Source organism: Microbacterium protaetiae (assembly GCF_004135285.1).
Classification (GTDB): Bacteria; Actinomycetota; Actinomycetes; order Actinomycetales; family Microbacteriaceae; genus Microbacterium; species Microbacterium protaetiae.
Genome location: NZ_CP035494.1, coordinates 1,883,553 through 1,938,017, shown reverse-complemented (window position 1 = coordinate 1,938,017; position 54,465 = coordinate 1,883,553). Strand labels below are relative to the sequence as shown.

General features: G+C 68.5%; 62 protein-coding genes and 2 pseudogenes (2 of these 64 running past the window's edge). 40 read left to right on the top strand and 24 right to left on the bottom strand.

The features are described 5' to 3' along the window. A protein-coding gene (locus tag ET475_RS09080; RefSeq protein ID WP_129388893.1) for a Gfo/Idh/MocA family protein crosses the window boundary here: on the top strand, window positions 1-629 show its end. 733 nt of this gene lie to the left of the window's left edge; 629 of the gene's 1,362 nt are visible here — the last part of the coding sequence; its start codon lies beyond the left edge, outside the window; the stop codon is at window positions 627-629. A gap of 147 nt (window positions 630-776) precedes the next feature. Here the strand turns inward: ET475_RS09080 and ET475_RS09075 are convergent, their stop codons facing one another. The 12 genes from ET475_RS09075 to ET475_RS09020 form a co-directional block, all read right to left on the bottom strand. Continuing rightward, window positions 777-2,003, bottom strand: coding sequence for an IS110 family RNA-guided transposase (locus ET475_RS09075; RefSeq protein ID WP_129385398.1), 1,227 nt, complete (start codon window positions 2,001-2,003; stop codon window positions 777-779). 445 nt (window positions 2,004-2,448) lie between these two features. Then, on the bottom strand, window positions 2,449-3,594 hold the full coding sequence (manA, locus tag ET475_RS09070; protein WP_129388890.1) for a mannose-6-phosphate isomerase, class I: 1,146 nt from the start codon (window positions 3,592-3,594) through the stop codon (window positions 2,449-2,451). A gap of 130 nt (window positions 3,595-3,724) precedes the next feature. Continuing rightward, on the bottom strand, window positions 3,725-4,552 hold the full coding sequence (locus ET475_RS09065; protein WP_129388886.1) for a PfkB family carbohydrate kinase: 828 nt from the start codon (window positions 4,550-4,552) through the stop codon (window positions 3,725-3,727). Continuing rightward, entirely contained in the window at window positions 4,549-5,373 is an 825-nt protein-coding gene (locus ET475_RS09060; RefSeq protein WP_242497573.1) for a DeoR/GlpR family DNA-binding transcription regulator, read from the bottom strand. Before ET475_RS09060 ends, ET475_RS09065 begins: the two co-directional genes overlap by 4 nt. A 26-nt stretch (window positions 5,374-5,399) precedes the next feature. Further along, window positions 5,400-6,167, bottom strand: coding sequence for a triose-phosphate isomerase family protein (locus ET475_RS09055; RefSeq protein ID WP_129388883.1), 768 nt, complete (start codon window positions 6,165-6,167; stop codon window positions 5,400-5,402). Next, on the bottom strand, window positions 6,164-6,643 hold the full coding sequence (locus ET475_RS09050) for a ribose-5-phosphate isomerase (RefSeq protein ID WP_129388880.1): 480 nt from the start codon (window positions 6,641-6,643) through the stop codon (window positions 6,164-6,166). Before ET475_RS09050 ends, ET475_RS09055 begins: the two co-directional genes overlap by 4 nt. Window position 6,644: 1 nt before the next feature. Then, window positions 6,645-8,384 carry a dihydroxyacetone kinase family protein gene (locus tag ET475_RS09045; protein ID WP_129388877.1) on the bottom strand — a complete coding sequence of 580 codons (1,740 nt, stop codon included), beginning with the start codon at window positions 8,382-8,384 and terminating at the stop codon, window positions 6,645-6,647. A gap of 100 nt (window positions 8,385-8,484) precedes the next feature. Further along, window positions 8,485-9,498 (bottom strand): D-ribose ABC transporter substrate-binding protein, encoded by a 1,014-nt coding sequence (locus ET475_RS09040; RefSeq protein ID WP_129388873.1) that lies wholly within the window; start codon window positions 9,496-9,498, stop codon window positions 8,485-8,487. Window positions 9,499-9,538: 40 nt separating this feature from the next. Next, window positions 9,539-10,669 (bottom strand): ABC transporter permease, encoded by a 1,131-nt coding sequence (locus ET475_RS09035; protein WP_129388870.1) that lies wholly within the window; start codon window positions 10,667-10,669, stop codon window positions 9,539-9,541. A gap of 22 nt (window positions 10,670-10,691) precedes the next feature. Further along, window positions 10,692-12,224, bottom strand: coding sequence for a sugar ABC transporter ATP-binding protein (locus ET475_RS09030; protein ID WP_129388867.1), 1,533 nt, complete (start codon window positions 12,222-12,224; stop codon window positions 10,692-10,694). A 4-nt stretch (window positions 12,225-12,228) separates the two neighbouring features. Next, window positions 12,229-12,897, bottom strand: a complete 669-nt coding sequence (locus tag ET475_RS09025) for a DUF2291 family protein (protein ID WP_129388863.1) — start codon at window positions 12,895-12,897, stop codon at window positions 12,229-12,231. Then, window positions 12,894-13,928, bottom strand: a complete 1,035-nt coding sequence (locus ET475_RS09020; RefSeq protein WP_129388860.1) for a zinc-dependent alcohol dehydrogenase family protein — start codon at window positions 13,926-13,928, stop codon at window positions 12,894-12,896. Before ET475_RS09020 ends, ET475_RS09025 begins: the two co-directional genes overlap by 4 nt. 164 nt (window positions 13,929-14,092) lie before the next feature. Between ET475_RS09020 and ET475_RS09015 the strand changes: the two genes are divergently transcribed. Continuing rightward, complete coding sequence (locus ET475_RS09015; RefSeq protein WP_207205319.1) at window positions 14,093-15,124, top strand: NAD(P)-dependent alcohol dehydrogenase; 1,032 nt, start codon at window positions 14,093-14,095, stop codon at window positions 15,122-15,124. A 2-nt stretch (window positions 15,125-15,126) separates the two neighbouring features. Here ET475_RS09015 and ET475_RS09010 read toward each other — a convergent pair whose 3' ends face one another. Beyond that, the gene (locus tag ET475_RS09010) at window positions 15,127-15,330 is read right to left on the bottom strand and encodes a hypothetical protein (RefSeq protein ID WP_129388857.1); all 204 of its coding nucleotides are present in this window, start codon (window positions 15,328-15,330) and stop codon (window positions 15,127-15,129) included. 292 nt (window positions 15,331-15,622) lie between these two features. Further along, window positions 15,623-15,919, bottom strand: a complete 297-nt coding sequence (locus ET475_RS09005; protein WP_129388854.1) for a hypothetical protein — start codon at window positions 15,917-15,919, stop codon at window positions 15,623-15,625. 105 nt (window positions 15,920-16,024) lie between these two features. Between ET475_RS09005 and ET475_RS09000 the strand changes: the two genes are divergently transcribed. After that, window positions 16,025-16,738, top strand: a complete 714-nt coding sequence (locus ET475_RS09000; protein WP_207205318.1) for an MgtC/SapB family protein — start codon at window positions 16,025-16,027, stop codon at window positions 16,736-16,738. A 52-nt stretch (window positions 16,739-16,790) separates the two neighbouring features. Here ET475_RS09000 and ET475_RS08995 read toward each other — a convergent pair whose 3' ends face one another. Then, a complete protein-coding gene (locus ET475_RS08995; RefSeq protein ID WP_129388851.1) occupies window positions 16,791-17,705 on the bottom strand; it encodes a LysR family transcriptional regulator in 915 nt (304 codons plus the stop codon). A gap of 65 nt (window positions 17,706-17,770) precedes the next feature. Here ET475_RS08995 and ET475_RS08990 point away from each other — a divergent pair, with 65 nt between their 5' ends. The 7 genes from ET475_RS08990 to ET475_RS08960 all read left to right on the top strand — a co-directional run bounded on the left by ET475_RS08990 (window position 17,771) and on the right by ET475_RS08960 (window position 23,477). Then, entirely contained in the window at window positions 17,771-18,817 is a 1,047-nt protein-coding gene (locus ET475_RS08990) for a YeiH family protein (RefSeq protein ID WP_129388848.1), read from the top strand. A 408-nt stretch (window positions 18,818-19,225) separates the two neighbouring features. Continuing rightward, a complete protein-coding gene (locus tag ET475_RS08985) occupies window positions 19,226-19,876 on the top strand; it encodes an SGNH/GDSL hydrolase family protein (RefSeq protein WP_129388845.1) in 651 nt (216 codons plus the stop codon). 262 nt (window positions 19,877-20,138) lie between these two features. After that, on the top strand, window positions 20,139-20,891 hold the full coding sequence (locus ET475_RS08980) for an SDR family oxidoreductase (RefSeq protein WP_129388842.1): 753 nt from the start codon (window positions 20,139-20,141) through the stop codon (window positions 20,889-20,891). After that, window positions 20,888-21,766 carry an RNA polymerase sigma-70 factor gene (locus ET475_RS08975; RefSeq protein WP_129388840.1) on the top strand — a complete coding sequence of 293 codons (879 nt, stop codon included), beginning with the start codon at window positions 20,888-20,890 and terminating at the stop codon, window positions 21,764-21,766. Before ET475_RS08980 ends, ET475_RS08975 begins: the two co-directional genes overlap by 4 nt. Further along, entirely contained in the window at window positions 21,766-22,134 is a 369-nt protein-coding gene (locus tag ET475_RS08970) for a sigma-70 family RNA polymerase sigma factor family protein (protein ID WP_129388837.1), read from the top strand. The genes ET475_RS08975 and ET475_RS08970 overlap by 1 nt, the downstream gene beginning before the upstream one ends. Before the next feature lie 76 nt (window positions 22,135-22,210). Further along, a complete protein-coding gene (locus ET475_RS08965; RefSeq protein ID WP_129388834.1) occupies window positions 22,211-22,969 on the top strand; it encodes an SDR family oxidoreductase in 759 nt (252 codons plus the stop codon). Window positions 22,970-23,126: 157 nt separating this feature from the next. After that, window positions 23,127-23,477: a hypothetical protein gene (locus tag ET475_RS08960; protein ID WP_207205317.1), complete on the top strand. Its 351-nt coding sequence runs from the start codon at window positions 23,127-23,129 to the stop codon at window positions 23,475-23,477. Between the two features lie 176 nt (window positions 23,478-23,653). Here the strand turns inward: ET475_RS08960 and ET475_RS08955 are convergent, their stop codons facing one another. From ET475_RS08955 to ET475_RS08945, 3 genes are all read right to left on the bottom strand, one after another. Beyond that, complete coding sequence (locus ET475_RS08955) at window positions 23,654-24,055, bottom strand: four-helix bundle copper-binding protein (RefSeq protein WP_129388831.1); 402 nt, start codon at window positions 24,053-24,055, stop codon at window positions 23,654-23,656. 320 nt (window positions 24,056-24,375) lie between these two features. Continuing rightward, window positions 24,376-25,122 (bottom strand): alpha/beta fold hydrolase, encoded by a 747-nt coding sequence (locus tag ET475_RS08950; protein WP_129388828.1) that lies wholly within the window; start codon window positions 25,120-25,122, stop codon window positions 24,376-24,378. Window positions 25,123-25,176: 54 nt separating this feature from the next. Further along, the gene (locus ET475_RS08945) at window positions 25,177-26,127 is read right to left on the bottom strand and encodes an alpha/beta hydrolase (RefSeq protein WP_129388825.1); all 951 of its coding nucleotides are present in this window, start codon (window positions 26,125-26,127) and stop codon (window positions 25,177-25,179) included. Window positions 26,128-26,329: 202 nt separating this feature from the next. Here ET475_RS08945 and ET475_RS08940 point away from each other — a divergent pair, with 202 nt between their 5' ends. From ET475_RS08940 to ET475_RS08885, 12 genes and pseudogenes are all read left to right on the top strand, one after another. Continuing rightward, a complete protein-coding gene (locus ET475_RS08940; RefSeq protein WP_165310848.1) occupies window positions 26,330-26,995 on the top strand; it encodes a sigma-70 family RNA polymerase sigma factor in 666 nt (221 codons plus the stop codon). A 119-nt stretch (window positions 26,996-27,114) separates the two neighbouring features. Beyond that, window positions 27,115-27,507 carry a YbaB/EbfC family nucleoid-associated protein gene (locus tag ET475_RS08935; RefSeq protein WP_129388819.1) on the top strand — a complete coding sequence of 131 codons (393 nt, stop codon included), beginning with the start codon at window positions 27,115-27,117 and terminating at the stop codon, window positions 27,505-27,507. Window positions 27,508-27,518: 11 nt separating this feature from the next. Then, entirely contained in the window at window positions 27,519-27,836 is a 318-nt protein-coding gene (locus tag ET475_RS08930; RefSeq protein WP_129388816.1) for a hypothetical protein, read from the top strand. A 53-nt stretch (window positions 27,837-27,889) separates the two neighbouring features. Further along, complete coding sequence (locus tag ET475_RS08925) at window positions 27,890-28,624, top strand: hypothetical protein (RefSeq protein ID WP_129388812.1); 735 nt, start codon at window positions 27,890-27,892, stop codon at window positions 28,622-28,624. Between the two features lie 7 nt (window positions 28,625-28,631). Continuing rightward, window positions 28,632-29,252, top strand: a complete 621-nt coding sequence (locus ET475_RS08920) for a TNT domain-containing protein (RefSeq protein ID WP_129388810.1) — start codon at window positions 28,632-28,634, stop codon at window positions 29,250-29,252. Further along, window positions 29,249-29,779: an Imm61 family immunity protein gene (locus ET475_RS08915; RefSeq protein ID WP_129388806.1), complete on the top strand. Its 531-nt coding sequence runs from the start codon at window positions 29,249-29,251 to the stop codon at window positions 29,777-29,779. The genes ET475_RS08920 and ET475_RS08915 overlap by 4 nt, the downstream gene beginning before the upstream one ends. Window positions 29,780-30,260: 481 nt before the next feature. Then, complete coding sequence (locus ET475_RS08910; RefSeq protein ID WP_129388803.1) at window positions 30,261-30,791, top strand: Imm61 family immunity protein; 531 nt, start codon at window positions 30,261-30,263, stop codon at window positions 30,789-30,791. Between the two features lie 59 nt (window positions 30,792-30,850). Further along, window positions 30,851-32,059, top strand: a complete 1,209-nt coding sequence (locus ET475_RS08905; RefSeq protein WP_129388800.1) for a DUF2235 domain-containing protein — start codon at window positions 30,851-30,853, stop codon at window positions 32,057-32,059. Between the two features lie 18 nt (window positions 32,060-32,077). Then, window positions 32,078-32,221: pseudogene (locus ET475_RS18415) on the top strand (type II toxin-antitoxin system Phd/YefM family antitoxin); the annotation flags it as partial. 112 nt (window positions 32,222-32,333) lie between these two features. Further along, on the top strand, window positions 32,334-32,789 hold the full coding sequence (locus tag ET475_RS08895; RefSeq protein WP_165310846.1) for a sigma factor-like helix-turn-helix DNA-binding protein: 456 nt from the start codon (window positions 32,334-32,336) through the stop codon (window positions 32,787-32,789). A 59-nt stretch (window positions 32,790-32,848) separates the two neighbouring features. Next, entirely contained in the window at window positions 32,849-33,295 is a 447-nt protein-coding gene (locus tag ET475_RS08890; RefSeq protein ID WP_207205316.1) for a MarR family winged helix-turn-helix transcriptional regulator, read from the top strand. 77 nt (window positions 33,296-33,372) lie between these two features. After that, window positions 33,373-34,125 carry an SDR family oxidoreductase gene (locus ET475_RS08885; protein ID WP_129388791.1) on the top strand — a complete coding sequence of 251 codons (753 nt, stop codon included), beginning with the start codon at window positions 33,373-33,375 and terminating at the stop codon, window positions 34,123-34,125. Between the two features lie 15 nt (window positions 34,126-34,140). Here ET475_RS08885 and ET475_RS08880 read toward each other — a convergent pair whose 3' ends face one another. Next, window positions 34,141-35,160: an MBL fold metallo-hydrolase gene (locus tag ET475_RS08880; RefSeq protein WP_165310844.1), complete on the bottom strand. Its 1,020-nt coding sequence runs from the start codon at window positions 35,158-35,160 to the stop codon at window positions 34,141-34,143. 980 nt (window positions 35,161-36,140) lie between these two features. On the opposite strand from ET475_RS08880, the gene ET475_RS08875 reads away from it, so the two are divergent. From ET475_RS08875 to ctaD, 3 genes are all read left to right on the top strand, one after another. Further along, a complete protein-coding gene (locus ET475_RS08875) occupies window positions 36,141-36,968 on the top strand; it encodes a sulfurtransferase (protein WP_129388785.1) in 828 nt (275 codons plus the stop codon). Between the two features lie 88 nt (window positions 36,969-37,056). After that, complete coding sequence (gene fabG, locus ET475_RS08870) at window positions 37,057-37,806, top strand: 3-oxoacyl-ACP reductase FabG (protein WP_129388782.1); 750 nt, start codon at window positions 37,057-37,059, stop codon at window positions 37,804-37,806. A gap of 86 nt (window positions 37,807-37,892) precedes the next feature. Beyond that, window positions 37,893-39,590 carry an aa3-type cytochrome oxidase subunit I gene (gene ctaD / locus ET475_RS08865; RefSeq protein ID WP_129388779.1) on the top strand — a complete coding sequence of 566 codons (1,698 nt, stop codon included), beginning with the start codon at window positions 37,893-37,895 and terminating at the stop codon, window positions 39,588-39,590. A 6-nt stretch (window positions 39,591-39,596) separates the two neighbouring features. On the opposite strand, the gene fliW is transcribed toward ctaD, so the two are convergent. From fliW to flgN, 4 genes are read right to left on the bottom strand one after another with little or no spacing between them, the layout of a single operon-like run. Next, a complete protein-coding gene (gene fliW, locus ET475_RS08860; RefSeq protein WP_129388776.1) occupies window positions 39,597-39,968 on the bottom strand; it encodes a flagellar assembly protein FliW in 372 nt (123 codons plus the stop codon). Beyond that, entirely contained in the window at window positions 39,965-40,846 is an 882-nt protein-coding gene (gene flgL / locus ET475_RS08855; protein WP_129388772.1) for a flagellar hook-associated protein FlgL, read from the bottom strand. The genes fliW and flgL overlap by 4 nt, the downstream gene beginning before the upstream one ends. 13 nt (window positions 40,847-40,859) lie before the next feature. Continuing rightward, the gene (flgK, locus tag ET475_RS08850) at window positions 40,860-42,266 is read right to left on the bottom strand and encodes a flagellar hook-associated protein FlgK (protein WP_129388769.1); all 1,407 of its coding nucleotides are present in this window, start codon (window positions 42,264-42,266) and stop codon (window positions 40,860-40,862) included. A 3-nt stretch (window positions 42,267-42,269) separates the two neighbouring features. Then, window positions 42,270-42,752 (bottom strand): flagellar export chaperone FlgN, encoded by a 483-nt coding sequence (gene flgN, locus ET475_RS08845; RefSeq protein WP_129388766.1) that lies wholly within the window; start codon window positions 42,750-42,752, stop codon window positions 42,270-42,272. Window positions 42,753-42,966: 214 nt separating this feature from the next. Between flgN and ET475_RS08840 the strand changes: the two genes are divergently transcribed. The 13 genes from ET475_RS08840 to ET475_RS08780 all read left to right on the top strand — a co-directional run bounded on the left by ET475_RS08840 (window position 42,967) and on the right by ET475_RS08780 (window position 53,004). Then, window positions 42,967-43,773 carry a sigma-70 family RNA polymerase sigma factor gene (locus ET475_RS08840; protein ID WP_129388763.1) on the top strand — a complete coding sequence of 269 codons (807 nt, stop codon included), beginning with the start codon at window positions 42,967-42,969 and terminating at the stop codon, window positions 43,771-43,773. 100 nt (window positions 43,774-43,873) lie between these two features. Beyond that, the gene (locus ET475_RS08835) at window positions 43,874-44,782 is read left to right on the top strand and encodes a flagellin N-terminal helical domain-containing protein (protein WP_129388760.1); all 909 of its coding nucleotides are present in this window, start codon (window positions 43,874-43,876) and stop codon (window positions 44,780-44,782) included. A gap of 66 nt (window positions 44,783-44,848) precedes the next feature. After that, window positions 44,849-46,231, top strand: coding sequence for a flagellar filament capping protein FliD (gene fliD, locus ET475_RS08830; RefSeq protein ID WP_129388757.1), 1,383 nt, complete (start codon window positions 44,849-44,851; stop codon window positions 46,229-46,231). Then, a complete protein-coding gene (gene fliS / locus ET475_RS08825) occupies window positions 46,228-46,614 on the top strand; it encodes a flagellar export chaperone FliS (RefSeq protein ID WP_129388754.1) in 387 nt (128 codons plus the stop codon). Before fliD ends, fliS begins: the two co-directional genes overlap by 4 nt. After that, a complete protein-coding gene (locus tag ET475_RS08820) occupies window positions 46,611-46,874 on the top strand; it encodes a hypothetical protein (protein ID WP_129388751.1) in 264 nt (87 codons plus the stop codon). Before fliS ends, ET475_RS08820 begins: the two co-directional genes overlap by 4 nt. A 114-nt stretch (window positions 46,875-46,988) precedes the next feature. Then, window positions 46,989-47,333: a flagellar basal body rod protein FlgB gene (locus ET475_RS08815; protein WP_129388748.1), complete on the top strand. Its 345-nt coding sequence runs from the start codon at window positions 46,989-46,991 to the stop codon at window positions 47,331-47,333. Further along, on the top strand, window positions 47,330-47,725 hold the full coding sequence (locus ET475_RS08810; RefSeq protein WP_129388744.1) for a flagellar basal body rod protein FlgC: 396 nt from the start codon (window positions 47,330-47,332) through the stop codon (window positions 47,723-47,725). The genes ET475_RS08815 and ET475_RS08810 overlap by 4 nt, the downstream gene beginning before the upstream one ends. Further along, complete coding sequence (gene fliE / locus ET475_RS08805; RefSeq protein ID WP_129388741.1) at window positions 47,722-48,027, top strand: flagellar hook-basal body complex protein FliE; 306 nt, start codon at window positions 47,722-47,724, stop codon at window positions 48,025-48,027. Before ET475_RS08810 ends, fliE begins: the two co-directional genes overlap by 4 nt. Next, window positions 48,027-49,685, top strand: a complete 1,659-nt coding sequence (gene fliF, locus ET475_RS08800) for a flagellar basal-body MS-ring/collar protein FliF (protein ID WP_129388738.1) — start codon at window positions 48,027-48,029, stop codon at window positions 49,683-49,685. The genes fliE and fliF overlap by 1 nt, the downstream gene beginning before the upstream one ends. After that, window positions 49,682-50,704 carry a flagellar motor switch protein FliG gene (gene fliG, locus ET475_RS08795; RefSeq protein WP_242497823.1) on the top strand — a complete coding sequence of 341 codons (1,023 nt, stop codon included), beginning with the start codon at window positions 49,682-49,684 and terminating at the stop codon, window positions 50,702-50,704. The genes fliF and fliG overlap by 4 nt, the downstream gene beginning before the upstream one ends. Next, window positions 50,694-51,299, top strand: coding sequence for a FliH/SctL family protein (locus ET475_RS08790; RefSeq protein WP_129388735.1), 606 nt, complete (start codon window positions 50,694-50,696; stop codon window positions 51,297-51,299). The genes fliG and ET475_RS08790 overlap by 11 nt, the downstream gene beginning before the upstream one ends. Further along, window positions 51,296-52,588: a FliI/YscN family ATPase gene (locus ET475_RS08785; RefSeq protein WP_129388732.1), complete on the top strand. Its 1,293-nt coding sequence runs from the start codon at window positions 51,296-51,298 to the stop codon at window positions 52,586-52,588. The genes ET475_RS08790 and ET475_RS08785 overlap by 4 nt, the downstream gene beginning before the upstream one ends. Next, window positions 52,585-53,004, top strand: a complete 420-nt coding sequence (locus tag ET475_RS08780) for a hypothetical protein (protein WP_129388728.1) — start codon at window positions 52,585-52,587, stop codon at window positions 53,002-53,004. Before ET475_RS08785 ends, ET475_RS08780 begins: the two co-directional genes overlap by 4 nt. Before the next feature lie 142 nt (window positions 53,005-53,146). Here the strand turns inward: ET475_RS08780 and ET475_RS18125 are convergent, their stop codons facing one another. Beyond that, entirely contained in the window at window positions 53,147-53,428 is a 282-nt protein-coding gene (locus ET475_RS18125; protein WP_129388725.1) for a hypothetical protein, read from the bottom strand. Here ET475_RS18125 and ET475_RS18410 point away from each other — a divergent pair. Then, a pseudogene (locus tag ET475_RS18410) lies at window positions 53,379-54,056 on the top strand (flagellar hook-length control protein FliK); the annotation flags it as partial. The gene ET475_RS18125 and the pseudogene ET475_RS18410 overlap by 50 nt on opposite strands. Before the next feature lie 247 nt (window positions 54,057-54,303). Continuing rightward, window positions 54,304-54,465, top strand: the start of a protein-coding gene (locus tag ET475_RS08765; RefSeq protein WP_129388722.1) for a flagellar hook assembly protein FlgD. The gene runs 258 nt beyond the window's last position; the window shows 162 of its 420 coding nt (coding positions 1-162); its start codon is at window positions 54,304-54,306; its stop codon lies off the right edge, out of view.

Sequence of the window (54,465 nt, the reverse complement as noted above, 5' to 3'; positions counted from 1 at the left end):
GCCTCGACCTGCGCGAAGATCCGACGCTGCGCGGGCTCTACCTCGACCAAGAGGGCTTCGACGGATACCTGCGCGACCGCGACGTCTTCGACCCGGGCATCACGATCGAAGACAATCTCTCGCTCGTCGTCGACTACGCCGGCGGCCCGAGCATGTCGTATTCGCTGAACGCGCACTCTCCGTGGGAGGGCTACACGGTCGCCGTCAACGGCACCGCCGGCCGCGCCGAGCTCACCGTCGTCGAACGCGGCGCCGTGCTGCTCGACGCGGATGGCCGCGCCGTGGTCGACCCGAGCGCCCGACCCGACGGCGTCGTGTCAGAAGACGCCCGCCCGGTGGGCGAGCGACTGGTCGTGCAGAATCACTTCGCCCCGGCGCGCGAGGTGCCGATCCCGGTCGTCGAGGGCGGGCACGGCGGCGGCGACGACCAGCTGCTCGCCGATGTCTTCGTCGGCGAGATTCCCGACCCGCTGCACCGAGCGGCGGGATGGGAAGACGGTGTGCGCGCCGTCGTCGTGGGCCTGGCGGGCAACCGCTCGCTCGCTGAGGGCGCCGCGATTCGGGTCGGCGAGCTTGCGCTCGGGGCGGGCGCATCGGCTGTGGCCGGTGTACCCGCACGCGTCGCATAGGGCGCCACAGCGGCGGGTGCCGGGCGCTCGGCGTTCAAAACTCCGTCGATATCGACGCCAAACGGGCGAATCGGCCGGCTCGGGCGCTCCGGGCGCGCAGATGAGCTGACGTGTAAATGGGGAACGTGCGGGCTGCTCCTGGTTGGGTCAGGCGGCGGGTGCGAGGGTGACTTTGTAGCCGAGGTGTTCGAGTGCTCGGAGGTGCGATTTCTTCTGGCGTTCGGTATTCGCTGGCGGGGGTGTCAGATCGGTGAATGCTTCGCCGCGGGAGAGCATGTTCCATACCGCGGTAAGGATCGCGTGTTCGGTGGCTACGAGGGCTCGCATTTTCCCGCGGCGCGCGGAGATGCGGCGTTGACGGCGAGCGAGGTACGTGTTGGAGCCCTTCTTCGCGTTGCTGCTGGCTGCGTTGCCGAGCGCTTCTTTGAGGTAACGGTTCCCGGGCCGGGTGGTGCTCGATTTCCGTTTCCCGGCGGACTCGTGCATCCCGGGCGATACACCCGCCCAGGACGCGAGGTGGGCCGCGGTCGGGAAGATCGACATGTCCCCGCCGGTCTCGGCGATGATCACATCAGCGGTCGGTTCCGCGATTCCCGGGATCGTGGTCAACAGCTCCCGGGCGAGACGAAAGGGCGCGATCTCCTCCTCGATACGCGCCGTGAGCGCATCGATCTGACCGGTGAGCAAGTCGTAGTGCGTCAGGTGCTGGCCGACCATGAACGCGTCATGTTCCGTGAACCTGCCGGTAAGCGCGGCGGCCAACTCGTCCTGGGTCGCTCTCATGCGCGGGTGCGCGAGCGCGGCAAGCGAGCGGGGGTCCCGTTCCCCGGCCACGAGCGCGTCCAGCATCCGGCGCGCGGAGACACCATTCAAATCGGCCACCACGACGGACAGTTTCGTGCCGGACGATTCCAGCGACTTCTCCAACCGCTGCTTGACCCGGGTGCGGTCATGGACGAGCATCTGACGGGCCCGGGTCAGGTCCCGCAACCGGCGGATATCCGGCGCGGGCACGAACGAGGCCCGCAACAGCCCGTGCGCACCCAGATCCGCCAGCCATGCCGCATCAGACACGTCCGACTTCCGGCCCGGGATGTTCCTGGCCTGCCGGGCGTTGACGAGCATCACTGGCAGCCCGGTCGCTTCCATCGGATAGTAGAACGGCTTCCAGTAATCACTGGTCGCTTCCATCACCACCGTGGTCACCCCCTGCGAGCGCAGGAAATCGGCGAGTTCGAGGACCTGACCCGTCATCGAGCCCCACGTCGTGACCTGCGTGGACACCTTCCCACCCTCGGACTGCACCCGAATGGCTACCTTGGCATCCCTCTTTGAGATATCGATCCCCGCCGCTCGAGGATGCAACAGATCCATCCCAATCTCCTCTCACCTGTTCACTACTGGTGGCGGGGAGCCAGAAAGGTCAGGAGTCTGACGCGCGTGCTCTAAGGCGACAATCCACGGGTCCCGTGGCGGCTTCCCGTACCAAGCTGAGTCACGGACTTTCCGCACCACAGTTGAATCGGCATCAGCCACCAGCTACCAACAGCATCCGCGCCTCGCGACCGCACCACAAGAGGCGACCACCTCACCACATTTCCCATCCACCACGGCCCACCCCGCCGCGCATAGCTGAGTTTTGAACGCCCCGCGGCGGCGCCCGCGGAGGCTGCCTGTCGAACCCCGCGTGCGCCACACCGGCGGGTGCCGGGCGCTCGGCGTTCAAAACTCCGTCGATATCGACGCCGAACGGGCGAATCGGCCGACTCAGGCGCCCCGCGCGCGCAGATGAGCTGAGTTCTGAGCGCCACGCGCCGGGTCAAACCCCGGTCGCGACGAACAGCCGGCCGGCGCCGGTCACGCGCACCTGGCCGGGTGCATCGACGAAGACGATGGCGCCGCGGTCGGCTGCGGCATCCGCCCCACCGCTCGACAGGGTGAACGATCCCTCGACGGCCAGCACGATGGCCGCCGAGCCCGTGGTCAGAGTCGCGTCGCCGGTCGCCAGCAGCAGTTCGAACCCGACTCCGGCCCCCGTCGGCACCGAGGTGGGCCGGTACGACACGACGTGCGGCGACACGGTGACCGGCGCCAAGCGCGACGCGGGCCCGGGAGTGAAGTCGAGCACCTTCTGCAGTTCGTCACGGTCGATGTGCTTGGGGGTCAGCCCGCCGCGCAACACGTTGTCACTCGGGCCCATCAGCTCGACGCCGGTGCCGCGCAGGTACGCGTGGATGTTGCCGGCCGGCAGCCACAGCGACTCGCCGGCAGCGAGCGTCACGTGATTCAGCGTCTGCGCGACGAGGATGCCGGGGTCGGCGGGATACTCGCGCGCCAGGCGGTCGATCAGCTCGAACTCGGCCGGGTGCGCGTGCGCGGCGGCGGTCGCGGCGGCCACAGCAGCATCGACCTCGGGCGCACCGGAGAGCAGCCACACAAAACCCTCGCGCACGCCGGCGGAGGCGGCATCCCGCCACGGCTGCAAGGCCGCGGGCGAATCGGATGCCGCCGCCAGCGCATCGATCAACGCCACGGTCTCATCGACCGGACGGAACCCGCACAGCGCCTCGAATCCGTCATCGACAGCGACGATGAGCTCGGGCTTGGCGTTGGGATCCTTGTAATTGCGCTCGCGGGCGGTCAGGGGGATGCCGGCGGCCTGTTCGCGGGCGAATCCTTCGGCCGCCTGAGCGGGGGTGGGGTGCGCCTGAAGGGACAGGGGGGATGCCGCAGATAACAGCTTCAGCAGATACGGCAGCGCCGTACCCGACTGTGTCTCCCACGCCGCGAGGTCGGGCCAGGATGCGTCGCCGCTGCTGCGGCTCGGCGACAGCGGATGCGACCCCAACCACAGCTCTGCCTCGGGCGCGCCGGTGGGCGCCCAGCCGAGCGTGCGGGCGACGCCGTCGATTGCGCCCCACGCATAGTCACGGGGAGTGTTCGTCAGCGGGATGAGAGCGGCCATCGGGTCCTTTCGGGTCGCCTCCAGCGTAGGCGCGGCGAGCCGGACGCGGGAATTCGGTCATCGCACGTAGCCGGCCATACAGCGAAACCCCGGTCACATGCGACGAGAGAACAAGAGCCACCTCGACGCCCTACCCCAGGTAGGCGTCCAGCGGTTGCAGCAAGGGCTGGCTGCGCTCGTCGGCGACCGCGGCCGCGCCGACCGCGCACGCGGCGCGCAACGCCACCTCTTCGTCGAGCCCGCGCAGCAGTCCCACCGTGAGTGCGGCGGCGAACGCGTCGCCCGCACCCACGGTGTTCACGACCGAGGTCGGCACCGACGGGGCCGAGGCCACCTCGACTCCACGCCGCAGCAGCACCGCGCCCTCGGCTCCGAGCGTCAGCGCCACCAGCGCTGCCGTCGCCAGTCGCGGCAGCGCCGCGTACTCGCCTTCGTTCACGATGAACAGACCGACGCGGTTCCACAGCACCGACCCCAGCTCGCGCGCCGGCGACACGTTCAAAGCGAACAGCCCGGTGCTCGTGCGCGCAAGGTGGTCAACGGTGTCAGGCGCCACCTCGAGCTGGGCGAGCACCGGCACGGCCGGGTCACGGTCCCACGCACCCGGATCGATGCGCGCGTTGGCCCCGGGGCACACCACAATCGAGTTCTCGCCTGCCTCATCGACGACGATCAGGGCCGTACCGGTGGCCTCATCCGCGGTCTGCACGGCCGAGGCATCCACCCCCGCCGACGACAGCGCAGCCAGCATCTGGTCGGCCGCGGCATCCCGCCCCACGGCGCCCAGCATGCGCACGTCGGCACCCAGGCGCGCGGCGGCCGCAGCCTGGTTCGCCCCCTTGCCGCCGGGCTGATGCGTCAGCACGCCGTCGGCCACGGTCTCGCCGAGCGCGGGGGCGCGGTGCACCCGCGCCACGACGTCTTGGTTGATCGCGCCGAGCACGTCGAGTCGGGTCATGACCGCGCCTCGCGCGGGGCCTTGCGGGCGACCAGGACCTTCACCCCGCGCTTGCGCAGCCGGTCGACGTGCGCGCGGTCGGTGTCGGCATCCACGACGACGGCGTCGAACTCGCTCAACGGGAGCATGGCGTGCAGCGCGCGCTTGTCGAACTTGGTGTGGTCGGCGAGCAGAATCCGGGTGCTTGCCGACTCGAACATGGCCCTCTTGACGTCGACGGTCTCGAGCGTCTGGTGAAATGCGATGTCGTCGGTGATCGCCGAGGTCGACATCACCAACACGTCGGCGCGCAGCGATGCGAACGCCTCGACGGCCATGCGTCCCATGAAAGCCGAGCACCAGTTGTAGAACTGTCCGCCCACCGACAACAGCGTGATGCCGCGGGTGCCCTTGAGCTGCTCCATGATCGGCAGCGTGTTGGTGATGACCGTCAGCGGCGTCTTCGTGTGCAGCAGCGGCACCAGGTGCAAGGTCGTCGTCGAGTCGTCGAGGATGATGGCCTGCCCCGGCTCGATGAGCTCGAGGGCGGCGCGGGCCAGGGCCTCCTTCTCGGCCAGCTGACGCGACGACCGATACACATCGCTGGACTCGACCAGCGCCGTCGACATGGCTGTGGCCACGCCGCGGTCCTTGCGCAGCAGGCCGCGACCTTCGAGCTCATCAAGGTCGCGATGCACCGTCATCACGCTGATGCCGAACCGGTCGGCGAGCTGTTCGATGCGAATCGCTCCCTCGGCCATGACGGCCTCGGTGATAGCGCGCTGCCGCGCCTGCTGCCGGCTCTGCCGCGACAGCGGTCGGTCCATCGCCGGTGCGCTCACGTCCCCTCCCGGAGTGTCGACTGGAATCAGAGTATCGCCGCCGCTTCAGCGACGACTTCCTCGAGCCGCTCCGGGTCATGCGCGAACCGCCCGAGGAAGAGCCCGTCGACACCCCGACCGAGGCGACGCAGCAGACCGGCCTGCGCACTGCCGCCGTAGATGAGGGATGCTGCGCCCACCCGTTCGTCGGCCTCCAATGCCCCGCGCAACGCGTTTGTCACGTCCGTCACACGATCGGCGGATGCGGGGTCCGTCGCGCCGATCGCCCAGACCGGCTCGTACGCGACGATGACGTCATCGGCGGTCGTCCCGCCCGGCAGCCCATCGAGCGCCGCTGCGAGTTGTGCGAGGCATGCCTCGGCTGCGTCCTCTTCCGGCGTCGCCTCACCGACGCAGAGGATCGGAATGAGTCCGTTGCGCACGGCGGCGGACAGTTTGCGGCCGATGATCGCGTCGTCCTCACCGAACACCGTCCTGCGCTCCGCGTGGCCGATCTCGACATACGCGCAGCCTGCCTGGCGCAGATCGGCGCCACTCACGCCGCCGGTGTATGCCCCGCGGTCTTCCCAGAACAGATCCTGCGCGCCCAGCTGCACACCGCTCCCCTCGAGCGCCACGCGGGTGGCTTCGAGTGCGGGCAACGACGGCAGCGCGATCAGTCGCACAGCTCCAGATCGCACGGCGCTGTGCCGTCGCGCGATCTCGGCGATCTGCTGCGCCCACCGGACAGTGCGCGGAATGTCGAGGTACAGCTTCAGGCTCACGCCGAGAGTGACCGCGGGCGCCTCGCTCATCGGGTGGCGTCCGGCTTGCTGTGCTCGTAGTCCTCGAGCACCGCGACCTTCTCGGCCGAGGCAGACGACTCATCGAACTCGTAGCCGAGCCACTCCTTGGCCAGGCGGCGGGCGAGTTCGAGACCGACCACGCGCTGCCCGAAGGTGAGAATCTGCGCGTTGTTGCTGAGCACGCTGCGCTCCACGCTGAAGCTGTCGTGCGCGGTGACGGCGCGGATGCCGGGGACCTTGTTCGCCGCGATCGCCACCCCGAGACCGGTACCGCACACCAGCAGCGCCCGGTCTGCCTCACCGGCGGCGACCTTCTCTGCGGCGGCGATAGCCACCGTCGGGTAGGGCGTGTGCGCACTCGCGTCCACGCCGACGTCGATCACCTCGCTCACCCGCGGATCCTTCTCGAGATCGGCCTTCAACGCTTCTTTGTACTGGAAGCCGGCATCGTCGGATCCGACGATCACTCGCCATGTGCGGGTCATCTCAGTTCTCCTTCTCTTCGAGCGCATCGTGTTCGGCGAGAGCGGCCGCGACAGCCGTCACCGCGAGCGCGAGCGAGACAGCACCCGGATCAGGGGTGCCCAGGCTCTTCTGGCTATGCGGACGGGCCCGACCCATCTGCGGCAGCAGGTCGGCGGTCGCCCGCGCCGCCGTAGTGGCCGCCGCCGCGGCATCCTTCCACGCGGTCACCAGGTCGACGCCGGCGTCGACACGTTCCACGAGTGTCTGGGCGAACGGTACGAGGGCGTCGACGAGGGTCTTATCACCCGGCTTCGCCTTGCCGAATGCTTGTACGGCGTCGCGTGCCGCGGCGATCGCCTCGGCGACTGCACGCGGATCGGGAGCGGCGGCATTCCCCAGCCGCTCACCGATCGCGCGCAGCCCTCTCCCCCAGAGGGCCCCCGAGGTGCCGCCTGCCTTGTCGGCCCAGGCGTCACCCGCCCGCGTCAGCACCGTGCCGGCGCCGGCTCCAGCACGCACCGCGGCGGCGGCCGCGGCATCGGCCGCGCGCACTCCCCGCTGCATGCCGATGCCATGGTCGCCGTCGCCCGCGACAGCGTCGAGCCGGCCGAGTTCGTCGACGTCGCTATCGATCGCGGCATGTATCGCCGAGAGGGCGGATGCCGCAACCCGGCCGGCCGCGGCGGCCTCTTCCGTCGTCGCCGCGGTGATCGTCTCGTCGTCGGATGGCGCATCTTCGGATGTGGCATCGGCGATCGCCACCTCGATGACGCCCTTGCGATACGCAGGCGTATATGCGGGTGCACGCCATGCCTTCTCAAGCTCGACATCGAGCCAGAGCAGGGTGAGCGACACACCGGCCATCTCGAAACTGGTCGCGTATTCGCCGACCTCAGGGTCGACGATGACAAGGCCTGCGGCCTCAAGCCCGGCGGCGATGCTGCCGTACAGAACGAACAGCTCTTCACTCTTGACCGAGCCCAGGCCATTGACGATCACCGCGACTCGGTCGGCGGCACCGTCGGGTCGCTCGGCGAGCAGCCGTTCGACGAGCATCGCGGCCAGCTCGGAAGCCTTCGGCAGCGGGACCGTCTCGATGCCCGGCTCGCCGTGGATGCCCATGCCCACCGCCATCTGCCCTTCGGGCACGGTGAACAGTGGCGCATCGGCGCCGGGAAGCGTACAGCCCGAGAAGGCGACGCCGATCGAGCGGGTGCGCTCGTTGGCGCGGGCGGCGAGCGCGGCCACGTCGTCGAGGCTGCGTCCCTGTTCGGCTGCCCATCCGGCGACGCGGAACACCGCCAGGTCGCCGGCGATGCCGCGGCGCTTCTCACGCTCATCACTGCCCGCGCTGAAGATGTCATCGGTGACCCGGACGGTCTCGCAGTGGATGCCCTCGGCGCGCAGTTGCTCCTGCGCCTGATCGAAGTTGAGGGCGTCACCGGCGTAATTGCCGTACGTGAGCAGGACTCCTGCATCTGTGGCCACGGCTTTCGCCACGGCATGCACCTGCTGCGCGCTGGGCGACGCGAACACATTGCCCATCGCCGCCGCGTGGGCCAGCCCGGGTCCGACGAGGCCGGCGAAGGCGGGATAGTGTCCTGATCCACCGCCGATGACGACCGCAACCTGCCCGGCCGGCGTCGCAGCAGCGCGGGCGACTCCGCCACGCACGCGCCGCACCAGGTCGCGATGAGCGGCGACGAAGCCGTCGGCGGATTCGTCGGCGAAGTCGGCAGCGTCGTTGAGTACGTAGCTCATGGTGTCCTCGTCAATTCGGCGTGTGAAAGAGCCGGGGGCGGATGCGCGGGGCACCCACCCCCGAGGGCCGCACGGGAGCGCACGGCCGTTCGTGGACCGGTCAGCCGCTGTAGGTGAACGGACCGGTCATCTTGTCGACGTTGTCTTTCGTGATGAGGATGCAGTCGAAGGACTGCTTCTCCTGCGCCGGCTTGGTGCCGGTGCGGATGTACTCGTCGAGCTGCTGCACCGCCTTGGCGGCGAACGTCGCCACCGGCTGCAGCACCGTGTAGGCTAGCTCGCCCGACTTCACAGCGTCGACCGCATCGGGCGACCCGTCGAAGCCGCCGACGACGATGCCGCCTTCGTCAGCCGTGGCCGACACCTTCTTGCCTGCCTGCTTGATCGCCGCAATCGCGCCGAGTGCCATCTCGTCGTTGCCCGAGATGACGGCGTTGATGTCGGGGTGTGCCTGCAGGATCGACTGCATCTTCTGCTGGCCCTGCGCGCGGTCCCAGTTGGCGGTCTGCTGCGCGACCTTCTTCCAATCGGGGTACTGCGAGATCACGGTCTTGTAACCGTTGGACCGGGTCGCGGCGTTGTTATCAGAAGGCAGCCCGAACAGCTCGGCATAGTCGCCCTTCGTGCCTGCGGCTTTGATCCACTGCTGTGCACCCAGGGCAGCGCCCTGCGCATTGTTCGAGACGAGCTGCCCCAGTGCGACGCCCTGCTCGTTGATCTCGGCGTTGACCAGGAACACCGGGATGTTCTTGGCCATGGCGCGCTTGATGTTGCCGATGGAGCCGTCGGCGTTGGCCGGGTCGAGGATGATCCCAGCGGCCTTCTTCGCGATGGCGGTGTCGATGATCGTCGACTCTGTGTTCACGTCGCCCTTGGATGCCGCCACTGATGCGGTGTAGCCGAGCTTCTCTGCCTCGGCCTGGGCGACGTTCCCCTCCGTCAGCCAATACGGATTCGATGGGTCGTTCACGACGATCTGGATGAAGCCGCCGGCCTCGCCGCCGGTCTTCTCGGTCGCCGACGGGTTCGACCCACTCTGACCGGCGCAGCCGGACAGTGCGAGGGCTGCGGACAGGCCGAGGGCGGCCAGTGCAGCGAGTTTCTTGCGGGACATGTGTTTCCCTTTCTTCTCTTCGGTGAGCAGGAGCCCGTTTTCAGTGGGCGTTCGAGGTGATGACAGGATCAGTGGGCGCCGCATCCGAGCCGTCCGGCGGCGGAGCCGACGCTCCGGGGGTGGCGGGAGCGCCAGGCTTGCGCGCGCGGCGAGAACGCAGCTGGATGCCGTTCAGAAGCACGGCGAGCACGATCACCGCGCCGGTGAAGACTGTTTGCACATAGGCCGATATGCCGACGATGGTCAGGCCAGCGGCCAGGAATCCGATGACGAACGCGCCCAGCAAAGTGCCGCGTACGTTGCCGGTGCCACCCATGAGCGACGCACCGCCGATGACGACCGCGGCGATCGCCGTCAGCTCGTATGAGGTGCCCTGAGTGGGTCCGGCGCTGGTCAGCTCGCTGGTCAGGATGACGCCCGCGACCGCTGCGCACACCCCGGCGATGACGTACGCGCGCACGCTGACCTTGCGCACCGGTACACCAGAGAGTTCTGCGGCCCGTCGGTTGCCGCCCTGCGCGTACAACCAACGGCCGAACACGGTGCGACTGAGCAGCAGGCTTGCGGCGAGGCTGACGATCACCATGATCCACACCCCGACGGGGATGCCCAGAATCGAATTGAAGCCCAGCCAGGCGAAGCCTGTGTTGCCCAGTTCAGGTTTGCCGCCCAGGTTGTTGACGGTGAGTCCGTTCGTGGTCAGCTGCGCGAGGCCGCGGACCACATACATCATGCCGAGCGTGGCAACGAACGGTGCGACGTTCAATCGCGCGACCAGAACACCGTTGATCAATCCGACCAGCGCTCCGGTAGCCACCGCGAGGATGACCACCACCCACACCGGCGGGTAGAAGATGACTCCCCCGACGGGGAATCCCTGCAGGGCAAGCCCGGCGACCATGCCCGACAGACCCAAGGTCGATCCGACGGAGAGGTCGATGCCGCCGTCCATGATGACCACCAGCATCCCGATCGCGAGAATCGCGTACACCGAGACCTGCTGACACATCACGATGATGTTCGACAGCGTCGGGAACGCCGTGGGTGCCAGGGCCGAGAAGATGATGAAGATGACCAAGAGCGCCAGAAAGGCGCGGGCCTCGAGGAGGATGGCTCCCAGCGTCAGCCCCTGAAAGGGCCGGCGCCGGCCGGGAAGTGTTGCTTCAGTCATGAGAATTCCTTCGGGACGGGCGCTAGGCCTCGACCACGGCTTCGCCGGAGGCGGCCATGATCTCTTCCTTGGTGACGGAGGGGTCGAATTCGGCGACGATGCGGCCACGCGACATGACGATGATGCGGTGTGCGATGCTCAGGCATTCACCGACCTCACTGGTTGAGTACACAACGGCAAGCCCCGTGCGGGCGCGCTGGGCGACGAGTTTGAAGACTTCGGCCTTGGCGCCGACGTCGATGCCGCGAGTCGGTTCGTCCAGCAGCAGCACCTTGGGTCCGGTCGAGACGATCTTTCCGATGACGACCTTCTGCTGATTGCCTCCCGAGAGCGACCCGATCGGTGCGCCACGGCCATCGGTCTTCACGCGCACGTCGGAGATGGCCTCGTCAGAGTGCGTGCGTTCCTTCGCGCGTGAGACGAACAGTCCCTTCACGAAGGTGCTCACCGACGCGAGCGAGATGTTGCGCCCGACGCTCAAGGTGGGCACCAGGCCGTCGCGTTGCCGGTCCTCGGGCACCAGCCCTAGCCCCGAAGCGAGTCGGTCGCGCAGACTCAGGTGGGTGATCTCGCCCTTGCGCATGCGAATCGTGCCAGCTGCCAGGGGCCGTCGGCCCGCAACCGCCTCGAGCAACTCGGTGCGTCCGGCCCCCATCAGCCCGTAGATGCAGACGATCTCGCCCTCCTGCACCTTCAGCGAAAGCTGGTCTACGAGCATCCGGTCGGGCTCTTTCGGGTCGGCAACGCTCACTCCCTCGATGTCAAGGGCCATCGGACCGAACTCGTACCCGGACGGCGGGGCGCCGAGATCGAAATTCTCGCCAACCATGTGCCGGACTATCCACTCCAGGTCGATCTCGTCGGCGGGGGCCTTCGCGGTCATCGACCCGTCGCGTAAGACAACGGCCTGGTCTGTGACCTGTAGCGCCTCCTCAAGATGGTGCGAGATGTAGACGATGGCCACACCCTTCGACGTGAGATCCTCAATCACGTTGAAGAGAATCTCGACCTCGTTCGCCGACAACGCCGACGTCGGCTCATCCATGATGAGGATGCGTGAGTCTGCCAGCAGCGCGCGGGCGATCTCGATGAGCTGCTGCTCACCCAGCCGCAGCTCAGAGACCTTGGCGTGCGGGTCGATCTTGAGGCCGAGTTCGCCGAGAACCTCCCGGCTGCGCTTCTCCTGCGTGCGGTAGTCGACGGCCAGTCCACGCCGCAGTTCGCGTCCCATGTAGAGGTTGTCGCGCACCGAAAGGTTGGGAGACAGGCTCAGTTCTTGGTGGATGATCGAGATCCCGTGGTCGCGAGCGTCGTTGGTATCGGCGAACGTCACCTCCGACCCATCGAGCAGAATGGTGCCGTCGGAGGGCTGCTCGACCCCGGAGAGGATCTTCATCAGCGTGGATTTGCCGGCGCCGTTCTCACCGAACAGGGTCGTCACCGTTCCGGGGTACACATCGAAGTCGACACCCTTCAACGCCCGCACACCGCCGTAGTTCTTGACGATGTGCCGTGCTGACAAGACCGGTGCGCCCAACTGCAGTGCCGCGTTCATGCGATCACTTCTCCACCGTGATCTGCGATGGCGTGATGTTCCATTGCTGGGGGTTCACCAGGGTGAAGGCACCCTCGACATCGATCGTCTTGCCCTCGAGTTCGGCAGCGTTCAGCTTGTCGAGGTTCTGCTTGAGCACGTCATTGATAGCAGCCCCGGCATCCTGGAACTGGATCTGGTTTTCGAAGTCGTTCAGCGTGACTTCTCCGGTCACGTCGCGCAGGTCGGTGCCGTTGATAGCGGGGCCCAGCTGCAGTCCGATCTTGATGTCGTCGGGCAATGCCTGCACGGTGATGGGCGTGTAGCCCGACGCCGGAACCTCGCCGACCACGCCGGTGAAGGTCACCGGGATGACGTAGGTCGCCCCGTCGGCCGATTTGCCGAACTGTTTCGCAGCCGCCGTGGCATCCTTCGCGACGGCCGTCGCGAGAGTGGCGACGTCAACGGCGTTCTTCGAGATGAAGTCTTGGATCTTGGGGAACTGCGTGGCGCCGTATTCGGCGGCGTCGAACTTCTGCGTGCCCGCGGCCGCCTCGGAGTCTTTCGACACGACCTTGGTGGACAGTGCCATCGCTGCGACAAGAATGACAACGAGCCCGATCCAGATGAGGCGCTTGACGCCCGGGCGCAGTCCCTTGGGCTTGACTGCCACGCTGGTGGTGACGGCACTCATGCGATCAGCACCCGCGACTGAGTGTCGTTGGGCCGGATCTGCAGCTTTCGCCCGGTTCCGGCACGGAACATCGCCAGCGCGTCGGCGTAGTCGTCGAGCGTGAACGAGTGGCTGATCATGGCCGTGGCATTGATCGCACCGGCCTCGAACAGCTCGACCGCGCGGCCGAAGGAGTTGAGCACGGCCATGGTGCCGACGATCGAGATTTCGTCACGGTAGACACGGAACGGCGAATACTGCGCGGTGCGGTCGGCGGGAGCGACCCCGAAGTCCTGGAAGAAGCCGGCCGGCTTCACCCGCGTGAGTGCGTCTTCGATAGCGCGGATGTTGCCGGTGCAGTCGATCACGACATCCCACTTCGCGCGTTCGGCGTCGTCGGCGCTCGTGAAACGGTTCTGAATGCCGCACTCAGCCGCGACGTCGAGTCGTGACTCGTTGAGGTCGACGATGCTCACCGTTGCGGCACCAGCGCGACCAGCCAATTGGGCCATCAGCAGCCCCATGGTGCCGGCGCCATAGACGAGCACGTGGTCGCCGAGCCGGCGGGGCAGCACGTCCCAGCCGCGAATCGCGCAGGCCAGTGGCTCGATGAGTGCGGCCTGGTAGAGGTCGGTGTCAGGCTTGAGCTTGTAGACGTTGCGTGACGGAGCGACGAAGAACTGCTGCGAAGCACCGTCGGATGCGACCACACCCAGCCCGTTCCACTGCGGGCAGAGGTTCTGATGGCCGTTCAGGCAGAACTCGCACTCGCCGCAGGTCGTGCTGGGGTTGATCGCGACGTGGTCGCCGACGGCAAAGTCGAAGACCCCGTCGTTGACTCCTTCGCCGAGAGCGACGATGGTGCCAGTGGCCTCGTGGCCGGGGACCAGCGGGAACACAGTCCCCTCGAATTCGCCGTCGAACACATGGGTGTCGGTGCCGCAGATACCCACGGCAGCGGTCTCGATCAGGATCTCTTTGAACCCCGGTTCTGGTGTGGGCCGCTCTTGAAGGCTCATCTCGCCCTCGGCGGTGAAAACTACTGCGCGCATCTTTGCTCCCGTTCGCGGCGGGTCACCGACGACGATGCGGTGGCCATTCACCTCGTGTTATCTTTCCTGTGATCTTGTCACATGATCACGTTAGATACACCATAAGAATGGTGAGTCCAGATGTCAACACGTGTGTCCGAGTCGTGACCTCAGCCAAGGAGCCGATGATGTCCCTACCCCAAACCATGCGAGCGGCGGTACTCGTGCGCCCCCACGAGGTCCGGCTCGAAGAGCGCACGGTGCCGAAGCCCGCGCCCGATGAGGTGCTCGTGCGGGTGACCGCCGTCGGCGTGTGCGGCTCAGACGTGCACTTCTATCGGGAGGGCCGCCTCGGCGACTGGGTGCTGGATGAGCCACTCATCCTTGGACACGAATCCGGCGGCGAGATCGTCGCTGTGGGAGCGGCCGTCGCACCCGAGCGCCTGGGCGAGCGTGTTTCGATCGAGCCGCAGCATCCTTCACCTTCCTCGGCCGAGACGCTACGCGGCGACTACAACCTCGATCCACACATGAAGTTCTATGCGGTGCCGGGCACCGACGGCGCATTCTGCGAGTACGTCACGATCCAGAGCCATTTCGCGCACCACGTGCCCGACAGTGTCAGCGACGGTGCCGCCGCGCTGCTTGAGCCCCTGTCGGTCGCCATCGCCGCGGGCCGAAAAGCCGAGCTGCGTCCAGGAAGCCGGGTGCTGATCACCGGGGCCGGCCCGGTCGGGCTGGCGATCGCGCAGGTGGCGCGCGCATCCGGTGCCACCGACGTGCTGATCACCGACATCAGCGCCGAGCGGCGCGCCGCAGCCCTGCGGTTCGGAGCGACCACAGCACTCGATCCCGTCGCCGATGCCACCGCCGTGGCCGCATCGCACGTGGACGCCTTCATCGACGCCTCAGGTGCCGGTGCCGCCGTGCGGGCAGGGCTCGAGGCACTGCGTCCGGCCGGGCGCGCAGTGCTGGTGGGCATGGGTCTGGCCGAGTTGCCATTCCCGGTGACACACATCCAGAACAACGAACTCATCGTGACGGGCGTCTTTCGCTACGCGAACACCTGGCCGGCCGCCGTGGCCATGGCGGCGAGCGGACACGTCGATCTTGATGCAATGATCACCGGCACATTTCCGCTCTCCGAGACCGAGGCCGCACTCGAATCGACGACGACCCCGGGCACGATCAAGTCGGTGGTCGCACCCCAGCGCTGACCTCAGCCGCGCAGTCGGCGCAGCCGCCGGTAGGCGCGCCACCGCACCCGCAGGCGATGGATGCCGCGCCCAGCACGCTCGCGCACGAGCCAGAACACCGCGATGGCCAGCAACACGAACGGCAAGAGCTCGGGCGCCAGCAGAAACGTGCCCAACAGCGCCTCAAGGCCTTCGAAGCCGATCACGGCGGCGGCACCCAGAATCATCCAGGTGTTAAGGCGCCACAGCGGCGCGACCCACAATTGCAGACGACGCCGGGGGCGCAGGCACCACAGGCGAAAAAGACGGAACCAACGAGAAGACGTGACAGAGCTTTCGTAAGAGAACGGACACGGTTCGCGTGCCGCCTCGTCATGCGCCGGGATGCGGCATCCCAGATCGGATCACGGAAGGGATGTGGCATCCCAGATCGGATCACGGAAGGGATGTGGCATCCCACATCGGATCACGGAAGGGATGCGGCATCCCACATCGGATCACGAGGGATGCGAGCGTGCGTCAGACCAGCGCGAGGCGGCGAAATGCCGCGCCCGGCGCGCGAGGCCCACGGCCTCCGACGGGCCGATGCAGGGTCGGCGGTCTCGCCGCGTTGGCCGGGAATGCGCGCTCGCGCCGGCCCGCGGGCAGTGCCGCAGCCCAGAGCCGCAGCACCACGGTCAACATCGCCGCGGCCACGATCGCGACCACCGCGAGAGCCAGCAGCGCAGCCACCATCATCGCGAACGACGTCGAATGCACTTCGAGCCACGCCCAGGTCGATAGAGCGATCATGCCCTGCGACAGCAGCTCGACCATGTTCGCCCTCACTCCGCGGGGCGGGATGCCCCGGTCCCACCATTGTCTCATCCCCTGTTCTGCGGCCCCTGTTCTGCGGCGCGGTTCGAGGGTAGGTTCCGGGGTATGACGGTGGCGCAGTCCCTGGTCGATTTCACGGGTCAGGGGTGGCTCCAGGTGGGCGAGCTGCTCCTGGCGTTCGTGCTGAGTGCGCTGATCGGGCTCGAACGGCAGTTGCGTCGGCACAGCGCAGGCCTGCGCACCCAGGCGATCGTCGGCACGTCGGCCGCGCTGTTCCTGCTGATCAGCAAGTACGGGTTCTTCGACGTGGTCGGCGAGAACGTGACGCTGGACCCCTCACGCGTGGCCGCGCAGGTCGTGACCGGAATCGGGTTTCTCGGCGCCGGCCTGATCCTGACCCGGCACGGTGCGGTGCGGGGGCTGACCACCGCGGCATCCGTCTGGGAGACCGCCGCGATCGGCATGGCCGCCGGTGCCGGACTGTGGGTGCTGGCGATCGCCGTCACCATGCTGCACTTCGTGATCACCTTCGGGTTCCAGTTGTTCGGGCGGCATCTGCCCGGCAGCGTCGACCGTCAGGTGCAGATAAAGGTGGTCTACGTGGACGGACGCGGTCTGCTGCGCAATGTGCTCTCGACGGTCACCGGCAACGGTTGGTCGGTGCAGCGCGCCGAACAGCGCGGCGGACCCATCGACGACACCGTCTCGGTGACCCTCGAAATCGAGGGCGCCCACGATCCGCAGCAGGTGGTCACCGAGCTCACCGCCATCGACGGCGTGCGCGACGTGCAGCTGTATCGCGAGAACGAGCTCGAGTAGCGGCGGCTCGATCAGCGACCCTCGCCTGTTCCTCGCCGGCGAGCGCGCCGGCTCAGCGACCCGACACGGCGATTTCGACGAGCAGACGGGATGCCCCGCGCAGAGCGCCGGCGTCGCCTCGCCAGAGTGCGCTCAACGGGCGCACGACGGGTTCACCGGCGATGTCGAGACGACGCACACGACCGAGCTTCACATCGTCGGCCACGGCGAGCTCGCTGAGCACCGCCGGGGCGACGCCCCCGGCCACCGCAGAGAGCACAGCGACGGTCGTGTCCAGTTCGAGCGCCGGTTCGGCCGGCGGCACGCCGATGCGTTCGCGCACCGCGACCTCATACGCCGACCGCGTGCCACTGCCGCTCTCGCGCACCACGAGCGGCGTCGCGGCCAACTCGGCGAGCTCAACGGCGCCGAGCCAGGGGTGGGCGGGCGGCACGGCGATCACGAGCCGATCGACCGCAACCGTGGTCGAGCCCAGATCCGACGGCACCAGCGGAGTCTCGATGAAGCCCAGATCGAGGGTGCCGTCGCGCACAAGGCGCGCGACTTCGGTGCTGTTGCCGGTGAGCAGGCGCACGGCGGTGGGATGCTGCCCCGCCGCGATCTGCCGTTCACGCAACTGCAGCATCCACCCCGGCAACAGCCGTGCCGCGATCGTCTGACTGCCCCCGACAGCCAGGGTGCGCTCGGGGGCGGCGTGCAGCAGCTCGAGGGCGGCACCCATTCGTTCGGCGGCGGCCAACACGTCACGCGTCCATGCGACGACCGACTCGCCATCGGGGGTCAGCCGTGCGCCCTGCGGTGAGCGCACGAAAAGCTCCACCCCGATGAGGCGTTCGATGGCGCGGATCTTCGTCGACACGGCCTGCTGGGTGACGCGCGCTTCGCGCGCCGCCGCCGACATGCTGCCGGTGCGCGCGACGGCGTCGATGAGTTCGAGGCCGACCAGGTCGGGAACCCGTCGATGCATCACAACCTCCGCTTGTATCACCACAGGATATCCCCGTCTTCCCGCGGCACCCGCACGCGCCGACGATGGAGATCGTGTTCGTCACCCCTGTCATCTCGCTGCCGCGCCGGCTCGCCCTGCGCGGTCGCGATGTGTGGCCGGGAGTGCTGGTGTGCATGGGCATCGCCGTCGTCGCGAGCGCGATCGGGCGTCTCGTGCCGGTGCTCGGCGGTGCCGTGCCGGCGATAGTGATCGGCGTGGGCATCGCGCTCGTGCGCCGACCGGCCGATCGGCTGCGGCCCGGCATCGAGTACAGCTCGAAGTTCCTGCTGCAGTGCGCCGTCGTACTGCTGGGCGCTCAGCTGTCGCTGGCGAGCATCTTCCAGGTGGGACTCGCGTCGCTGCCGGTCATGCTCTCGACGCTGGCGGTGTGCCTTCTGACTGCGTGGGCGATCGGCCGGTGGCTGGGCATCGAGCGCCGGCTGCGCACGCTGATCGGCGTCGGAACCGGCATCTGCGGGGCATCCGCCATCGCCGCGGTCGCACCGGTCATCACGGCGGCCAGCGCCGAGGTCGCCTACGCGGTGTCGACGATCTTCCTGTTCAATGTGCTCGCGGTGCTGCTGTTCCCGCTGCTCGGTCATGCGCTGAACATGTCGCCGCACGCGTTCGGACTGCTCGCCGGCACCGCCGTCAACGACACGAGCTCGGTGGTCGCGACGGCCAGCGTGTACGGCACCGCGGCCCTGAGCTTCGCGGTCGTCGTCAAGTTGGTGCGCACACTCATGATCATTCCGATCACGGTGGCCCTCGCCGCTGTCGAGGCCCGGCGCACCGCGTCACGCGGCATGTCGGCGGGCCAGATCGGCAGGCTCGTGCCGTGGTTCCTGATGGGATTCGTCGTGGTCGCCGTGCTCAACTCGCTCGGGGCGATAGCGCCCGGTGTGCAGGACGGGCTGGTGCAAGCCAGCGTGTTCCTCATCGCCGTCGCCCTCGCCGGCATCGGACTGTCGACGGATGCCGCGGCCCTGCGCCGCGCGGGATGGCGCCCGCTGCTGCTCGGCGCGATCCTGTGGGTGCTCGTGACGGCGACCTCGCTCGTCGTGATCTGGGCGACCGGCGCGCTGGCCTGACCCCGCGCGCCTTGCGCGAGTTGCCCCCTCGTCCCTCCGTTGCGCGAGTTGTCCCTCCGTTGCGCGAGTTGCCCCTCCGTTGCGCGAGCTGTCCCCTCGTTGCGCGAGTTGCCCCCTCGTTGCCGCGTTGTCCCCTCCATTGCGCGAGTTGCCCCTCCGTTGCGCGAGTTGTCCCTCCGTTGCGCGAGCTGTCCCTCCGTTGCGCGAGCTGTCCCCTCGTTGCGCGAGTTGCCCCCTCGTTGCCCGAGCTGCCCGAGTTACCCCCCTCGTTGACCGAGCTGCCCGAGTTGCCCCCTCGTTGCCCGAGTTGCCCCCTTGTGTACCGTGCATTAGAGGACAAGTCACGCAACCCGAGGACAACTCGGGCAACGACTGGACAACTCGCAGAACACGAGAGGGAACCACCGGATGCCACAGCCCGTCGTCGCCTTCTATGGAGACTCCATCACCACCGGCCATCGCTCGATCTCGGCTCCCGACCGGCGCTGGACCGCGCGCGTCAGCGCGCGCTACGGGTGGACGGAGCTCAACTGCGCACGCGGCGGAATGGGATTCGTGCGGTGGCGCGGCGAACGGCCCTCACCCGACGCGCCGCGTGAGCACACCGGTGAGCCGTTGGGTCTTCTTGCCGACGTGCTGGGCTCGGATGCCACGGCCTGCGTGGTCGCGCTCGGGTGCAATGACTCGATGCTCACTCGTATCGACATCGAGTCGGAGAGACCCGTCTGGGCACCACGCATTCGCCGGGCGATCGAGCGTGACTTGGATCTGCTGCTCGAACGGTTCGGCCCAGACCACCTCGCCGTGCTCGACCTGTACCGACTGTTCCCCGACGATGGAACGCTCCCGCCCGGCTGGCTGCGGGTGCGTGCCGAACTCGCGCCGGCCGCGGCCGAGCGCGGCATCCCGCTCCTCGATGCCGCTGCACCCGATCTGCACCGCGGCGGATGCTTCGGCGAAGACGGCATCCATCCGAATGACGACGGACACGCGATCCTCGCCGACGCGATCGGGCCGCGGTTGCGGGCGCACTTCGGCGCCGGCATTCCCACCGACTGAGAGCGCACAACCCGAGGACAACTCACACAACCCGAGGACAACTCACGCAACCCGAGGACAACTCGCACAACCCGAGGACAACCCACACAACCCGAGGACAACTCGCACAACCCGGGGACAACTCGCGCAACCCGAGGACAACCCACACAACCCGAGGACAACTCGCACAACCCGAGGACAACTCGGCGGGTGTCACAGATCGCGTCCCCATCCGGTCACCCCTGTGGATGCCGCGCGCACGCGGCGGGAAAGGGCGATCGACATGCGCATCACCGTGGTGGGCGGAACCGGGCTCATCGGCACAAGACTCGTGCGCCGATTGACGGCGGACGGACACGATGTGGTCGCGGCATCCCGCGCCACCGGCGTCAACTCGTTCACGGGCGAGGGCCTGGCCGAAGCCCTGGCCGGTGCCGAAACCCTCATCGACGTGTCGAACTCGTCCTATCTCGACGAACGCGGTGCGCAGGAGTTCTTCTACGGGTCCACCCTGAACCTGCTCACGTACGGTGCGGCGGCCGGGGTCGGCCACCACATCGCCCTGTCGGTGGTGGGCACCGACCGCCTCGCGGCCGGCCAGGGCGGCTACTTCATCGCCAAGGCGCAGCAGCAGCGCCTCATCATCGAGTCGGGGCGACCGTTCACCATCGTGCACGCGACGCAGTTCTTCGAGTTCATCCGCAGCATCGCCGATCAGGCGACCCGCAGCAGCGTCGCACATGCGGCGGACGTGCTCATCCAGCCGATGGCAGCCGACGACGTCGCCGCCGCGGTGGCCGAGGCCGTCCGCGCCCAACCTGCGCACGACATCGTCGAGCACGCCGGCCCAGAGGTGTTCGAACTCAGCGAGCTGCTGAACCGCGATCTGCATTTTCGCTCCGACCCGCGGCAAGTGGTCGCCGACCCTTTGGGAACGTACTTCGGGGCCGCCCTCGACCGGCGCGATCTGCTGCCCGGTCCAAATGCCACACTGGCATCGACGCGATTCATCGACTGGCAGGAGAGCACACGATGAGCGGCGACCTCGACCTGGCCGCAGCCCAGTTCGCCGAGCACCGCCGCCGGCTGTTCGGCATCGCGTACCGCATGCTGGGCACTGTCGCCGATGCCGAAGACGTGCTGCAAGACGCCTGGATCCGCTGGCAGATGACCGACCGCTCGGCCGTCCGCGAGCCGGCCGCGTTCCTGACGACGGTCACGACGCGCCTGGCCATCAACGCCTTGCAGTCGGCGCACGTGCGCCGCGAGACCTATATCGGCCCCTGGCTGCCCGAGCCCGTCAACACCGAAGACGATCCGGGCCTGGGCGCCGAGCGTTCCGAGGCTCTCGAGTACGCCGTGCTGATCCTGCTCGAAAAGCTCACCCCCACCGAGCGCGCCGCCTATGTGCTGCGCGAGGCGCTGGATTATCCGTACGAGCGCATCGCCGAGGTCATCCAGACCACGGCGGTGGCCACCCGGCAGCTGGTCAGCCGCGCGCGCAAGCATCTCGCCTCCGAGCGGAAGGCGACGACGGATGCCGCAAGCCACCGCCGGCTGCTGGAGGCATTCCTCGCCGCGGCCCAGCGCGGCGAGACCGCGCAGCTGGAAGCCCTGTTCGCCGACGATGTGGTCAGCTACACCGACGGCAACGGCGTCAAGCTCGCCGCCCGCATCCCGGTGCACGGCCGCGAGCGGGTCGCGAAGTTCGTGGCGGCGTTCTCGAGCCACTTCTGGACGGGCAAGGCGATCGCATGGGTGAGCGTCAACGGCCTGCCCGGTGTCGCGCTGATGCAGAACGGCGTCGTCACGACGGTGCTCACCGCCCACGTGGGCGGTGACGGCATCCGCCAGCTGCTGTGGATCATGAGTCCCGACAAGCTGCGCCACGTCACCACGACCGGGCTGTGATGAGGCGCCGGCTCGCCAACCGACACGCTGACGGGAACGACGCGGCACAGCGCCTGCTGACGGCGTGGCAGGCACGGGATGCCGCAGCCCTGGCCGCCGCGCTGCACCGTCGCGTGTCGCTGACGGCCGAGGGTGTCGAAGCCCTCGTCGATCCGGTCCGGGGCGCGGCAGCGGTCGCAGCGACGCTGCTGCACCTGGATGCCGGCCCCGGCCGGCTCACGCTGACCGAGGCGACCGGCATGCCCGCGATCCTGCTGCGCACCGCGGAGGGCCGCGTGCGGGCAGTCGTGGTCGTCGAGTCGCGACGGCACCTCGTGATCCGGCTGTGGGCGGTGTTCAACCCGGCCAAGCTCACGACCTGGACGTGAGCTTGTCACAGCGGGCCGCGGCATCCGGTCACCACTGCAGAGCGCGCACCCGGCGCGCCGGAGAAGAGGAAATGACATGGCACGCATCGTCGTGATCGGCGGCACCGGACTGATCGGATCGAAGGTCGTCGACAAGCTCAAGGCCCACGGGCACGACGCGGTTGCGGCCGCGCCGAGCACGGGGGTGAACACGATCACCGGCGCCGGCGTGGCCGAGGCTCTTGCGGGCGCCGACGTCGTCGTCGACGTCTCGAACTCGCCGTCGTTCGAGCAGCAGGCGGTACTCGACTTCTTCACGACGTCGACGACGAATCTGCTCGAGGCCGGGAAGGCGGCCGGCGTCGGCCACCACGTCGCCCTCACGATCGTGGGCACGAACCGCCCGCAGGAGATCCCCTACTTCGCGGCGAAGATGGCCCAGGAGCTGCTCATCCGCGAGTCGGGCGTGCCGTACTCTCTCGTGCACGCCACGCAGTTCTTCGAGTTCCTCGGCAGCATCGCCGACATCTCGGTCGTCGACGGCGCCGTGCGTCTACCCGGAGCCCTCTGCCAGCCGATCGCGGCCGAAGATGTCGCGACCGCTGTCGCACAGACCGCCGCCGGCGAGCCGGTGAACGGCGACATCGAGATCGGCGGCCCCGAGCAGTTCGGGCTCGACGAGTGGATCCGTCGTGGACTGGCGTTCCGCGGCGACCCACGCCCGGTCGTGCGTGACGACACGGCGCCGTACTACGGAGCCGTGATCGAGGAGCGCACCCTGATCCCCCTCGATGGCGCCCGGATCTTTCCGACGACGCTCGAGGCGTGGCTGCCGGCGAATCCCCCGCGCCGGTAGCCGAACCCGAGGGCGTCGCGCGACTCGAACGCGCGACGCCCTCGGCATGCGCGCCCTCGGCATGCGCGCCCGGAAATGTTTCGCCACGTGTCAGCGCGCTTCGCGTGGGGCGGTCGCATCCGTACTCTCGAAGAATCCCGATCAGAAGGAGACTCCCGTGACCACGCCGCTGACCCGCCAAACGCCCCTCCAGGTGCGTGAGCGTGTTGCGTGCATGTGCGACCACGGCGACGTCTGCTCCTCATTCGCACCGGGTCACGCGCTGCACCTCATTCAGGCCCGCCTCGCTTCGGCCACGCCGGCCGAGTGGGTCGACGCCCTGGTGACGGGGGTGGATGCCGCAACCGGCGACATTCGGCTGTCGGCGCTCGACGGCGCCGAGTACAACGTCTGGAACGCCGGTGGCGCCGCGCTTGAGGCCGCGCCGGGCACTCCGGTGGCCGTGCACGCGCGCTACGGCGTGTTGGCCGTGGGCCGCACCCAGTACAACGTCGCGTTCACCATCTGAACCGCCTGGCGGTTCAGATGGTGAACGTGCACACCGGTCGCCGCGCACCGGGGCACCGAGCACCGGTCACCGCACACCGGTAACTGCACACCGGATCAGCGCGCACAGGTGACCGTCTCGCCGCACACCTCACACCGCCGCCGCGTTTGAGGCCGCGGCATCCCTCGTCGACTGCGTCAGGCGGTCGCCATCATCGCGTCGCGCATCTTGCTGCAGGCGTCCATGCAGGCCTTGCACGACTGTGCGCACATCTTGCAGATCTCGCTGTGGTCGGCGTGCTCCATGCAGGCGTCCATGCACATCTGGCACATGGCGATGCAGGCGTCGAGCATCGACATCATCACGGGCTTGGTCATCCCCTGCATGCGCATCATGGCGCGCATCATCGTGTTGCACATGTCGGCGCAGTTCATGCACGCCGGGGCACACGACATCATCTGCATCGAGCAGATAGTGCATGCCTGCTCGCAGGCCGAGCAGGCGTCCATACACTCCTGCATCATGGCCATGTCCATGTCGGCCATATCGGGCATCGACATCATGTCTTTGCTCATCGCGCCCATCATCATCGCGTCCATCACAACCCGCCTTCCAGCTCGGTGCGGCGGGCAGGTCAACCCGCCTCAGGCCAGGCTAGCCCCGCAAGTGGCACGGCGTCGATGGCCATTCCCGATCGCCGGGCGCCGGTCGCGCCCCGATCGCCGGTCGCAGTCGCGTCCCGATCGTCGGGCGCCAGTCGCGTCCCGATCGCCGGGCGCCGGTCGCGTCCCGATCGCCGGTCGCGTCCCGATCGCCGGGCGCCGGGCGCGTCCCGATCGTCGGGCGCCGGCTCGACACGCGGCCGCCGCCACCCGGTACGGGAGCGCCCGGATGGCGGCGGGTCTGGGATGCCGCGGGCTCAGGCCGTCGCAGCAGGAGCGAGCGAGGCGACGTATGCCTTTGCCGCCTCGGCGATGCTCGCCGCCACGGCGTCGGGCTGCGACACAGAGATCGCGTGCGAGGCGCCCGCTACCTCGGTCGTGCCGCGCGATGCCGCACGCTCGGCGCCCGCTCGGTGCACGGCCACGGGGATGTTCAGATCCGCGTCGCCGAACACATGCCATGACGGGATGCTCTTCCACGCCGGGTGCGCGGTCGGCAGCGGCTCGGACAGCGCCGCCTCGGTGACCGGGCGCTGCGTCGCCGCCATCAGGGCGGCCACATCGGCCGGCGCATCCGCGGCGAACTGGTGCGCGAACACATCCTGGCGAATCGCGAACTCGTTGCCCCCGGTGGCGACCGGGTAGGCGGCCAGCGCCTCGCCGAGTGTGCTGCCGGGTGCGCTCGTCGACAGCTCGAACGCGCTCTGGCCGGTGTCGGGCACGAACGCCGCGACGTAGACGAGGCCGACGACCGCGTCGTTGTCGGCGGCCGCTTCGGTGATCACCATGCCGCCGTAGGAGTGCCCGACGAGGATGACCGGGCCGCCGACGGAGGCGACGACGTCACGCACGTACGCGGCGTCGCCGGACAAGCTGCGCAGCGGGTTCGCCGCCGCGACGGCCGTCACGCCGTGCTCGTGAAGACGAGCTATCACGCTGTTCCACGAGGCCGACTCGGCGAAGGCACCGTGCACCAGCACGATGGTGGGTTTCTGCTCTGACATGATCTTCTGCTTTCTGTGGGTGGTGTTGCGGGGTGGGTGTCGTACGTGTGGCTCTCACGCCCGGCCGAGGGCCTTGCGCAGGATGTGCACGGCCTGCTCGACCGCGGCCGTCGTCGCGGCCGAGGGGCGCAGGGGGTTCAGCATCATGAAGTCGTGGATGGTGCCGTCGTAGCGCACGAGAGTGGTGCGCACGCCGGCCTGGATGAGCTTGCGCGCGTAGGCCTCGCCCTCATCGCGCAGCACATCGTTCTCATCGACGATCACGAACGTCTCGGGCAGACCCACCAGGTCGTCGACCGGGGCACGCAGCGGCGACGCCGTGATGCCCTTGCGCGCGTCGAGGTCGGGCAGGTAGCAGTCCCAGAACCACGCCATCGCGGCCGCGGTCAGGTGGTACCCCTCGGCGAACTCGGTGTAGCTGGGGGTGTCCATGGCCGCGTCGGTGACCGGGTAGTACAGCGACTGGTGAACGAACGCGACGTCGCCCCGGCTCTTGGCCAGCAGCGCCACGACGGCGGCCATGTTGCCGCCCACCGAGTCTCCGGCGATCGCCAGACGCGAGGCATCCAGCCCCTTCTCGGCACCGGAGTCGGTGATCCATCGTGCGGTCGCATAGGCCTGTTCGATGGCGACGGGATGCCGCGCCTCGGGCGAGCGCTCGTATTCGACGAACACCAGGGCGGCCTCGGCGCCGGTGGCGAGCTCGCGGACGAGCCGGTCGTGGGTGCCGGCGTTGCCGAGCACCCAGCCGCCGCCGTGGATGTAGAGCACGACCGGCAGGGCACCGGTGGCGTGGGTCGGCCGCACGATGCGCACGCGCACGTCGCCGACGCTCGCGGGAACGGTGATCCACTCGTCGACGATCGCGGGCATCTCGATGGGCGCTGCCTGTACGCCGTCGAGCAGTGCGCGGGCCCCGTCGACGCCGCGGTCGGCCAGCGCCGGGGGCGCGGCGGCGGCCTCGGCGAAGGCGCGGGCTTCGGGTTGGAGGATGTGGTCGAGCATTTCTGCTCCTTCCGTGAGGGATGGGGATACCAGAGCAGACCTCGCAGCGCGTCGTCCTGTGACAGATCCGAGTCATTTTGGCGGACGCTATTTTCATGCTTCCTATTTCCTCGTACACGATGTATTCTTTCCGGCAGGACGATCCGGCGTCGACGCCGACCTCAGACGCTCACGCCGACGCCCTCGGGACGGGAGCACAGTCGTGGACGTCGACACGCAGTCCTCACCACACGATGACGGGTTGACCGACTTCGTCGCCGTACGCGGAATCCTCTTCGGAATCGCGTACCGGATGCTGAGAAATCCTGCTGACGCTGAGGATGTCGTGCAGGAGACCTGGCTGCGCTGGCAGCGGCACGATCACGCCGTCGTCCGGGATCCGGCGGCGTTTCTGGCCACCACGGCTCGCCACGTGGCACTCAACGAGCTCACGAGCGCCCGAGCGCGGCACGAAGCATCGGCTCCCGATGCGCTCGGCATCGCCACCGACGACGACCCCTCCGCGCAGGCAGAGCGCGCCGAGGCCCTCGCTGTCGGCACACGGCGATTGGTGGAGCGTCTGACGCCCGCACAGCGCGCGGCGTTCGTTCTGCGTGTCGGTTTCGGCTACCCCTACGCGCAGATCGCCGATCTTCTCGACACGTCCCCCGCCGGCGCACGGCAGCTGGTCAGCCGCGCGCGACGCGACCTGCTGCGCTCTCCGACGCAGCCCGTCGAGGGCGGCGCCGCGCACCGGCACCTCCTGCGCGAACTCGTCTTCGCGGCGCGCACCGGTGACCTGAACCGCCTCGAGCTGCTGCTGCAGCGCGACCTCGGGCTTGCCACGCGCGACCGCCGATCGGGGCGGCGGCGCGTCGCCGCCGGCTGATCGCATATTCCTCGCACACGATGCACTCGAGTACGAGGAAACGGTGTTACCGTCAGGATGTTCGGCACACAGGAGCTGACGCGCGGCGATTTCAGCTTGGCGTCATATGATCGGAGATCGTGAACGATGACGCCACGCTTCCCGGCGATCCCGATCTGACGATCGCGCGCGTGCAAGAGCAGGTCGAACAGGCTCAGCAGCGCGCTCGCGTCGCCCAGCAGATGCGGGTCGAGGTCGAAGCGGTACGCGGCAAGGCGACCTCCCCACGCCGAGAGCTGGCAGTGACCGTCGACGCCTCGGGGCGCCTGGTCGACGTCGAGTTGTCCGACGCGGCGATGGACCTGCGCACGCGAGACCTGAGCCGGCTGATCGTCGAGACCGCGCAGGCCGCTCAGCGCGACGCCGGTGAACAGGCGGTGGCCGTGACATCCCGAGCATTCGGCGACGAGTCACCGGTGGTCGCCCGCCTGCGCGACGAACTCGATGCGCGCGCCGCAGAGGCCGAGGACTGAAGGGCACCGCGATGGCCGACAAGATCGCGATCGGTCACGACCTGATCTTCGCGCATGCGGCGCGGGTGCGTCAGGTGTCGTCTGACATTCAAGTGGCGCGGGATGCCGCGACCGCGACGAACATGTCGGGCGGTGCGTTCGGGGTCATGTGCGCGTTCCTTGTGCCCCCGGCCACGATCGCTGCCTCGGCGTGCAGCACGGTGATCTCGTCGGCACAGGGCCTGGTCGACAGGTCGGCGACCGAGATCCGCGGCGTCGCCGACGATATGGCCGCGTTCGAAGACGACCTGGTCGCATCGATCCGGCAGATCGAGCAGACACTCGGATGAGCAATCCGCTGGTCGCGGCCCCGGTCGATCACACGTCCCCGTTCGCCGGCACGTTGCTGCTCGAAGACGGGGAGCAGTTGGTGCAGGCGATCAACTCGGGCGACTGGGTCTCGGGCGGGCTGGCCACGTTCTCGGCCGTGATGGACACCGCCGCGGCGGTCTCTGACCCGTTGGGTACGCTGATCGCCGCGGGGTTGGGGTGGCTGATCGATCACGTCGAACCGCTCAAGGGCTGGTTCAATGATCTGACCGGCAACGCGTCGGAGGTGCAGGCGTTCGCGCAGACGTGGTCGAACATTCAGGCTCAGCTTGAGGGCGCGGGTCGGGAACTGACCCGGGTGCTGCAGGATGTGGAGGACCTGGCCGGGGAGGCGATGGATGCGTACCGCCGGTTCCAGCACGACACCGCGGCGCATCTGACCGCGGCGGGCACCTGGGCCGGTGCGTTCTCGACCGGCCTGAACGTGGCGTCGATGATCGTGCAGGCCGTGCACGATCTGGTGCGCGACGTGCTCTCGCAACTGGTCGGGTCGGCGATCTCGTGGGCGTCGGAGGCCGTGTTCACGCTGGGGCTCGCCACCCCGTGGATGGGTCGCCTCCTGGGTCGGCAAGGTCGGCAAGTTCGTCACCCGGCTGCTCGAATCGCTGCGCTCCCTGCGCGGACTGCTCGACGAACTCAAACCCCTCCTCGACAAAGCCAGTGCCCTGTTCGCAAAGTTGCTCAAGGGCGGCGGCCGCGAAGGGCGCAACATCCCGGGCGAAACGCCCAAGACCCGGCTGCCGGGTGAAGACCCTGTGCACACCCGCGATCCGTCCGGCAACGGATGGACCCGCGCCGCCGACGACCCTGTCACGCCCAAGGATCTCGGCTACGGGCAGCCCATGCACGATCACGGCACCTCAGACCCCTACCCGGATGCGAACCAGATGGACCCCGACACCGGAAATCTTCGAGCCGACCCGGGCGCGCCATATGGGCGCTTCGACGACGGCACACCGCTCTCGAAACAGGACTACGACGACCGGTATGTGTTCGGCAACGGCCATGACAACTACCCGCCCAATGCAGGAGCGGTTCGCGGTTCTCGTGTGCATTACGACGACTGGGACGCCTTTCAGCGCGACTACGGCACCGAGATGGACCGCATCGGCCATCCTGGCGGGAGCTACATCGGCGTGAAGGAAGACGGCGTGTCACCATCGTTCGAGCAACGGTCTCTTCCGACGTCTTCGCTGCAGAAGGAGTTCCACAATTACCAGACCGGCGGGTCGCTTCCCGGAGGTTGGAAGGTCGAAGCCAGCGAAATCGCGCCCGGGTTCGGCCACCAGGGTGGTGGAATCCAGCTACGTGTTCTCGATGCGAGCGGTAACCCGGTGAACGTCGCAACGCTGCTGAAGATGGGATTGCTGTCATGACTCAACATGTTCCCCTGCTCTCCGAAGCTTTTGCGGCGTTCGCGCGGCAGGGCGGCTACGTGGCTCGGCCGGAGGGCGATGCGCTGATGATCGCGTCCGAACCCGGCGGCGAGATCCGCTTCTACATCCGTCGACGCGGCGACAATCTCGCGCTCAGTCGCGCCGAGCGCAGTGAAGACGAGCAACTCGTCATGTCGTCGAGTACTGTCGGTGAGATCGAGAAGTATCTAACTGTCGTCATCGGCGACGACGTGCGCACCGTCACCGGTCTCGGCATGCTCGACGGGCCCACCGACGCATCGCAGCTAGCCGCCGGGCAGCACGTCGTGCAGGTAGATGACGGAGCTTTCGCTATCAGCCAGTCCGACGGCATCCTGGATCCCGCCCGCTTCCCGACGGCAGACATCGCCGCACCCATCTACACCTACAGCAGCACGGTCGGGCACTCCACCGATGAGGTGCGCGCCGCGTACCTGAGCCGCGACGGAGCACCCCTGTTCCGGTTGTGGCAACCGCGCCGCGCATGAACAGGGGAGGACCACGACTTCGTTGGGTGGCCACGTGAGCATCGATGACACGTTTCATGCGTGGGTGACAAATGAGCACGCAACCGCTTGACGATCCTGGCACAGCGAGGTCGACCTCGATCCCTCATCGGTGCGGCACCTGCGTGCCCATGTGGCCCAACAGGGCGCGGTCCTTGCGACGGGACCGGCGCACGTGGGCGCGGGCGGATCACGAGAGCACCGGATTGAGACCATGCGGACCCTCGCCACGCGGCGCGGAGTCGACTGGTTCCCGCACGCGGACACCAAATACAAGACCGACGTCGACGGAGTCGCGCGCCAGGGTGAGATCTGGGTCAGTTGGAGGGCGGCATCCCCGACCAGTGCCCGTGAGATCATCCCTCACGAGAGCGAAGCCGCCGCGCTTGCTGCGCTCATTGGACACCAAAACCGGAACCGCAGCTCGGGTGTGCGCTGAGTGAAGACTTGCGGGAATGCTGTCATGACAGAAGATCTCCCCATACTCTCCGGCGCCTTTGCGGCATTCGCGCGGCAGGGCGGCTACGTGGCCCGGCCCGAGGGCGGTGCGCTGATGATCGCGTCCGAAGCCGGCGGCGAGATCCGCTTCTCCGTCCACCGACGCGGCGACGACCTGGTGCTCACCCGCGCCGAGCGCAGCGAAGACGAGCGGCTGATCATGTGGTCGAGCGCCGTCGGTGAGATCGAAAACTACCTGACCGTTGTCATCGGCGACGACGTGCGCGCCGTCACAGGGCTCGGCATGCTCGATGGCCCCACCGACGCACCTCAGCTCGCCACCGGGCAGCACGTCGTTCAGGTCGGCGACAGCGCCTTCGCAATCAGCCGGGCCGACGGCATCCCGGACCACGCCCGCTTCGCGACGGCGGACACCGCCGCCCCCGTCTACACCTACAGCGCCACCGTCGGACACTCCGCCGATGCCGTGCGCGCCGCATACCTCGCACCCGACGGCGCACCGCTGTTCCGGTTGTGGCAACCGCGCCCACGGTGACCGGCTTACGCCGGTATCACCCCGGCTCGCGCAGCCTCTTCTTGGCAAGGGAGGTCGCCATGAGCAGTCCGCTGACCCCGAAGAACATCGTCATCTGCCTCGACGGCACGAGCAACGAGCTCGATCACCATCCGACCAACGCGGCCAAGGTGTTCATGATGCTCGACCTCGACGACCCGCAGACCCAGATCGCCTATTACGACCCCGGCGTGGGAACGCTGCCTTCCGCCACCGCGCACGGCGCGATCGGACGGTGGATGTCGCGGGTGGGCGGGCTCGCATTCGGCTTCGGCATGCGCACCAAGGTCAGCCGCGCGTACGGCTGGCTCGTCGAGCACTACCGGCCCGGCGACCGCATCTACATCTTCGGGTTCAGCCGTGGCGCCTACACGGCGCGTGCGCTTGCTGCGCTGCTGTCACGACCGGGCCTGCTGCGCAGCGGGTCGGAGCACCTGATCGACTACGCCGTCGCGCAGTATGTGAAGCCGGCCGGCACCCGCAAGGCCGTCGCCCGTCGTGCGCGCGAGGCGAAGGCGTTCGCCGATGCGCTGTGCTGGGGCACCGAGGGCGAGCCGATCTCGGGTGCGAGCGGCGGGTTCGCGCCATCCGTCGATGACGATCTTCGGGTCGACATCCATGCGATCCCGGTCGAGTACCTCGGGCTGTGGGACACCGTCGAGGCCTGGTTCGCGGGCCTGGGCAGCCTCGACTGGCCCGATACGGCGTCGCTGTGGAACGTGCGCCGCATCCGGCACGCGGTGTCGATCGATGAGGCGCGGCGTCCATTCCGCTACCTGCCGATCCAGTGCCGCGCGCAGTGCGAAGAGGCATGGTTTCCGGGTGTGCACTGCGACGTCGGCGGCACGTTCGCGAACCACGAACTGGCCACGATCGCGCTGAAGTGGGTGTTCGACGGCGTCTGCGACGCCCTCGCGCTGCGCGACAAGCAATCGGCCGAGATCTATGCGCGGTACTGCCGGGTCGAACGGGCGTGGGCCGCGTCGGCGCCGTCGCACACAAACGGCTGGGCGTGGAACCTGCTGCTGCCCGCCCGCCGTCACCTGCCCGACCACGCCGTGCTGCACGCGTCGGTGCGCGAGCGGCGGGCCGCCGATGCGTCGTACCTGCCCAGCCTTGCCCGCGCGAGCGCGGCCGACCGCTGGACCGACGAGGGGTGGTGGATGCCGCACCTCGCGGCTGCTCTCGATGCGTCGGTCCCGGACGGCTCGGCGCCGACTGCCGCCGCCGCTCTCGCCGTCCTCCCGTGATTCGCGCCCGGCAGGCTTGTGCATGTACAACCTCGTACAATTACGTACATAGCCGTTGTCAGCGCAAGCGCCGCACGACAGACGCTGCCCCGCCTGCTCGATCGCGTGGCCGACGGTGAAGAGATCGAGATCACCCGGCACGGGCGTGTGGTCGCCGTCATCGTCAACCCGACCGCGCTGGCGGCGCGCCGGGCCCGCCGCGCAGGGAGTCGGCCGACGAGATCGGCGAGTTGCTTGAAGCCGCGCCGCGTTCTTGGCCACCACGGCTCGCCACGTGGCACTCAACGAGCTCACGAGCGCCCGAGCGCGGCACGAAGCATCGGCTCCCGATGCGCTCGGCATCGCCACCGACGACGACCCCTCCGCGCAGGCAGAGCGCGCCGAGGCCCTCGCTGTCGGCACACGGCGATTGGTGGAGCGTCTGACGCCCGCACAGCGCGCGGCGTTCGTTCTGCGTGTCGGTTTCGGCTACCCCTACGCGCAGATCGCCGATCTTCTCGACACGTCCCCCGCCGGCGCACGGCAGCTGGTCAGCCGCGCGCGACGCGACCTGCTGCGCTCTCCGGCGCAGCCCGTCGAGGGCAGTGCCGCACACCGGCACCTCTTGCGCGAACTCGTCTTCGCGGCGCGCACCGGTGACCTGAGCCGCCTCGAGCTGCTGCTGCAGCGCGACCTCGGGCTTGCCACGCGCGACCGCCGATCGGGGCGGCGGCGCGTGACCGCGGGCTGACAGCACATTCCTCGCATGCGATGCACTCGGATACGAGGAAACGGTGTTACCGTCGGTACGTGACCGCCTCACCCGCTCCCGCCGTCGCACTCGCCGACATGGTGTGCTTCAACCTGCACGCGGCGTTCCGCGCCGTGACCGCCGCGTACCGGCCGCTGCTCGAGCCGTTGGGGCTCTCCTACCCGCAGTACCTCGTGCTCGCCGTGCTGTGGGATCAGGGCGAGGCGCCCGTGCGCGAGCTGGTCGATCGACTGCAATCCGATTACGGCACGATCACGCCGCTGGTCAAGCGCATGGAGAAGCAGGGCTTGGTCACTCGCACACGCAATCCGCGCGACGAACGGTCGGTCGTGGTCGCCACCACCGAGGCGGGGCAGGCGCTCAGCGAACACGCACCGCGCATCTACCAGGCCATCACCGAGACTTTCGGCTTCACCCCAGAGCGCGCCGAAGTCGCCCTCGATGTGCTGCGGTCGATCTCCGCTCACGCGCTCGAGACCAGCTGACGCGTCACATCCGACCGTCGTGTGCGGTCACTCCTGGCAAACGGGCCGAGACACGGTCCCGGACGGGAGACGGAATCATGCGCATAGTGGTCATCGGCGGCACCGGACACATCGGACGGCTCGTGGTCGATCGCATCGAGAACTCCGCACAAGCTGTGGTCGTGGCATCCCGCCGCACCGGCGTCGACGCGCTGACCGGCGAAGGCCTCGACCGGGCGTTGGAGCTGGCCGATGCCGTCATCGACGTCACCAATGCCCCACACCCCGACGCCGATGGCGCGCGCGATTTCTTCACCACCATGACCGCCCGAGTGATCGAGGCCGAGCTGGCGGCCGGTGTGCGACATCACATCATGCTCTCGATCGTCGGGGCCGATCGAGAGGTGAGCGACGGATACTTCGCCGCAAAGGCCGCGCAGGAGCGAGTGATCGCCGACAGCCGCATGCCGTACACGATCGTGCGGTCGACGCAGTTCTTCGAGTTCGCGCGGTCGATCGCCCAGTGGAACACGTCGCGCGACACGATCCACCTGCCGACCACCCATGTGCAGCCCGTCGCCGCCGAAGATGTGGCCGCGACGCTCGTCGATGTCGCCGCAGGCGATCCGATCGACGGCGTGGTCGAGGTGGCCGGTCCTGAGCGGATGCCGCTGCCGCAGTTCGTCTCACGTGTGCTGTTGGCCGACCGCGATGAGCGCTTCGTGGTCGCCGACGACAACGCACGCACTCACGGGTTCAACATCGCCTCGTCAGACCTCCTGCCCGGCGACGCGGCCCTCGTGGGCACCACCACCCTCGACACCTGGATCCGGGAACCGCGCCCGCGCTGAGTCACGTGGTCGCTCCTACGGCCAGAGCGCCTCGGGGCTTTCCAACCCGCCCGAAACGACGAAGTCGCGGTACATGTCGGTCTGATTCAGCCCCGAGAACAGCATGATGCTGTGCTGCAGCTGCGCCCATCCCCCGCTCCAACTCAAACGCGATGCGATGTCCCAGATCGACGCTGTCGGGTCGTCGTGCAGCACCTCGGCGGTCTCGCGCACGCGTCGCAGTGCGTGCAGCGCGGTGTCGCGGCGGCGGCCGGCCAGCCCACGAAAACGGTAGCCGTGCCCGGGTACGACCTCGACATCGTCATACGGATGCAGCCGGTGCAGCGACCGCAGGTACGCGGTCAGCGGGTTCTCGCCGAAGTCGGCGCCGAGGCCGAGCCCCGGATACACGGTGGGCAGCACGTGATCGCCCGAGAACAGCAGCCCCCGCGATTCGTCGACCACGCAGATGTGGCCCGGCGTGTGGCCGGGGGTGTGCAGCACCCGCCACGTCGCCCCGGCCACCGGCAGCTCGTCACCGTCCTCGACCAACACGTCGGCGTGCAGCGGCGCATGCCTCGGAGCCGATCCATGCGCGCGGTCGTGCAGCAGTCGCGCGCGCTCGGGCGCGACTCCCCACTCTTGCAGCCGGGAATCGAGGTCTTCTGGGACGACGGCGCCTTCGGCGTCGATGGATGCCTGTTCCCGGCGATGCAGCACGACGCGCGCTCCGCTGGCCTGACGCACGGCATCCGCCAGCCCGATGTGATCGGGATGTGCATGCGTGACCACCACGGTCGCGACATCCGCCATCTGCCGCCCCAGCCCCCGCAGAAAATCGTCAATGCGCTCGAGCGATCCGGGTTCGGCCCAGCCGGGGTCGATGAGCGCGACGGTGCCATCGGGGCCCAGGTGCACGGCGGCCAGCGTGTAGCCGAGACTGCCGCCGCCAGGCATGGGCATCGCCAGCGACCACAGCCCGTCGGCCACCTGTTCGGCGTCAGGCATGCCGCCTGTGGTGGCTGCCCGGTACTGGGAGTCGCTCAGAGGCTCCATCGCATTCCCTTTCGGCACGGCGCGGGCATCGGGCCCGCATCGGAACGGTATCGCTCCCGATCGCCGTGGCGGAAATCCCCCGCCGCCCGGTGTGCCGGCTAGCCGGTGTGTCTGTGCGCCGGCCACCCGGTGTGCCGGCTGCCGGTGTGCCGGTGTGCCGGTGTGCTGGTGTGCCGGCCACGCGCCGGCCGGTGTGCCGGCCACCCGCCGGCATCCGCCGCCCTGGCCGTTCAGCTCGCAGGACGTTTTCCGGATCCCGGGCGTGTCACCCGGCGTGTCCACCCCTCGCCGCCGATTCATCCTGCGAGCCGAACACCTAGCCGCCCGCCACCCGGCCCACCACCGGCCGGTACCGGCCGGAAACCACCGGCACCGGCCCCAACCTGCCACCTACCACCTGCTGCCTGCCACCCGCCACCCGCCACCCGCCGCCTACCGCCTGCCACCCGCCGGCCGGTGTGCCCGCCACCCGCCGGCATCCGCCCCACCGCGGCGTTCAGCTCGCAGGACGTTTTCCGGATCCCGGGCGTGTCACCCGGTGTGTCCACCCCTCGCCGCTAAATCATCCTGCGAGCCGAACATCCAGCCACCCGCCATCCGGCCCACCACCGGCCGGAAACCACCGGCACCGGCCCCAACCTGCCACCTACCACCTGCCGCCTGCCACCCACCACCTGCCACCCACCCCCCTGCCACGCGCCACCCAGTGTGCCGGCTACCCGCCGGTATCCGCCCCACCGCGGCGTTCAGCTCGCAGGACGTTTTCCGGATCCCGGGCGTGTCACCCGGCGTGTCCACCCCTCGCCGCCAAAACGTCCTGTGAGACGAACACCCGGGCGAGTCGACACGACACCACCGGCCACCCGGAGACGCCGCCGCCCGGCGACACCACCGGCCGCCCGGAGACGCCGCCGCCCACCGCACCCGCCACCTGCCACCCGCCCCGCGCTGTCATAGGCTCACGGGAGAAGGAGCCGCCGATGTCGCCGCTGATCACCGCCGCCGAACTGCACGATCTGCTCGCCTCCGCACGCCCACCGAAGGCGCTCGATGTGCGCTGGCGCCTCGACCGGCCCGACGGCCGCACCGCCTTCGCCGCCGGGCACGTCCCCGGTGCCGTCTATGTCGACCTCGACTCCGAGCTCGCCGCACACGGCGCGCCGGCCGACGGGCGGCATCCGCTCCCCTCACCCGCTCAGCTGCAGGCGGCGGCCCGTCGCTGGGGCCTCAACGATGGTGACACTGTGGTCGTCTACGACGACATCGCGAACATGTCGTCGGCACGGGCCTGGTGGCTGCTGCGCGACGCCGGTGTCGAGGTGCGCGTGCTGGACGGCGCGTATGAGGCGTGGGTGCACGCCGACTACCCGATCGAGACAGGCCCGATCCACCCGACGGCCGGCAACGTGACACTCGATCCCGGTCGCCTGGCGACGGTGGGGATGGATGCCGCGGCCGACGTGGCCGCGCGCGGCGTGCTGCTCGACGCCCGAGCCGGCGAGCGCTACCGCGGCGAGGTCGAGCCGATCGATCCGAAGGCCGGGCACATTCCCGGCGCCGTCAGCGCACCGACCACCGAGAACGTCGATGACGAGGGGCGTTTTCTTCCCGCCGACGTGCTGCGCACCCGATTCGAGAGCCTGGGCGTGACCGGCGGCATCCCCGTCGGCGCCTACTGCGGTTCGGGCGTCACCGCGTCGCACGAGGTTCTCGCGCTGGCCATCGCCGGTTTCGACGCGGCCCTGTATCCGGGCTCATGGAGTCAGTGGTCGAACACTCCAGGCCGCCCGGTCGCGACCGGGTCGTGAGACCCCAGTTGGGCCCCTGCGTCGCGGTCGTGGCATACTAACCGACTAGACGGTATGTCGCGTTCGGCATACCCACGAGGAGGAACGCATGAGCAGAGTCGCCATCGTCACCGGAGCAGCGCGCGGCATCGGCGCGGCCACCGCGCGCCGCCTGGCCACCGACGGGTTCGCCGTCGCCGTCGTCGACCTGGCCGAAGACGCCGGTCAGCCGGTGGTCGACGAGATCCGCGCCGCCGGCGGTGAAGCCCTCGCCGTGGGTGCCGATGTCTCCGATGAGGCCGCGGTGGCCACGGCCGTCGACCGCGTGGCCGCCGAGCTGGGCGCCCCGGTCGTGCTGGTGAACAACGCCGGCGTCATCCGCGACAACCTGCTGTTCAAGATGACCGCCGACGACTGGGACACCGTTCTGCGTGTGCACCTGCGCGGAACGTTCCTGATGAGTCGCGCCGTGCAGAAGCACATGGTCGAGGCTGGCTGGGGCCGCATCGTGAATCTGTCGAGCACGTCGGCGCTGGGCAATCGCGGCCAGGTGAACTACTCGGCCGCGAAGGCGGGCATGCAGGGCTTCACGAAGACCCTCGCGATCGAGCTGGGTCGGTTCGGTGTCACAGCGAACGCCATAGCGCCGGGCTTCATCGAGACCGACATGACGGCTGCCACCGCCGCGCGCGTGGGCGTGCCGTTCGACGAGTTCACGGCGGCCGCGGCCAAGGAGATCCCGGTCGGGCGCACCGGCAAGCCCGAAGACATCGCCAACGCCGTCGCGTTCTTCGTGTCCGAGGCATCCGGCTTCGTCTCCGGCCAGGTGCTCTATGTCGCCGGTGGCCCGAAGGCCTGACGCGCTCCCGGTCAGGCTATCGGCGCAGGCAGACCGAACCGCCGCTTTCCGGCCCCACCCCTGTGAATCGGTGGGAGACTGCCGATATGGCGACCACGATCCCGGTCGACCTGCCAGACACGAAGACGTCTCATCTCCCGCCTGTCCAGGCCGACCTTCTCACCCGCACCCGTGTCGAGCAGAAGGGCAACATCGTCGTCCGGTGGATCACCTCCACCGACCATAAGACGATCGGCTATCTGTATCTGATCACCTCGGTGATGTTCTTCATGTTCGGCGGGGTGATGGCCCTGATCATCCGTGCCGAGCTGTTCGAACCGGGCCTGCAGTTGGTCGCCACGAAAGACCAGTTCAACCAGCTGTTCACGATGCACGGCACGATCATGCTGCTGATGTTCGCGACGCCGCTGTTCGCCGGGTTCACCAACGCGATCCTTCCCCTGCAGATCGGCGCACCCGATGTGGCGTTCCCTCGGCTGAACGCCTTCGCGTACTGGCTGTACCTGTTCGGCTCACTGATCGCCGTCGCCGGTTTTCTCACTCCACAGGGCGCCGCCGCGTTCGGCTGGTTCGCCTACCAACCCCTCGCGAATGCCACCTTCTCGCCAGGCGCCGGCGCGAATTTGTGGTTCCTGGGTCTGGCGATGAGCGGTTTCGGCACGATCCTGGGGGCGGTGAACTTCATCACCACGGTCATCACCATGCGCGCGCCCGGCATGACGATGTGGCGCATGCCGATCTTCACCTGGAACGCCATGATCACCAGCATCATGGTGATCATGGTCTTCCCCGTGCTGGCCGCGGGGCTGCTCGGGGTCAGCGCCGACCGCATTCTCGGAGCGCACCTGTTCGATGCCGTCAACGGCGGTGTGCTGCTGTGGCAGCATCTGTTCTGGTTCTTCGGCCACCCCGAGGTGTACATCATCGCGCTGCCGTTCTTCGGCATCGTCACCGAGATCTTCCCGGTGTTCAGCCGCAAGCCGGTGTTCGGGTATCGCACGCTGATCTACGCGACGATAGCCATCGCCGCACTGTCGACCTCGGTGTGGGCGCACCACATGTACGCCACCGGCGCGGTGCTGCTGCCGTTCTTCTCCCTGCTGTCCATGCTCATCGCGGTGCCCACCGGGGTGAAGATCTTCAACTGGATCGGCACCATGTGGCGAGGCTCGGTGACGTTCGAGATGCCCCTCGTGTTCGCGATCGGCTTTCTCACCTCGTTCGTGTTCGGTGGCCTGACCGGGGTGATCCTCGCCTCGCCCCCGCTGGATTTCCACGTCACCGACTCGTACTTCGTCGTCGCGCACTTCCACTACGTCGTGTTCGGCACGGTCGTGTTCGCCATGTTCGCCGGGTTCTACTTCTGGTGGCCGAAGTGGACCGGAAAGATGCTCAACGAACGTTTGGGCATGGTGCACTTCTGGATGCTGTTCATCGGATTCCACATGACGTTCCTCGTGCAGCACTGGCTGGGGGTGGCCGGGATGCCGCGGCGGTACGCCGATTACGCCCCGTCTGACGGATTCACCTGGATGAACCAGGTATCCACGATCGGGGCCATGCTGCTGGGCTCGTCGATGATCCCCTTCTTGTTCAACGTGTGGGTCACGGCACGGAAGGCACCGAAGGTGACAGTGAACGACCCGTGGGGCTACGGCGGATCGCTCGAGTGGGCGACCAGTTGCCCGCCGCCGCGGCACAACTTCACCGCGATCCCGCGCATCCGCAGCGAGCGGCCCGCGTTCGACCTCAACCATCCCGAGGCGGCGCCCGTGCCTGTGTGACCGCGGTCAGGTCAGCAGTGCGCGAACAGAAAAGCCCTGATCCTCAAGGATGACCTGCACAGCCGCGCCGCTGCGCGCGTTGACGACGACGGGCGCCATGAGGTTGACGCTCACGCCCTCGTCGGTCGGTCGTGCGATCACCAGAAGCAGCGCATCGTCGGGCGAGGCGAGGGCGAGCGCGGCGACCTGGTCATCCGGCAGCACTGGGGCATACTCCTCGCCGACCGTGCGGGGATCGACGAGATGCACTCGAAGCCCGGGCTGTGCCGTCGCGTGCAGGGCGAACAGGCCATCGGCCCCGTCCACCGGGTCGAGGACGAAGTCGGTGTGCGGAGCGAAGCCGGGCGGCGGAGCCAGGAACGTCAACACCGCGCTCATGCCAGAAAGTCCATCAGCGAGGGCTGCAACACGCGGCCGGTCACCGCCAGCGCCGAGCGATACACGAGTTCCTGCGACTGCAGGCGCACGAGCACCTCGACCGAGTCGGCGTCTTCGACGGCCGCTCTGCGCGCCTCCAGCGAGACGGACTCGTCCACGGTGCTCTCCTTCGCCCGCTCGATCTGCGATTGTCGGGCCCCCACGGCTCCCTGCGCCCCGAGCATAGCCGTCATGCGATCGTCGATCTGGGTGAGACGCCCACTCACATCGACCCCCGACCGCAAGTCGGCGACGATCGAATCCAGGAGAGCGAACACCGAGTCGTTGCCCGAGCCGTACACCTCGGCACCGTCGGCATCGACACGAACGGTCACATTGTCTGAAATGCGCCGTGTCACTTCCGCGCCCGCAGTGCCGGTGAAATCGTCGTCGTCGAAGGCGACGCCGGCGTCCGAGGTGCCGGCAAAGACCGTGCGCCCCAAGATCTTCGTGTTGGCCTGGGCGAGAAGCTCCGACCTGATGCCTTCGAGTTCGACGGCGATGGCCTCTTTGGCCGTGGCATCCAGTGCGCCGTCGTTCGCGCCCTGCACGGTGAGGTCGCGCGCGCGGCGCAAGAGCGATGTCGACGCCGAGATGGCGCTGTCGACGGTGGTGACCCAGGCCAGTCCATCGTTGATGTTGCGCGCGTATTGGCTGTTGCGCTGCTGCTGGGCGTGCAGCTGGAGCGCGGTGGCGGCCGCGGACGGGTCTTCGGAGGGCGCGGAGAACGCCCGCTGGGACGTCGCCTGTTCCTGCAGCCGCGACAGCTGGGTGAGGTTCGCCTGCAGGTGCCGCATCGCCGTCTGCGACATGCTCGTGGCGGTGACGCGCGAGATCATCGTGCTCCTTGGTTCATCGTCCGACGATGCCGGTCTTGTTTATCAGCACATCGAGGGCCTCGTCGATGGCGCTCAGCACGCGGGCAGAGGCCTGATACATCGCCTGGTAGGTGACGAGGCTGATGGTCTCTTCGTCGCCATCGACGGCAGCCACCGACTGCTGGGCGCTCGTGGCCGACACCGTCGCGGTATCAGCCAGCCGTGAGCGCTGCACGTCGCCGGCGGTCGCAACGCTGAAGCGCAGAACCTGATCAGCCCAGATCGCATCCGGCGAGCCGGCAGCAGAGCCCAACTGAGACATCGCGTCGGCGTTGCTCGCATCCAGAGCTCCGGTGCCCGCTGTCGCCAGCGCGAGCTCGGCGGCCGAGGTGGGCAGCACGCTCAGGCCAAGGGCGGCCGGTCCGGCCGCGGAGACCGCGAAGAAGTCAGCTCCGGGTGCGCCGGATGCCGTCACACCGGCGCGGTGCTGCGCATTGACCAGGTCAGCAAGTGTGGTGGCCACAGTGTTGTACGCACCAGCCAGTTGGGCCAGTGACCCGCCGGCGTCTGCGGGGGCTAGCACGGCGATGGCGCCCCCGAGTTCTCCGTCGGACACGGGGACGAGAGAGTCGGTCCCCTCCCAGGTCAGCGACACACGCTGCCCCTCTTCGATCGATTCCGCTCCGGTGGCGGCAAGGTGACGGGCATCCTTTCCCGACACCAGCGCGTTGCCGTCGATGCGCACAGTCATGGTGCCGTCGGGCTCCACCGTGGCACGCGCGCCGGTTATCCGCGCGACGGTCTGGGCGAGCACGCTGCGCTGGTCGATGAGCTCGTTGGCACTGCGACCCGAAGCGACCGCGTCGCGGATCAGCCCGTTCAGCGCCGCAATCTGATCAGCAGCGGCATTCACCTGTACAACGGTTCGGTCCACGGTTGCACGGGCGTGCACCCATTGATCGGCGACGGTGCGATAGCCCTCGGCGATCCGACCGGCGAGCTCCTGCGCCGCGCTGAGCACGACGGATGCCGCGGCTCCGGAGTCGGGGGCGTTGGCGAGATCCTGCCACCCGGCCCAGAACGCCGACAGCCGTGCGGCGAGTCCGTCGCTGGTCGGCTCGGCCAGTGCCGACTCCGCCGTCGTCGTCGCGACCGCCCGCGTCGCCCAGAAGCCCGAGGCAGCCAGGGCGTCGCGCACTCGCGCGTCGAGCAGATCGTCACCGAGGCGGGCGATGCCGGCCACAGTGACGCCCTGGCCGGGCACCGGCCCGGTCGAGAACCGTCCCGCCTGTGCGACTGCGGTGACAGCCGCGGTGTTCACTCGCTGGCGGGTGTAGCCCTCCGTCGTCTGATTCGCGATGTTCTGACCGATAACGTCCATGCTCAGACGTGCCGCAGCCAGTCCGGATGCCGCGGCGTTGAGCCCACCGAAGGTCGACATGCCTCACATCTCCGTCTCGATGATTCGCGCGGCATCCGTTCGCGCGCGCACACCACCCGTTGTGTATTCGCCGGTGTCAGCACCCAGACCGGCGATGGTCTCCTGCGTCGCACGCATCACCGCGCCCAGCTGCTGCACGTTCGAATCGCGGAGCTGCCCGATTTCGGCGACCAACTGGGTGAGGACGCGCAGGTGGTCGGTGAACACGTCGCGCCATGCCGTCGAGGGTGCATATTCGATGAGCGCACGCAACGTCGCATCCTCGGGGGCACCCCATTCCTCGGCGACGGCGGCGGCATCCACCACCCGGGCGATTCCGGTGGTGCGCAACCGGTCGAGCACCTGCTCGATCTCGTGCGTGGCGAAGTGCATCCAGCGACCGCTGCCCGCCGCCAGCAGCAGGTGCTGCACCTCGAGCTTGAACAGCAGCATCTCGAGCAGCTCACGCTCGTGCCAGAGCCGCATGGATAGCTCGTTCGTTCCCATAACTGGCCCTCCCCCCGCCGCGAATCGACATCGTCCGTGGTTCTTCTTGTTCTATCGACCGACTCTCCCCTATGGTTATCCCGAGAAGATGAGTGTTTTCTCATATTCCCCGATGGGTGGGGAAAGAGAAGGCCCTCGTCATCGTCGCACAGGCACGCTTTCTGGGGATGTCGGACGCACTGGGGATGTCCAAGAAAGAGGTGAAGACGTCGACATGCCCCCGCATGCCCAGCGCAATCGTCTCATCGAAGACAACCTGCCGCTCGTCGGCTATCTCGCCGCCGAGACGCACGCACGAGCAACGCACGTGCCGCGCGAGGAACTCGCCGGCGTCGGCGCTCTGGCTCTGGTGACGGCGGCCAGCGCCTATGACCCCAGCCTCGGCGTTCCCTTCGGCGCGTATGCGCGGCGCCGCATCCTCGGCGCTTTCGCCGACGAGATGCGCGCGATGGACTGGGCCTCGCGCGGCATCCGCCGACGCATCAAAGAGACCGTGGCGGTGCGTGAGGCGCTGACCGCCGGCCTCGGGCGCACCGCCACCATCGCCGAGATCGCGACGGCGATGGGGATGCCCGAGCAGGAGGTGTCCGAGGCGCTGTCCGACGCCTCCCGCACCGTGACGACACTGGATGACCCCTCGGCAGCCGGATTGATCTCCGACATCCCCCTCCCCGAGGAATCGGCGTTACTGGCCGAGCGGCGGCATGTGCTCGAGTGCGCAGTGCTTGCGCTTCCCGAACGCATGCGCCAGATCGTGCAGGCGGTGTACATCGACGAGCGGCCGGTGAAGGAGATTGCCGAAGAATTGGGCGTCTCCCACTCGGCGGTGTCGCAGCAGCGCGCCGAGGCGGTGCGTCTGCTGCGCGATGGGCTCGAGCACTACTTCGCCGACGGCCCGGCGCCCGAGCCCGTCTCACGCGTGTCGGTCGCCGTGCGTGAGGCGTTCTTCGCCCGCATGGTCGAGATCGGCGGCGAGCGCATCGCGAGAGCGTTCCGGCGGCGCAGCGCCCTCACCGCATAGAAGTCCGACCCGCGGCTTACCCGGCTCGGTTCGGTGCCGATAGGTGTCAGCGGAGCCCACGGATGGGCTACCAGGTACCCCATCACGGAGGAGAAACACCATGGGTATGCAGATCAACACCAACGTGTCGGCGCTGAACGCCTACCGCAATCTCGCCAGCACGCAGAACGACCTGTCGAAGTCGCTCGAGAAGCTCTCGAGCGGTCTGCGCATCAACCGGGCTGCGGACGACGCGGCGGGCCTCGCGATCTCGGAGGGCCTGCGCTCGCAGGTCAACGGGCTCAACGTCGCGGCCCGCAACGCCCAGGACGGCATCTCGGTCATCCAGACCGCGGAAGGCTCCCTGACCGAGGTCCATTCCATCCTGCAGCGCATGCGCGACCTCGCGGTGCAGGCGGCGAACGACTCGAACAACGCCGAATCGCGTGACGCCATCAAGAGCGAGATCGACTCGCTCGGCTCGGAGCTGTCGCGCATTCAGCAGTCGACGAACTTCAACGGCATCAACCTGATGAAGGGCGACACGCTCAGCTTTCAGGTGGGCGCCGACGGGGATGCCGCCTCGAAGATCGATGTCACGACCGCCGATCTGACGACCGCGTTGTCGACCCTGGCCTACACCGCTAGTGACGGCACCGCTGCCACCGACGGAGCCGTACTCGACTTCACGACCGCCGATGCCACGACGGGTCTGGTCACCGGTTCCGCGCTGACTGTGGGCACCACCGAAGACGCGCAGAACTCGATCGAGATTCTGGACGCCGCCATCACGGCGATCTCGGCGCAACGCGCCGATCTGGGTGCGGCGCAGAACCGGTTCGAGTCCACCATCAATAGCCTCAACGTGTCATCGGAGAACCTCTCGGCCGCCGAGAGCCGCATTCGTGACACCGACATGGCATCGGAGATGGTCAAGTACACGGCCAAGAACATCCTGTCGCAGGCCGGCACCGCCATGCTCGCCCAGGCCAACCAGGCCAACCAGGGCGTGTTGCAGCTGTTGCGCTGAGACACCGGGGGGTTCCGGGGCTGATCGGCGCCGGAACCACCCCACCGACGCGGAAGGAGGAATCCGATGGGCACATCGATCGACGGGCTCGTCTCGGGCTTGGATACGACGGCACTGATCACGTCCCTCATGAACGTGGAGTCCATCCCCCGTAATCTGCTGTCGGCCAAGAAAGACGACACCAACAACATCATCTCCCAGCTGCAGACGCTGAATGCCTCGGTCCAGAATCTGGCCACGCAGGCGCAGAAAGCCTCTTCCCGCACCGCTCTCGCCCGGTTCACCGCCACATCGTCATCGAGCGCCGTGACCGTCACTGCGCGCAGCGATGCCGTGCCCACCGCCATCGACATCGTTGTCGACCGCGTCGCACGCGCGCACACCGTGGTCACCGCAGCATCCGCGACCTGGCCCGAAGACCCGCCGGTGCTCACTCTGGAGAACGCGACGGGCGAGCGCGTGCAGGTCACCGCCGCGTCGACGTCGATGACGGATGTCGCACGCGCCATCACCGCCGCAGGCACCGGCATCACGGCCACGGTCGTGCAAGCCGGCACCGACGCGGACGGCACCCCTGCCTGCCGGCTGCAACTGACGGCGAACGAGACCGGACAAGCCGGGTCATTCCACGTCTATCTCGGCGATCCCGACGCCGTGGCAGCCGGCACCGCAACCGACGTGACCACCGCCCCGGGGGGCGCGGTGGTCACTGTCGGCGCGGATGCCGAGCTGCGGCTGTGGGCAGGCACCGACGCCGAGCAGGTCGTGAGCTCGTCAACCAACACGTTCACCGGCGTGTTCCCCGGAATCGACGTGACGGTTGCCGAGGCCTCTACCTCCCGGGTGAAGATCACCGTCGCCCCCGACAGCGCCGCGCAGACCCAGGTGGCCGGCGAGCTCATCACCCAGGTTGCGTCGCTGCTGACCCGCATCGCGAACGGCTCGACGGCGACCGTGCCGGACACCCCAGGCACGGCGACCACCCTCGGCGTGTTCACCGGCGACAGCACGGTGCGCGCACTGGGGCAGGCACTCGCCGACGCGATCCAGCATCCCGTCGACGGCGCCTCCCCCTCCACCATCGGAATCTCGATCGACCGCTATGGGGCCCTCTCGTTCGACGCGGCAAGCTTCGCCTCTGCCCTGGCCGACGACCCCGAACGCACGCAAGCGATATTCGCCGGGATCGCGGGCCGGGTGCAGGACGTCTCGGAGCGATATTCGGACAAATACGACGGCCTGCTGACCTCGCGGATCACCGGACAGCAGAACGAGGTGACGGCACTCGGCGACCAGATCGAGCGCTGGGATGTGCGCCTCGCACGACGCCAAGCCACACTGGAGAGCACCTACGCTCATCTGGAGACGATGCTCTCGCAACTGCAGTCGCAGTCGTCGTACCTCACCTCGCAGCTCGCGAGCCTCCCCACCTGGGACACCGACTCGTGAACGCCGCTGTGAAGGCCCAGCAGCGCTACCGCGACGAGGCCATACTTTCGGCGACGCCTGAGCGTCTGCTCACCATGCTCTACGACCGGCTGCTGCTGGACATCGAGCGCGGCGAGGCCGCACAGCGCGCCGCGGAGTGGGAGAGCGCGAACACGCACCTGCAACACGCGCAGGCGATCATCGCCGAGCTCTCCAGCTCGCTCACCAGCGTATGGGACGGCAGCGCCGAGCTGCGGGCGCTGTACGACTTCTTGACCCGCACTCTCATCGGAGCCAACATCGCACGCGATGCCGACCGCACGCGCTCCTGCCGCACCCTGGTAGTGCCGCTGCACGAAGCGTGGCACCAGGCCGCAACGAGCCTGGCGCAAGCCGCATCATGACCGATGACGTGTGGGCCGTGTTGCTGGACCGGTTCGAGGCCGACCTTCGCCGGAACGCCATCCCGCAGTCCTGGACGCCGCCGAGCATTCCTCTTTCGGCCGCGCACGCCGAGCGAGCCCGCGAACTGCTGCAGCGCCAACGGCAGCGCAGGGATCAACTGCAGGGCGAACTCAATGTCGTGCGGGAGCAGCTGCGCGCGCTCCGACGCGTTCCCCCCGTGCACACGGACAGCCCGATCCTCCTCGACCGGCACTTATGAGAATCGTCTAACGATCCGCCATTCGCCGTCGATAGTGCATCCCGAGCAGGGAACGCTCAACGGAATCGGCCAGGGATCGGCCGCCACCTACCGACCTGATCGGGAGACCGGCCTGTGCTCGATTCTGTGACCATCACCGCACTGTCCAGTGCGCTGGACGCGCTCTCGCAGCGCCAGCGCGCGATCGCTGACAACATCGCCAACATCAACACCCCCGGATATCACGCGAAGCGGGTGCAGTTCGAAGACGCACTCGCTGCGGCTGTGGCCACCGGCGACGGGCACGCGACCGTTTCCGTGGGCGAGTCCCTGGAGCCCACGCGCCTGGACGGCAACAACGTCAATCTCGACACCGAGACCCTCTCGAGCATCGACACGACACTGCGCTACCAATTCGCGTCCCAGGCGGTGGACGGTCCGTTCTCCGCGGTGCGCACGGCCCTGAGGACGACATCATGACCTTCGACGCGATCGGTATCGCCGGAACCGGCCTCACCGTACATCGCAAGTGGCTCGACGCCCTCAGCGACAACATCGCCAATATCAACACCGCCGTTGCGCCCGACGACACCGCGTTCCGCGAACGCTATGTGCGCGTGACCACCAGCGATCTGTCACCGGGGGCTTATGTCGCCGGTGTCTCGCTCGGCTCTGCCGAGGGGCGGCTGGTACAAGAGCCCGACAACCCCCTCGCCGATGAGAACGGTAACGTCCGCTACCCCGACATCGACCTCGCCGACCAGATGGCACAGCTCATCCTCGCCCAGCGCGGTTATGAGGCGAACGCCGGTGTCGTTGATCGCGCCCGCAACACCTACGAAGCCGCCCTCCAGATCGGCCACGGCCGATGAGCGCGGGCATCGACGCGGTATCGGCGGCTCTCTCCCCCGGGCTCCCGCAGGTACCGGCCACGACGTCCCCCACCGGCGATGACACCGGGTTCGCCTCGAGCCTGGCCGGTGCCGTAGACGAGCTGCGCGCACTGCAGTCGACGTCCGACGAGCTGAATGTGGCCGCGGTGACCGGTGACCTCGACGACATCCACGCCGCTATGATCGCGTCCACCCGCGCGTCGGTGACCCTCGAACTCGTGGCCGCCGTGCGCAACAAGGGCGTGGACGCGTTCAACGAGATCATGCGAATGCAGGCCTGATGCCCCCGTCCGTCACCTCTGCGCTGCACCGCCTGGGAAGGTTCATCTCGGGTTTCACCCTCGCCCAGCGCACGATAGCGATCATCGGCCTGGCCGCCGTGATCCTCGGCGGTGTCGCCCTGTTCAGCTGGATGAGCCGCCCGGACTACTCGCCATTGTTCTCGGGGCTGAGCGCCTCCGACGCAAACGCCGTCGTCGAGCAGTTGCGATCGGACTCGGTGCCGTACGAGTTGGCCGACGGCGGTTCGACCGTGCTGGTTCCGAAAGAAGAGGTCTATGACCAGCGCCTGGCGGCCGCATCCGCAGGTCTTCCCACCTCGAGTTCGGGCGGCTATACGTTGCTCGACAAGATGGGGGTGACGGCATCCGAGTTCCAGCAGTCGGTCACCTACAAGCGGGCGATCGAAGGCGAGCTCGCCGACACCATCGCATCGATGGATGGCGTCACCGCCGCCTCGGTCAAACTCGCAATCCCCGAAGAAAGCGTCTTCGTCTCTCAGACACAGGACCCCACCGCGTCGGTGTTCGTGGAGGTGTCCGACCGGTCGACGCTGTCGTCGCAAAAGGTGGAGGCCATCGTGCACCTCACTTCGGCGGCGGTCACCGGCCTGAAACCCGAGAACGTCGCAGTGGTCGACCAGGCCGGCCACACCCTGTCGGCGGCGGGCACGGGGACCTCCGGCGGGGTGGACGAACAGGCCGGCGACTATGAGAGCCGCGTCGCGGCGAGTGTGCAGAAGATGCTCGATGCTGTCGTCGGGCCCGGCAACGCGACCGTCACCGTGACCGCCGACATCGACCGCTCATCGAACCAGCGCCAGGATGAGACATATGCCCCGGCCGACGGCGCCCCACCGGCCAGTGAGCAGACGAAGACGCAGACGTCGAAGGGCAGCAGCACCGACGCGGGGGTGCTTGGGCCAGACAACATCGCTGTTCCCTCCGGCGACGACGCCGACAGTGATTACCAGTCCACCGAGACCACCCGCAACAACGTGATCAACAAGACCACCCAGACCACGACGACGCCAGCCGGCAAACTGCGCCGCCAGTCCGTCTCGGTGGCGGTCGATTCCGCTGCCGCCGGAAGCGTCGACGCCGATCAGCTGCGCGAGCTCGTCTCGACCGCCGCCGGTATCGATACGAAACGAGGCGACGCGGTCACGGTCGAGTTCGTGCCGTTCAGCCAGACCGAGAGCAAGGCCGCGCAAGACGCGCTGAAGGCCGCCAAAGACGCGGCCGACGCCGAGCGCGCCGCGACGCTGCGCAACACGATCATCATCGCCGCCGCCATCGCACTGCCGCTGCTCATCGCACTGGTCGTCTTCGTCGTGCGCGCCCGGCGTCGGTCGCGCGATGACGAGTTCGGCGATCCCACCTATGTCCCGCTGCTCGAGGGCAAGCCGCGCTCGCTGCTGGCACCCACCGATGCGGGTCTGGCTGTGCGGGCCCAGCCGGATCCGGTCGCCGCGTTGCTGATCGACGACCCGGTGCCCGAGCCGGGGCCCGAGCCTGATGACGACCTGGAACGGGAGCTCGAACCGGCACAGATGCGCTTGGAGCGGCGTCGCCACGAGATCGATGCCCTCGCACGGCAGGATCCCCACCGCACCGCCGATCTGCTGCGCGATCTGCTCGAGGAGAGGCAGGACGCATGACCCTGACCATGGACCCACCCACCCTGAGCGGACGGCAGACGGCCGCCGTCGTCGTGATGAACCTCGGGCGGGCTCAGGCGGTTGAGGTGATGAAACACCTCTCCGAGTCCGAGGCCGAGACGATCGCCACCGAGATCGTCACGCTCCGGCAGTTGGATGCCGAGACCACGGCCCGTGCGCTGGCCGATTTCCATCGCCTCGCGTCGGGGCACCTGCCCCCGGGTCGCGGCGGTCGTGACATCGCCGCCCGGCTGCTCGAAGCGTCGCTGGGTGTCGAACGCGCCGCTGAGGTCCTACACCGAGTCACGGCGACGAAAGCTGCCGCCGCATTTGACTTCTTGGATGCGGCATCCCCCACCGAACTGGCCGCGCTACTGGACGATGAGCTACCGCAGACGGTGGCGCTGGTATTGGCCCATCTGTCGGCCGATCGCGCGGCCACCGTGCTGGCCGCTCTTCCTGATCCCGGACGCACCGATGTCGCCCAGGCAATTGCGACGATGGGCACAGCCACCCAAGAGGCGATCTCGATCGTCAGCGACGCACTACGGGCACGCACCGGGGTGTTCGCGGCACGAGAGAAGCCCGAAGCACTCGGCGGCGTCGAGCCGCTCGTGGAGATCATCAACAGCTCCGACGCGACCGTCGAGAAGGCCCTTCTGGCCAGCATCGAAGAGCGCGACGAGGCACTGGCCGAAGACATCCGCTCACGGATGTTCACTTTCGCCGACATCGTCAAGCTCGAGGACCGCGACGCGCAGCGCGTGCTGCGCGGGATCGACATCCGGGCGCTCGCGCTCGCGCTCAAGGGTGCGCAGCCCGAAATCGCGGAGGTCATCCGACGTAACGTATCCGAGCGCAATCGCGATGCGCTCGACGACGAGACGCAGGCTCTCGGCGCCGTGCGCATGTCGCAGATCGAAGAGGCGCGCGCAGAGATCGTACGCACGATCCGCGCTCTCGAAGCGTCGGGTGACATCACCGTGCGCCGTGTAGAGGAAGACGTCTATGTCAGCTGACATCTTCGCTCCCGTCGTCTTCCCCCACCTGCATGATGCGGGACTGGAGGCCGAACGCGAGCGCGCGTGGCATCGCGGGTATGCCGATGGACATGCCGCCGGCGTGCGGGCCGCCGTCGAACAGGCCGCCGTCGCCGCAGCGGGCTCCGAGGCTCGCCGCGCCGCGCGCGATGAGGGGCAGCGGCGCCTGGTGGCTCGTGCCATCACGACACTGCACGCCGCCGCGGAAGCACTGCACGAACGGACGCAGCAGGTGTCCGCCGCGACGACGGACCAGGTCTTCGCCCGAGCCATCGAACTGGCGACGGTGATCATCGCCGCGGAGCTGTCCGACGTCGAGGGATCGGCCAGCGCAGCCGTGCGCCGTGCGCTGCGGTCCGCCGACCCCGCCGACGTCTGCGAGATCCGTCTGAACCCGGACGACCTCGCCGCACTAGAGCGCCTCGAGGTCGCACCCGTCGGGATCTCGCTCGTCGCGGACGAGCAACTGGCCCGTGGCGATGCCATCGCCGTCGTGGACGACGGATATGTCGACGCGCGAGTCGACGCCGCTCTCAAGCGTGCCCGGCGTGCCGTCCAGGAGGTCACGGCGTGACGGGCTGGGGTGCTGTGCTCGATGCTGCGCGACCCGAGCGGGTCGGACGCGTCGCGCAGGTGCGCGGACTGAGCGTGCAGGTGCGCGGCATCGACTGCGCGGTCGGCGATCTGGTCGCCCTCGATGGACACCCCGGCGAAGTCGTGGCCATCGGCGACGACGGCGTGCGATGCATGCCGCTGGTATCGGCCGATGGTCTTGTCGTGGGTGCGCCGGTGCGCAGCCTCGGCGGTCCGCCGCGCGTGCCGGTGGGCAGGGAGCTTCTCGGGCGAGTGATCGACGGACTCGGCCGGCCCGTCGACGGTCGCGGTCGTCTTCGGGCCCCCCTCGTGGCCGCGGATCACGAGCCCCCGTCGGTGATGGGGCGCGACCGGATCGCTGTCCCCCTCCCGCTGGGCGTGCGCGCGATCGACACGCTGACAACAGTCGGACAGGGCCAGCGGGTGGGGCTTTTCGCCGGGTCGGGCGTCGGCAAGTCATCGCTCTTGTCGATGATCGCGCGGGGGATGGATGCCGATGCCGTCGTCATCGCGCTTGTCGGCGAGCGCGGCCGCGAGGTGCGCGAATTCATCGAAGACGATCTGGGACCGAGGGGACTGGCTCGGACGGTCGTGGTGGTCTCGACATCCGATCAGCCGGCCATGGCACGGCTTCGCGCCGCGTTTACCGCGACACGGATCGCGGAGGGATTCCGTGATGAAGGCGCGCACGCGATTCTCATGATGGACTCGCTGACCCGCGTCGCGATGGCGCAGCGCGAGATCGGGCTGTCGGCCGGTGAGCCGCCCGCGACACGCGGCTACCCGCCGTCGACATTCGCTCTGCTGGCACGGCTCCTGGAACGGGCAGGCACCGACCAGGGGGGCTCGGTGACCGGCATCTACACCGTGCTCGTGGACGGCGACGACCACAACGAGCCGATCGCCGATGCGGTCCGATCGATTCTCGACGGACACATCGTGCTCGATCGCGCGCTCGCGCTGAGCGGCCACCACCCGGCGATTGATGTGCTGGGATCGGTATCGCGGGTGGCGGGAAAGGTGACCACCCCCGACCAGCGCGCACTGGTGACCACCCTGCGCGCGGTGCTTGCGGAACGACGCGGCGCCAGCGATCTCATCGACATCGGCGCTTATCAGGCCGGTGCCAACGCCCGCGTGGATGCCGCGATCGCGAACGAGCGCGCGATCGCCGACTTTCTCACCCAGCCGCTCGACGAAACCAGCACGGCCGAGGACTCGTGGCGCCGTCTTGCCGCTCTGGTGTCCGACTTCGGAGGTGTCGGATGACGCGCTTCTCACTGGCAGGGCTGTTGCGGGTACGCAGCGCGCAGGAGCGCGAGGCCGCACAGCGCCTGTCGCGCGCCACCATCGAGGCCGGGCAGACCGAGGCGCGCAACCGCCAACTGCGTGCCGCCCTGGGCGGTGCAGACTCAGACATTCCCGATGTGCGCGCCCTGGCCGCCCTGGCCGCTGCTCGCGCGGCCGGTCGCTCACTGCTGGCGGATCTATCGGCCGTCTCCGCGCTGCAACAGCAGACACTCGAGCGGACGCGTGCGGCGCACGGCGAACGCCGACGCGAGGTCAAGGGATTGGAGAAGCTCGCACAGGCGCACAGCCGGCACGCGCACGTCGAACGGCTGCGCAGCGAGCAGCTCGAGCTCGACGAGATCGCCGCGCGCATGCAGGGGCAGGCCGACGGATGAGCGTCCCGGCACTGGCAGTCGTCGATGCCCGTCCGCCCACGGCCACGCGGTCCAGAAGCGACGGCGCGACGGCATTCGCCGAGGCCGTGCACACCGCCCTGAACACAAGCCCGGAGAGCACCATCGCCGTGACCGCGGCTGCTCACGACGGTCCCGACGCGAAGACATCGCCGCTCGCCGCCGGCACGACGTCGGACGAGACGGCCGACCGGTCGACCGGTCCCGCTCCCTCCACCGCGTCGACCATGCCCATGCCCCTCATCGTGCCCTCGCCGATCGCCGCTGTTCCGGCATCCGACGGCGCCGGCGAGACCGCCACCGTCGGAACCACGCCGGCGCCGCCGGAGGAGACCACCCCTCGCCTCGAGAACGCCGTGATCCCCGGGCACAAAACGTCTGCCGGCGTGCCGGTGGATACGGCCACGATCCTCGCCCTGCCGGCTGCGGCGTGGTCGGGCACTCCCCCGACACCGGCTACCCAAGCACCCGGATCCCGCACGACGACCCCAGCCCTCACTCAGTCTTCTCGCCCCTCGCCACGCCCCGAGATCTCGACGGAGGTGACCGGGGCGGCAACCGCTGCCGATACCGGAAGCGCCACAGCCTTCCCTGCCCTCCCCGCCCTCGCCGTCGCGATACCCACCGGGAATCCGGCCAGAACTGCCGCCTCACCCGCGCCCGGACGGAGCGTCGACACGTCTGCCGGGGCATCTGCGACCACGCCCCCCGCGCCCGCGCCGCCGGTGCTGGCCGCGGCGGCCGCGCCCAGTCCGACCACTGCCGCCGCCGCAGCCTGGCCGGCACTCGGGCCCCAGCTGAGAGCGTCGGTGGTCTCGCTCGCTCAGGCCTCGGACGGCGAGCACCGCATCACCCTCACCGTGTCGCCCGAGAACCTCGGTCCGGTCACCGTGCGTGCGCACATCGACGGCGGCGCCGTCCGCATCGAACTGCACGCGCCCACCGACCTCGGACGCGACGCGCTGCGCGCCATTCTCACAGATCTGCGTCGCGACCTTGCTGCGGCGGCGCCGCAGGCGTCGCTGACCGTCTCGCCCGGGGACGCATCCCCCGGCGGCGCCTCATCCGGGCAACCGGGGGCCCAGCTGGCCAGTCCGGTGCGGGAGGGCAGCCCCAGCCCGGCCCGGGCCAGTCTGGACAGCCTGGGTCCTCGTCGGTGCGCGCCGATCCGTCGCCTCCCGGTCGCCCGCTCCCGGCCGGCGACGATCTGTCGTCCTCGGTGCGGGCTACCGACGGCGCATTCTTCGGAATCGACATCTTCGCCTGACGCGAAAGGACACCATGACCACCATCGACCCCGTCTCTACGGCCAGCCTGTACACGGGTGCAGCCTCCACCGGCAGCGAACGCAAGCAGACGCTCGACTCGGAGGTCTTCCTCAAGCTGCTGGTCACGCAGCTGGCCAACCAAGACCCCAGCTCGCCGATGAACACCAACGAGATG

What these genes read in the sequence shown, in the direction of transcription:
- ET475_RS09075 (WP_129385398.1), bottom strand. Translation starts at nt 2,003, where the DNA reads ATGGATCTGTTGCATCCTCGAGCGGCGGGGATCGATATCTCAAAGAGG.
- manA (WP_129388890.1), bottom strand. Translation starts at nt 3,594, where the DNA reads ATGGCCGCTCTCATCCCGCTGACGAACACTCCCCGTGACTATGCGTGG.
- ET475_RS09065 (WP_129388886.1), bottom strand. Translation starts at nt 4,552, where the DNA reads ATGACCCGACTCGACGTGCTCGGCGCGATCAACCAAGACGTCGTGGCG.
- ET475_RS09055 (WP_129388883.1), bottom strand. Translation starts at nt 6,167, where the DNA reads ATGAGCGAGGCGCCCGCGGTCACTCTCGGCGTGAGCCTGAAGCTGTAC.
- ET475_RS09050 (WP_129388880.1), bottom strand. Translation starts at nt 6,643, where the DNA reads ATGACCCGCACATGGCGAGTGATCGTCGGATCCGACGATGCCGGCTTC.
- ET475_RS09045 (WP_129388877.1), bottom strand. Translation starts at nt 8,384, where the DNA reads ATGAGCTACGTACTCAACGACGCTGCCGACTTCGCCGACGAATCCGCC.
- ET475_RS09040 (WP_129388873.1), bottom strand. Translation starts at nt 9,498, where the DNA reads ATGTCCCGCAAGAAACTCGCTGCACTGGCCGCCCTCGGCCTGTCCGCA.
- ET475_RS09035 (WP_129388870.1), bottom strand. Translation starts at nt 10,669, where the DNA reads ATGACTGAAGCAACACTTCCCGGCCGGCGCCGGCCCTTTCAGGGGCTG.
- ET475_RS09030 (WP_129388867.1), bottom strand. Translation starts at nt 12,224, where the DNA reads ATGAACGCGGCACTGCAGTTGGGCGCACCGGTCTTGTCAGCACGGCAC.
- ET475_RS09025 (WP_129388863.1), bottom strand. Translation starts at nt 12,897, where the DNA reads ATGAGTGCCGTCACCACCAGCGTGGCAGTCAAGCCCAAGGGACTGCGC.
- ET475_RS09020 (WP_129388860.1), bottom strand. Translation starts at nt 13,928, where the DNA reads ATGCGCGCAGTAGTTTTCACCGCCGAGGGCGAGATGAGCCTTCAAGAG.
- ET475_RS09015 (WP_207205319.1), top strand. Translation starts at nt 14,093, where the DNA reads ATGATGTCCCTACCCCAAACCATGCGAGCGGCGGTACTCGTGCGCCCC.
- ET475_RS09010 (WP_129388857.1), bottom strand. Translation starts at nt 15,330, where the DNA reads ATGATTCTGGGTGCCGCCGCCGTGATCGGCTTCGAAGGCCTTGAGGCG.
- ET475_RS09005 (WP_129388854.1), bottom strand. Translation starts at nt 15,919, where the DNA reads ATGGTCGAGCTGCTGTCGCAGGGCATGATCGCTCTATCGACCTGGGCG.
- ET475_RS09000 (WP_207205318.1), top strand. Translation starts at nt 16,025, where the DNA reads ATGACGGTGGCGCAGTCCCTGGTCGATTTCACGGGTCAGGGGTGGCTC.
- ET475_RS08995 (WP_129388851.1), bottom strand. Translation starts at nt 17,705, where the DNA reads ATGCATCGACGGGTTCCCGACCTGGTCGGCCTCGAACTCATCGACGCC.
- ET475_RS08990 (WP_129388848.1), top strand. Translation starts at nt 17,771, where the DNA reads ATGGAGATCGTGTTCGTCACCCCTGTCATCTCGCTGCCGCGCCGGCTC.
- ET475_RS08985 (WP_129388845.1), top strand. Translation starts at nt 19,226, where the DNA reads ATGCCACAGCCCGTCGTCGCCTTCTATGGAGACTCCATCACCACCGGC.
- ET475_RS08980 (WP_129388842.1), top strand. Translation starts at nt 20,139, where the DNA reads ATGCGCATCACCGTGGTGGGCGGAACCGGGCTCATCGGCACAAGACTC.
- ET475_RS08975 (WP_129388840.1), top strand. Translation starts at nt 20,888, where the DNA reads ATGAGCGGCGACCTCGACCTGGCCGCAGCCCAGTTCGCCGAGCACCGC.
- ET475_RS08970 (WP_129388837.1), top strand. Translation starts at nt 21,766, where the DNA reads ATGAGGCGCCGGCTCGCCAACCGACACGCTGACGGGAACGACGCGGCA.
- ET475_RS08965 (WP_129388834.1), top strand. Translation starts at nt 22,211, where the DNA reads ATGGCACGCATCGTCGTGATCGGCGGCACCGGACTGATCGGATCGAAG.
- ET475_RS08955 (WP_129388831.1), bottom strand. Translation starts at nt 24,055, where the DNA reads ATGGACGCGATGATGATGGGCGCGATGAGCAAAGACATGATGTCGATG.
- ET475_RS08950 (WP_129388828.1), bottom strand. Translation starts at nt 25,122, where the DNA reads ATGTCAGAGCAGAAACCCACCATCGTGCTGGTGCACGGTGCCTTCGCC.
- ET475_RS08945 (WP_129388825.1), bottom strand. Translation starts at nt 26,127, where the DNA reads ATGCTCGACCACATCCTCCAACCCGAAGCCCGCGCCTTCGCCGAGGCC.
- ET475_RS08930 (WP_129388816.1), top strand. Translation starts at nt 27,519, where the DNA reads ATGGCCGACAAGATCGCGATCGGTCACGACCTGATCTTCGCGCATGCG.
- ET475_RS08915 (WP_129388806.1), top strand. Translation starts at nt 29,249, where the DNA reads ATGACTCAACATGTTCCCCTGCTCTCCGAAGCTTTTGCGGCGTTCGCG.
- ET475_RS08910 (WP_129388803.1), top strand. Translation starts at nt 30,261, where the DNA reads ATGACAGAAGATCTCCCCATACTCTCCGGCGCCTTTGCGGCATTCGCG.
- ET475_RS08905 (WP_129388800.1), top strand. Translation starts at nt 30,851, where the DNA reads ATGAGCAGTCCGCTGACCCCGAAGAACATCGTCATCTGCCTCGACGGC.
- ET475_RS08885 (WP_129388791.1), top strand. Translation starts at nt 33,373, where the DNA reads ATGCGCATAGTGGTCATCGGCGGCACCGGACACATCGGACGGCTCGTG.
- ET475_RS08880 (WP_165310844.1), bottom strand. Translation starts at nt 35,160, where the DNA reads ATGGAGCCTCTGAGCGACTCCCAGTACCGGGCAGCCACCACAGGCGGC.
- ET475_RS08875 (WP_129388785.1), top strand. Translation starts at nt 36,141, where the DNA reads ATGTCGCCGCTGATCACCGCCGCCGAACTGCACGATCTGCTCGCCTCC.
- fabG (WP_129388782.1), top strand. Translation starts at nt 37,057, where the DNA reads ATGAGCAGAGTCGCCATCGTCACCGGAGCAGCGCGCGGCATCGGCGCG.
- ctaD (WP_129388779.1), top strand. Translation starts at nt 37,893, where the DNA reads ATGGCGACCACGATCCCGGTCGACCTGCCAGACACGAAGACGTCTCAT.
- fliW (WP_129388776.1), bottom strand. Translation starts at nt 39,968, where the DNA reads ATGAGCGCGGTGTTGACGTTCCTGGCTCCGCCGCCCGGCTTCGCTCCG.
- flgL (WP_129388772.1), bottom strand. Translation starts at nt 40,846, where the DNA reads ATGATCTCGCGCGTCACCGCCACGAGCATGTCGCAGACGGCGATGCGG.
- flgK (WP_129388769.1), bottom strand. Translation starts at nt 42,266, where the DNA reads ATGTCGACCTTCGGTGGGCTCAACGCCGCGGCATCCGGACTGGCTGCG.
- flgN (WP_129388766.1), bottom strand. Translation starts at nt 42,752, where the DNA reads ATGGGAACGAACGAGCTATCCATGCGGCTCTGGCACGAGCGTGAGCTG.
- ET475_RS08840 (WP_129388763.1), top strand. Translation starts at nt 42,967, where the DNA reads ATGCCCCCGCATGCCCAGCGCAATCGTCTCATCGAAGACAACCTGCCG.
- ET475_RS08835 (WP_129388760.1), top strand. Translation starts at nt 43,874, where the DNA reads ATGGGTATGCAGATCAACACCAACGTGTCGGCGCTGAACGCCTACCGC.
- fliD (WP_129388757.1), top strand. Translation starts at nt 44,849, where the DNA reads ATGGGCACATCGATCGACGGGCTCGTCTCGGGCTTGGATACGACGGCA.
- ET475_RS08820 (WP_129388751.1), top strand. Translation starts at nt 46,611, where the DNA reads ATGACCGATGACGTGTGGGCCGTGTTGCTGGACCGGTTCGAGGCCGAC.
- ET475_RS08810 (WP_129388744.1), top strand. Translation starts at nt 47,330, where the DNA reads ATGACCTTCGACGCGATCGGTATCGCCGGAACCGGCCTCACCGTACAT.
- fliE (WP_129388741.1), top strand. Translation starts at nt 47,722, where the DNA reads ATGAGCGCGGGCATCGACGCGGTATCGGCGGCTCTCTCCCCCGGGCTC.
- fliF (WP_129388738.1), top strand. Translation starts at nt 48,027, where the DNA reads ATGCCCCCGTCCGTCACCTCTGCGCTGCACCGCCTGGGAAGGTTCATC.
- fliG (WP_242497823.1), top strand. Translation starts at nt 49,682, where the DNA reads ATGACCCTGACCATGGACCCACCCACCCTGAGCGGACGGCAGACGGCC.
- ET475_RS08790 (WP_129388735.1), top strand. Translation starts at nt 50,694, where the DNA reads ATGTCAGCTGACATCTTCGCTCCCGTCGTCTTCCCCCACCTGCATGAT.
- ET475_RS08780 (WP_129388728.1), top strand. Translation starts at nt 52,585, where the DNA reads ATGACGCGCTTCTCACTGGCAGGGCTGTTGCGGGTACGCAGCGCGCAG.